General features: G+C 70.2%; 38 protein-coding genes and 3 pseudogenes (2 of these 41 running past the window's edge). 9 read left to right on the top strand and 32 right to left on the bottom strand.

The window, feature by feature from the left end:
- From FHR56_RS01015 to FHR56_RS01050, 8 genes are all read right to left on the bottom strand, one after another.
- Positions 1–218, bottom strand: the 5' portion of a protein-coding gene (locus FHR56_RS01015) for a hypothetical protein (RefSeq protein ID WP_160948289.1). Its footprint begins 190 nt before the window's first position; 218 of the gene's 408 nt are visible here — the first part of the coding sequence; its start codon is at positions 216–218; its stop codon lies beyond the left edge, outside the window.
- A 47-nt stretch (positions 219–265) separates the two neighbouring features.
- Entirely contained in the window at positions 266–724 is a 459-nt protein-coding gene (locus tag FHR56_RS01020; RefSeq protein WP_184502388.1) for a cellulose biosynthesis protein BcsD, read from the bottom strand.
- A 218-nt stretch (positions 725–942) separates the two neighbouring features.
- Positions 943–2,127 (bottom strand): nicotinate phosphoribosyltransferase, encoded by a 1,185-nt coding sequence (pncB, locus tag FHR56_RS01025; protein ID WP_160948290.1) that lies wholly within the window; start codon positions 2,125–2,127, stop codon positions 943–945.
- A gap of 571 nt (positions 2,128–2,698) precedes the next feature.
- A complete protein-coding gene (locus FHR56_RS01030) occupies positions 2,699–3,664 on the bottom strand; it encodes a glycosidase-like protein (RefSeq protein ID WP_160948318.1) in 966 nt (321 codons plus the stop codon).
- The gene (locus tag FHR56_RS01035) at positions 3,655–5,169 is read right to left on the bottom strand and encodes a hypothetical protein (RefSeq protein WP_160948291.1); all 1,515 of its coding nucleotides are present in this window, start codon (positions 5,167–5,169) and stop codon (positions 3,655–3,657) included. Before FHR56_RS01035 ends, FHR56_RS01030 begins: the two co-directional genes overlap by 10 nt.
- Positions 5,117–6,988, bottom strand: a complete 1,872-nt coding sequence (locus FHR56_RS01040; RefSeq protein WP_237473367.1) for a glycosyltransferase family 2 protein — start codon at positions 6,986–6,988, stop codon at positions 5,117–5,119. Before FHR56_RS01040 ends, FHR56_RS01035 begins: the two co-directional genes overlap by 53 nt.
- A 62-nt stretch (positions 6,989–7,050) precedes the next feature.
- Complete coding sequence (locus FHR56_RS01045) at positions 7,051–8,001, bottom strand: hypothetical protein (protein WP_160948293.1); 951 nt, start codon at positions 7,999–8,001, stop codon at positions 7,051–7,053.
- Between the two features lie 147 nt (positions 8,002–8,148).
- Positions 8,149–8,994, bottom strand: a complete 846-nt coding sequence (locus FHR56_RS01050; RefSeq protein ID WP_160948294.1) for a glycosyltransferase family 2 protein — start codon at positions 8,992–8,994, stop codon at positions 8,149–8,151.
- Between the two features lie 408 nt (positions 8,995–9,402).
- Here FHR56_RS01050 and FHR56_RS01055 point away from each other — a divergent pair, with 408 nt between their 5' ends.
- From FHR56_RS01055 to FHR56_RS01070, 4 genes are all read left to right on the top strand, one after another.
- Positions 9,403–10,554, top strand: a complete 1,152-nt coding sequence (locus tag FHR56_RS01055; RefSeq protein WP_160948295.1) for a phosphotransferase — start codon at positions 9,403–9,405, stop codon at positions 10,552–10,554.
- A gap of 104 nt (positions 10,555–10,658) precedes the next feature.
- A complete protein-coding gene (locus tag FHR56_RS01060) occupies positions 10,659–12,839 on the top strand; it encodes a TonB-dependent siderophore receptor (protein ID WP_160948296.1) in 2,181 nt (726 codons plus the stop codon).
- Between the two features lie 335 nt (positions 12,840–13,174).
- On the top strand, positions 13,175–13,747 hold the full coding sequence (pnuC, locus tag FHR56_RS01065) for a nicotinamide riboside transporter PnuC (RefSeq protein WP_160948297.1): 573 nt from the start codon (positions 13,175–13,177) through the stop codon (positions 13,745–13,747).
- A 159-nt stretch (positions 13,748–13,906) separates the two neighbouring features.
- Positions 13,907–14,638, top strand: coding sequence for a UTRA domain-containing protein (locus tag FHR56_RS01070; RefSeq protein WP_160948298.1), 732 nt, complete (start codon positions 13,907–13,909; stop codon positions 14,636–14,638).
- Positions 14,639–14,710: 72 nt separating this feature from the next.
- Here the strand turns inward: FHR56_RS01070 and FHR56_RS01075 are convergent, their stop codons facing one another.
- The 19 genes and pseudogenes from FHR56_RS01075 to FHR56_RS01160 all read right to left on the bottom strand — a co-directional run bounded on the left by FHR56_RS01075 (position 14,711) and on the right by FHR56_RS01160 (position 41,702).
- Positions 14,711–15,169 (bottom strand): hypothetical protein, encoded by a 459-nt coding sequence (locus tag FHR56_RS01075; RefSeq protein ID WP_160948299.1) that lies wholly within the window; start codon positions 15,167–15,169, stop codon positions 14,711–14,713.
- Positions 15,162–16,004, bottom strand: coding sequence for a glycosyltransferase (locus FHR56_RS01080; RefSeq protein ID WP_160948300.1), 843 nt, complete (start codon positions 16,002–16,004; stop codon positions 15,162–15,164). The genes FHR56_RS01075 and FHR56_RS01080 overlap by 8 nt, the downstream gene beginning before the upstream one ends.
- 141 nt (positions 16,005–16,145) lie before the next feature.
- Positions 16,146–16,658: a hypothetical protein gene (locus FHR56_RS01085; RefSeq protein WP_160948301.1), complete on the bottom strand. Its 513-nt coding sequence runs from the start codon at positions 16,656–16,658 to the stop codon at positions 16,146–16,148.
- A 583-nt stretch (positions 16,659–17,241) separates the two neighbouring features.
- On the bottom strand, positions 17,242–19,545 hold the full coding sequence (gene gspD / locus FHR56_RS01090) for a type II secretion system secretin GspD (RefSeq protein ID WP_160948302.1): 2,304 nt from the start codon (positions 19,543–19,545) through the stop codon (positions 17,242–17,244).
- Between the two features lie 11 nt (positions 19,546–19,556).
- Positions 19,557–20,330, bottom strand: a complete 774-nt coding sequence (gene xpsN, locus FHR56_RS01095; RefSeq protein ID WP_184502389.1) for a type II secretion system protein XpsN — start codon at positions 20,328–20,330, stop codon at positions 19,557–19,559.
- Positions 20,331–20,499: 169 nt separating this feature from the next.
- Positions 20,500–21,144, bottom strand: a pseudogene (gene gspM / locus FHR56_RS01100) (type II secretion system protein GspM); the annotation flags it as partial.
- Entirely contained in the window at positions 21,125–22,249 is a 1,125-nt protein-coding gene (locus tag FHR56_RS01105) for a PilN domain-containing protein (protein ID WP_160948304.1), read from the bottom strand. The pseudogene gspM and the gene FHR56_RS01105, both read right to left, overlap by 20 nt.
- Positions 22,246–23,103 (bottom strand): type II secretion system protein GspK, encoded by an 858-nt coding sequence (locus FHR56_RS01110; protein ID WP_160948305.1) that lies wholly within the window; start codon positions 23,101–23,103, stop codon positions 22,246–22,248. The genes FHR56_RS01105 and FHR56_RS01110 overlap by 4 nt, the downstream gene beginning before the upstream one ends.
- Positions 23,100–23,753, bottom strand: a complete 654-nt coding sequence (locus tag FHR56_RS01115; RefSeq protein WP_160948306.1) for a type II secretion system protein J — start codon at positions 23,751–23,753, stop codon at positions 23,100–23,102. Before FHR56_RS01115 ends, FHR56_RS01110 begins: the two co-directional genes overlap by 4 nt.
- Entirely contained in the window at positions 23,750–24,166 is a 417-nt protein-coding gene (locus FHR56_RS01120) for a prepilin-type N-terminal cleavage/methylation domain-containing protein (RefSeq protein ID WP_160948307.1), read from the bottom strand. The genes FHR56_RS01115 and FHR56_RS01120 overlap by 4 nt, the downstream gene beginning before the upstream one ends.
- Positions 24,163–24,612 (bottom strand): GspH/FimT family pseudopilin, encoded by a 450-nt coding sequence (locus FHR56_RS01125; RefSeq protein WP_237473368.1) that lies wholly within the window; start codon positions 24,610–24,612, stop codon positions 24,163–24,165. Before FHR56_RS01125 ends, FHR56_RS01120 begins: the two co-directional genes overlap by 4 nt.
- A gap of 78 nt (positions 24,613–24,690) precedes the next feature.
- A complete protein-coding gene (gene gspG / locus FHR56_RS01130; protein WP_026143220.1) occupies positions 24,691–25,128 on the bottom strand; it encodes a type II secretion system major pseudopilin GspG in 438 nt (145 codons plus the stop codon).
- 417 nt (positions 25,129–25,545) lie between these two features.
- Positions 25,546–26,760 (bottom strand): type II secretion system F family protein, encoded by a 1,215-nt coding sequence (locus FHR56_RS01135; RefSeq protein ID WP_160948309.1) that lies wholly within the window; start codon positions 26,758–26,760, stop codon positions 25,546–25,548.
- A 121-nt stretch (positions 26,761–26,881) separates the two neighbouring features.
- Positions 26,882–28,612, bottom strand: coding sequence for a type II secretion system ATPase GspE (gene gspE, locus FHR56_RS01140; protein ID WP_160948310.1), 1,731 nt, complete (start codon positions 28,610–28,612; stop codon positions 26,882–26,884).
- A 280-nt stretch (positions 28,613–28,892) separates the two neighbouring features.
- Complete coding sequence (locus FHR56_RS01145) at positions 28,893–30,788, bottom strand: S8 family peptidase (RefSeq protein WP_160948311.1); 1,896 nt, start codon at positions 30,786–30,788, stop codon at positions 28,893–28,895.
- A 157-nt stretch (positions 30,789–30,945) separates the two neighbouring features.
- Positions 30,946–37,785, bottom strand: coding sequence for a hypothetical protein (locus tag FHR56_RS01150; RefSeq protein WP_343160774.1), 6,840 nt, complete (start codon positions 37,783–37,785; stop codon positions 30,946–30,948).
- Between the two features lie 9 nt (positions 37,786–37,794).
- Positions 37,795–39,180: pseudogene (locus FHR56_RS20750) on the bottom strand (ESPR-type extended signal peptide-containing protein); the annotation flags it as partial.
- Between the two features lie 1,095 nt (positions 39,181–40,275).
- Positions 40,276–40,535 (bottom strand): annotated as a pseudogene (locus FHR56_RS01155) (phosphoribosylformylglycinamidine synthase subunit PurQ); the annotation flags it as partial.
- A gap of 72 nt (positions 40,536–40,607) precedes the next feature.
- Positions 40,608–41,702: a hypothetical protein gene (locus FHR56_RS01160; protein WP_160948313.1), complete on the bottom strand. Its 1,095-nt coding sequence runs from the start codon at positions 41,700–41,702 to the stop codon at positions 40,608–40,610.
- Between the two features lie 160 nt (positions 41,703–41,862).
- On the opposite strand from FHR56_RS01160, the gene FHR56_RS01165 reads away from it, so the two are divergent.
- Positions 41,863–44,484 carry a methyl-accepting chemotaxis protein gene (locus FHR56_RS01165; protein WP_160948314.1) on the top strand — a complete coding sequence of 874 codons (2,622 nt, stop codon included), beginning with the start codon at positions 41,863–41,865 and terminating at the stop codon, positions 44,482–44,484.
- Between the two features lie 229 nt (positions 44,485–44,713).
- Here the strand turns inward: FHR56_RS01165 and purL are convergent, their stop codons facing one another.
- From purL to xerD, 3 genes are all read right to left on the bottom strand, one after another.
- Positions 44,714–48,805: a phosphoribosylformylglycinamidine synthase gene (gene purL, locus FHR56_RS01170; RefSeq protein ID WP_160948315.1), complete on the bottom strand. Its 4,092-nt coding sequence runs from the start codon at positions 48,803–48,805 to the stop codon at positions 44,714–44,716.
- Positions 48,806–49,016: 211 nt separating this feature from the next.
- Positions 49,017–49,820, bottom strand: a complete 804-nt coding sequence (locus tag FHR56_RS01175; protein ID WP_160948316.1) for a DsbC family protein — start codon at positions 49,818–49,820, stop codon at positions 49,017–49,019.
- Positions 49,821–49,918: 98 nt separating this feature from the next.
- Positions 49,919–50,893: a site-specific tyrosine recombinase XerD gene (gene xerD, locus FHR56_RS01180; protein WP_184502390.1), complete on the bottom strand. Its 975-nt coding sequence runs from the start codon at positions 50,891–50,893 to the stop codon at positions 49,919–49,921.
- Positions 50,894–51,084: 191 nt separating this feature from the next.
- Here xerD and FHR56_RS01185 point away from each other — a divergent pair, with 191 nt between their 5' ends.
- The gene (locus FHR56_RS01185) at positions 51,085–51,561 is read left to right on the top strand and encodes an RDD family protein (protein WP_160948121.1); all 477 of its coding nucleotides are present in this window, start codon (positions 51,085–51,087) and stop codon (positions 51,559–51,561) included.
- Positions 51,562–51,746: 185 nt separating this feature from the next.
- Here FHR56_RS01185 and lptG read toward each other — a convergent pair whose 3' ends face one another.
- Together lptG and lptF are read right to left on the bottom strand one after the other, a co-directional pair.
- Complete coding sequence (gene lptG, locus FHR56_RS01190; RefSeq protein WP_160948122.1) at positions 51,747–52,853, bottom strand: LPS export ABC transporter permease LptG; 1,107 nt, start codon at positions 52,851–52,853, stop codon at positions 51,747–51,749.
- Positions 52,850–53,935, bottom strand: coding sequence for an LPS export ABC transporter permease LptF (lptF, locus tag FHR56_RS01195; RefSeq protein WP_160948123.1), 1,086 nt, complete (start codon positions 53,933–53,935; stop codon positions 52,850–52,852). Before lptF ends, lptG begins: the two co-directional genes overlap by 4 nt.
- Before the next feature lie 107 nt (positions 53,936–54,042).
- On the opposite strand from lptF, the gene FHR56_RS01200 reads away from it, so the two are divergent.
- The 3 genes from FHR56_RS01200 to FHR56_RS01210 all read left to right on the top strand — a co-directional run.
- Entirely contained in the window at positions 54,043–55,527 is a 1,485-nt protein-coding gene (locus FHR56_RS01200) for a leucyl aminopeptidase (protein ID WP_160948124.1), read from the top strand.
- Between the two features lie 124 nt (positions 55,528–55,651).
- Entirely contained in the window at positions 55,652–56,077 is a 426-nt protein-coding gene (locus tag FHR56_RS01205) for a DNA polymerase III subunit chi (RefSeq protein WP_160948176.1), read from the top strand.
- Positions 56,078–56,192: 115 nt separating this feature from the next.
- On the top strand, positions 56,193–57,671 hold the start of the coding sequence (locus tag FHR56_RS01210) for a valine--tRNA ligase (RefSeq protein ID WP_160948125.1). The gene runs 1,533 nt beyond the window's last position; 1,479 of the gene's 3,012 nt are visible here — the first part of the coding sequence; it begins with the start codon at positions 56,193–56,195; the stop codon falls past the right edge of the window.

The following is a 57,671-nucleotide window of genomic DNA, read 5'->3' on the forward strand; positions in this document are numbered from 1 at the left end:
GCCGGCCTCGGCTCGACCGCGGCGCGCACTACCGACAGCACCGGTGCCGGGACGGCGGGCGCCGGCGGCGGCGGCGGCGCCGCGACCGGCTCCACCGCGCTGAGCCGGTCGGCGGAGAAATCCTGGTAGGCGGTAGCGCCGCTGCTGCCGAGCTTGGCGAACAGGCTGGAGACGTCGTCGCCGGTTTCGGCACCCGTCTGCTTGGACTTCTTGGACATGACTCCCCTCATGACGATCTGAAAATAGTCGGTCGCTGCCGCCGCGCTCAGCCGATCCTGGCCAGCACGAAGCGCCGCAGGTCTTCGTTCCCGGACGACAACGCACGCACGCCCAGCCCGGCCGACATGCCGACCTGCACGAACCATGCCTGATACACCCCCTCCAGGAACCCGTCGGCGCCGGTGGCCTGCCCGGCCAGGCCGATGTGCAGCGGCGAACCGGCGTGCAGCAGTTCGACGCGGTCGGCGTGTTCCTCGAACCGCGCATAGCCCCATTCCAGTTGGTCCCAGAGACGGTTGGCCGCCTGCTCCAGGTCCTGCAGGGTGGCGCAGGCACCGACCGGATGTTCGGCGGCGAAGCGGCGGCCGATGCGCGCCATCAACAGCGCCAGGTCCTCGGCCCCCAGTTCGGCGGCGAACTCCTCGGCCAACGCGCGCAGAAAGCCGCGCCACTGCCGCGAACAGGCATGGGTGCGGTAATGGGTCTGCAACGCGTGAGCGCTCATCGAGGAAGTCTCTGGGCAGGGACGGAACGACAACGGCGTAGCGGCTGCGGCGCCTGGCCGGCCGTCGCCGACCGCCACTATTGCGACACAGTTCTCACTTTATCGCGCAGTGTATCTCACTCCCTCTTCACCGCAAAGTCCCGATGCGCCGAACTGCGACGCCTGTCCGGCCGTCCCGGGACCGCGGCGTCCGCCGCGTCGGCGCACTGCCGCAGCGCTCAGCGCGGGTCCTCGGCCGGCACCTCGAACACCTGGCGCAGGTAGGCCAGGTAGGCCGGGTCGTCGCACAGGGTCTTGCCCGGCGAGTCGCTGAGCTTGGCCACCGGCTGGCCATTGCAGCGGACCATCTTGATCACGATCTGCAGCGGCACCAGGCCCAGGTCGTTGGTCAGGTGCGTGCCGACGCCGAACGCCAGCATGCAGCGGTCGCGGAAATGCGCGTACAGCCGCATCACCTTGTCGATGTCCAGGCCGTCGCTGAACACCAGGATCTTGCTGCGCGGATCCACCCGATGCCGCTGCAGGTGCGCCAGGATCCGCTCGCCCCATTCGAACGGGTCGCCGGAATCGTGGCGCATGCCGTCGAACAGCTTGCAGAAGTACAGATCGAAATCGCGCAGGAACGCGTCCAGGCCGACCACGTCCGACAATGCGATGCCGAGGTCGCCGCGGTACTCGCGCGCCCACGATTCCAGCGCCGCCGCCTGCGAGTCGCGCAGCCGCGGCCCCAGCGCCTGGAACGCCTGCAGGTACTCGTGGGCCATCGTGCCCAGCGGGGTCAGCCCGTAACGGCGGGCGAAATGCACGTTGCTGGTGCCGACGAACTGCTTGCCCAAAGTCTGCTGCAGCACCGGCAGCAGCTCGCCGTGCCAGGCCCGCGAATAGCGGCGGCGGGTGCCGTAGTCGGCGATGGCGCAGCCGTCGTATCCGGGGGTATCGCGCAGCAGCGCGATCTTGGCCTGCAGGCGGCGCAGGCCTTCGGCATGCTCTCCCCCGCCGGCATTGCGGAACCACACCTCGTTGACGATCGCCAGCAGCGGCACCTCGAACAGGATGGTGTGCAGCCACGGCCCGCGGATGTGCAGTTCGATCTCGCCGGGCACGCTGGTCGAGGCCTGCACCTGCAGATACTTGCGGTCCAGGTGGAACAGCGCCAGGAAATCGACGAAGTCCGGCTTGATGAAGCGCATCGCACGCAGGTAGTCCAGTTCCTCCTCGCGAAAGCGCAGCGCACACAGCGCGTCGATCTCCGCCGAGATCTGCGGCAGGTACTGCGCCAGGTCGATGCCCGGGGTACGGCACTTGAAGCGGTACTCCACCTGCGCGCCGGGATGCTGATGCAGCACCGCCTGCATCATGGTGAACTTGTAGAGGTCGGTGTCCAGCAACGAGTCGATGATCATCGCGCGATTATGCGCCCGATGCGTTGCGCCAAGTTGTCGCCCTTTGCAAAAGCGGTCATCGCAGTCGCCACCGCATCGCCACACCTGTTCTGGCTCCTGCTATTGCTATTGCTTTTGCTTTGACGACCCCCTCATCGCGGCAGGCACGGCGGGTGAATACCCGAAGGGCGGCGCGCAGGATGCGCGTCGTTTTTCGCCGGCACATGGATGTGCCGTCGAAAAATGTCCGTCGTGGCTGCGAACCCGGAGCGCGTAGCGCGGAGGGCGCGCTGCAGGGTGTGCTTGACCAGCCTTCGGCTGTGGTGAAGCGCTTCTTTTGGTTACTTTTCTTTGCACAAGCAAAGAAAAGCGACTCGCCCGCAGGGCGAAAGCATTTGCCTTTGCGTCAGCTTGTGCTTGAGCTTCGTTCTAATCGCAGAAGCAGCTTCAAACGTGACAGGCATAATCGATTACGTTGGTCGCGGCTAAAGCCGCTCCTACAAGTAAGCGATGTCCCGCTGAGCAGTGAAAAATTGCGTTACTGGAAGTGTCCTGCAGCCGCCACCGCGAACGAAAGGCCATGCACCATGCGTCACCGCTTCAGCACCGCCTGCGCCGGCTTGTGCTGCACGGTGAAATCGCTGTCCTGCGCGCCGCCGGCGTCCGGGTCGGTGTACCAGCACCACAGCGCGATGCCGGCGATGCGCGGCTGCGCGTCGAGCACCTCGCGCCACTCGTGCAGCACCTGCGCCTGCAACGCGGTGTCGACGTCGGCGGTGCGCTGCTCCGGGCTTTCCCACGGCGCGGCCAGGCTGCCGCGCGCCGAGCGCAAGCCCAGTTCGGCCACCCACACCGGGCGGCCGCTGCGCTCGGCCAGTGCCTGCACGCGCGCCGCTGCCGCATGCATCTGCGCGCGCCGCTGCGCCGGCGTGGCGGAAAGCGCGGGGTACAGGCTGGTGCCGACGAAATCGAAACGGTCCCAGTAACCGAAGCGCTCGGCCTGCTCCAGGCCGTCGGCGACGTAGCCGATCGGGCCGCGATAGACCTGGCGCACCGCCGCCAGCAGCGCCGGCCATTGCGGCGCATCCTGCAACTGGCGCAGTTCGGTGCCGACGATCAGCGCGCTGGCGCGTTCCTCGGCGGCGACCTGGGCCAGTTGCAGCAGCGCGCGCTGGTAGGCGGCGAACCAGGCATCGCGATCGGCCGGCGCGGCCTCGCCGGCCCAGTGCCCGGGAATCCACAGATGCACCTTCAGCACCGGCTGCAGGCCCGCGGCGCGCATCTGCCGCAGTCCGGCGCGGATCAGCGCCGGGCTGCTGTCGCTGCCCAGCACCGGCGCCGAGGACTGCGGCGCGGCCTGCCAGACGAAGGCGACCAGCAGCGCGCGCGAGGCGCCGGCATCGGCCAGTTGCCGCAGCGACTGCTGCGCGGCCGCGCTGCCCCAAGGCGCCTGCGGCGAGACCTTGACGTTGGCGCCCAGCCACGGCGGCGCCGGCGCCGCACTGCAGCCGCCGGCGCTCAGCGCCAACAGCAGTGCGGCCAGCAGTCTCACGGCGATCGGCGCCATACCCGGTAGATGCCCTGGTGGTAGACCAGACTGTAGCCCGGCAGGCCCTGTTGCCATAGCTGCGGGAAGCGCCGGTTGAGGCTGTCCAGGGCGCCGGCCTGGCTGGCCGGGTCGCTCACCACCACCTGCGCCGGCATCTGCCGCGGATCGACCAGCGCCTGCTTGAAGCGCGGGTCGAACGGCAGGATCAGTTGCCTGGCGTCGCCGCGGGCGACGATTACCGGGTAGCTGGCGCGATCGTCCAGCAGGGTCGGCAGCCGCGCCTCGGCCAGCCACGCGCCCAACTGTGCGGCGTCGGCATGGCGCGGCGGCGCCGGCGCCTGCAGCGCGGCGATCCAGTCGCGGGTGGTGGAGGTGGCGGTGCGGGCGATCACCCAGCCGCTGGACACCGCGCCGGCCAGCAGCAGCGCCAGGCCCAGCCAGCGCAGGTCGCGGCGCAGGTCGCCCAGCACCAGCGCCACCGGCACCAGCAGCAGGGCCAGGAAGTCCAGCGGCTGCGCAGTGAAACGCGCCCAGGTGGCCAGCGTGCCGGCGCCGATCACGGTCAAGGTGGCGGCCAGCACGCTGCGCCAGGTGTCGCCGGCGCGGGTGTGGCGCAGCAACAGCAACAGCGGCGCGCTGACCAGCCCGGCCAGCAACAGCCACAACGGCGGCCACCACGGCTGCGCCGCGGCCTGCTGCAGCCACGGCTGCAGCGCCGCCTGCGCATAGATGCCGCGGAAGGCGGAGTTGGCGTCGCGCACGAACAGCAACGGGTCGCCGAAGAACATGTAGTTGAGGTACATCCAGGCCGCCACCGCGAACAGGAACGGCAGGTAGCACACCAGGTAGAACGCCAGCGGCGCCTGCCGCATCAGGCGCGGCGGCGCGATCAGGAACAGCCACGGCGCCAGCGCCACCGCCAGGAAGCAGGCGCGCTCGTCGACGAAGAACAGCAGGCACAGGCTCGCGGCCAGGCGCAGGTAGGCGAAGGCTTCCGGATCGTCGCGGAAGTGGCGCAGCGCGCGCGCGGCCACGTAGAACACCAGCAGGCCCAGGCCCTGGTTGTTGCCGGACAACGTCGGCCACAGGAAGAACGGCTGCAACACCAGGCCCGCGCTCAGCGCCCACGCCCAGCCGCGCCCCAGCCCGGCGGCGATGTCGCGCCACAGCAGGGTCACCAATGTCGCCCCGGCCAGCACGTCGACCAGGTACGGCAGCAGCGGCGTGGACAACCCCGGCAGGCCGCCGATCAGCACGCCCAGGTACAGCGAGGCCTGCGCGTACAGGAAACCCAGGTACTCGATGCGGAAGCCGGCCGCGTCGCGCAACAGCAGCAGCTTGGCGTACTGCGCCATCGCGTCGTCGCTCATGTAGCCATGCGCGAGCAACCGGTGGCACAGCAGCGCCAGCAGCGCCGCGGTGAGCACGAACACCGCGGTGCCACGCGCGCGCGGCGGCGCGTCAGTCGTCGAGCGCGGCGCGGCGCTCTTCGGCCATGTGCTTGCTGATGCCATGGGTGGTTTTTTCCCAGTAGAACGGGTTGCGGATGAGCTGCCACAGGCCCTTGTAGGCGGCGATGGACTGCAGCAGCCAGTACAGCGGCACGGTCAGCGCGTAGGGCGCCAGGCGGAAGTAGTCGCGCTTGAACGCCGCCACCAGGGTCATGTAGATCAGGAAGCCGTTGCCGAGCAGCAGGTTGAGCAGGCTCAGGTACAGCAGCGCCGGCGGGAAGAACGGATCGAAGAATTTCGAGCCCACCGCCAGCCACAGCCCGTAGCTCAGCCACATCAGCGGCGCGGCCAGTGCGGTGAAGAAGGTGCCGCCGACGAACAGCTGGAAGCCCCAGAACCCGCGTACGCCGGTGGAGCGGTACAGCTGCACCGGGTTGCGCATGTGCACCAGCCAGGTCTGCATGTAGCCCTTGAGCCAGCGCGAGCGCTGCCGGATCCAGTTGGGGATGCTGACGTTGGCTTCCTCGAACGTGGTGGAGTTGACCACGCTGACCCGGTAGCCCTGCTGGGTCAGGCGCACGCCCAGGTCGGCGTCCTCGGTGACGTTGTACGGATCCCAGGCGTGGACCTTGCGCAGGATGTCCAGGCGGAAGTGGTTGGAGGTGCCGCCGAGCGGAATCGGGATGCGCAGGGTTTCCAGCGCCGGCAGGTAGAAGTCGAACCACAACGTGTATTCCAGCGTGAACATGCGCGTGAGCCAGTTCTCGTCGGCGTTGTAGTAGTTCAGCCGCGCCTGGATGCAGGCCACGTCGGCCGGCGACTTGCGGAACGCGGCGACCACGCGCTTGAGCTGGTCCGGCTCCGGCTTGTCCTCGGCGTCGTAGATGGTGAGCATCTGCCCGCGGGCGAAGCGCAGCGCGTAGTTGCAGGCTTTGGGCTTGGTCTTGGGCTGCGACGGCGGCACCCGGATGATCTCGAAGAACGCCTCCAGGCCCAGCGCCTTGGCCGCCTCGATGGTCTCGGTGTCATCGGCCTCCAGCACCAGCTTCACGTCCAGCTTGGAGGTCGGGTAGTCGAGCCGGCGCAGCGCGTTGGCCAGGATCGGCAGCACGTCCGGTTCCTTGTACATCGGCACCAGCACCGTGTAGACCGGCAGGTCCTCGTCGCCGAGCGCGGCCACTTCTTCGTCGCTGACCTTGATGTCGATGCGGCGCCGCGCGCCGCGCCAGGCCAGCACCAGCTTCAGCCCGAAGGTGGCCAGGAACGCCACCGCGATCAGCGTGTTGAGCGCGATCAGGGTGACCAGCGGCCACAGCGCCAGGGCCGCGGCCAGCACCACGGTCAACGCCACCAGGAAGGCGGACTGCGCGCGGGTGATCACCTGCCGCGCCGAATGCTCCGGTGCATGTTCGGCCAGCAGGTTCAGCGCGTCGTGGGTGAGCTGCGCGTCGGCGTGCTGCTGCAGGCTCCAGACGATGTCGAACTTGGAGGTGCCGACGAAGCGCACCTGCTCGCCGTAGGTGGCGCGCGCCCAGGCGAAGATCTCCGGGCCGGGATCGGCCACCGCCAGCACCAGCTGGCCGTCCTCCTCGCGCCACGGCAGCACCAGGCGCTGCGCGTAGTCGGCCAGCCGCTCCGGCTGGAACAGGGCCGGGTCGATCGGTTGCTGGAGCAGATTGACGAAATGCAGCCCGAAATGCTGCGCCAGCACCGTGTAGAAGCGCAGCGCGGCCACCCCACGCTGCGCCAGCACCACGTCGCCCAGCCGCGAGCGCCAGCGCGACTGCAGGGTCAGCGCATTCTGCAGCTGCGGCGGGTCGATCACCCCCGCGGCAACCAGCGCCTCGCCGATCGGCGCCTGCAGGCCGCCCTCGGTCGGCAGCCGCCCGAGCCGGCCGGGGGCGCTCGCCTCGGCGGCGACGCTGTCGTGTTCGCCGGACACGGCTAGAACCGCCACCAGGCGGCCACGAACGGGCCGCCCGCGCCGCCGGTGTTGCGCCCGGCCACCGGCTGCTGGTAGCCGAGCTGCAGCTGCGTGCCACCGGGCAGCGTGTACAGCACCGAGGCCTGCAGCTTGCTGAAATCGAAGTTGTTGCCGCGGATCGGCGTATTGTCGCCGGGCGCGTAGATCCGGTTCGGGCCCTTGCCGTTGCCCAGGCTCTGGATCACGTTGAACTCGCCGATCAGCATCCAGCGCGGCGCCAGCGCCAGGCCGCTGGACACGTCCAGCCGCGCCTCGTCGGAGGCGTCGCCGCCACGCAGGCGCACCGCCGTGCCCAGGTCGACATAGCCGTCGTGCTCGCCCAGGCGGTAGCCGCGGCCGACGCTGTAGCGCAACTCGGCGCCGTAGTCGCCCTGGCCCAGCGCCGGCCGCGCGCCGTCGCGCTGGCGCGCATAGGCGGGCACCAGCGCCAGCACCTGCAGCGCGCCCTGCCAGGGACCGTCGCGGCCATCCGGGTCGAGCCGGTAGCGCAGGCCGATTTCCTGGTCGGACCAGCCGCTGCTGTGGCGGTCGCCGTAGCCGCTGTCGTTGCGGTAGCCGACCTTGCTGAAATAGAAGTTGCCGACCAGGGTCAGATCCGAGCTCAGCGCGTATTCGCCATAGAGATTGAGCTGGTCCTGGCGGCTGCGCCCGGCATCGGGGAAGTTGCCGGACTGGCCGTGGCTGTTGAACACCGCGCCGCCATCGGTATGGCTGGCCTTGAGGATCACCAGCCCGTGGCCGGCCTCGTCGACCCAGGCGCTGGCGTAGCAGGGGCCGGCCGCCAGCGCGAGCAGGGCCAGTGCCAGCCCCGCGCGGCGCGCAGGCGTGACGCTGCCGGCAGCGGCCATGGGCATAGCGGACGCGCAGGCGCGCGCGTGGGTGCGCGAGCGCACGCCGTCGAGATCAAGCATGGTTGAGTTCCTGGTGGGGCCCCCGCACCAGAGCGGGCACGGTGCAGGGGTGATCGGCGGAACACGGCACTTGTTAAGTGACGCACTTCCCAATATAGCGAATTTATGTTGCCATGCCGCACGCGCGCGCAACGCGGCAGATTTCGTTCAGCCTGGGCGCCGCCAGCACAGCCGGGCGAAGGTGACCCAGGCGTGCAGCCAGATCACCGCCCACACCGCCGCCCGCACCGGCCAGGCCCGGCTCGGCGCCTCGAACTTGCGGAAGTAGCGCCACAGCCCGCGGTGCTTGTGCCACTCGACGAACCACGGCCGCTTGCGGCTGGAGACGCCGCGCACGTGCAGTACGCGCAGGCTGTTCAGCACCGCCACCGTGGCCCCGGCCTGGCGGACCCGGCGGCACAGGTCCAGATCCTCGGCGTGCAGCCGGTAGCCGACGTCCCAACCGCCGATGCGCGCGAACAGCGCGCGCGGCAACAGCATCAGCGCACCGGACAGCGCCGGCACCGGCTGCAGCGGCTGCGCCGGGTCGGCCGCCAGCGCCAGCCGCGAGCCGGCCAGCGGATGCCGCAGCATCGCCGCGAAGTCCGGATCGCGGCGCCGCACCGCGGCGTCGGCGCGGCCGTGCTCGTCGACCTGCTCCACGCCCAGCAGCGCCTCGCCCAGCGCGGCGGCCTGCGCGCGCAGTTGGGACAGGGTGTCGGGCTCGACCATCAGATCGGGATTGACGAAGGCCAGCCACGGCGCGTCGCTGGCCGCGGCACCCTGGTTGCAGGCGGTGGCGAAGCCGGGATTGTCGGGATTGGCGATGAAGCGCACCCGCGCATCGTCCAGCGCATGCCGCTGCACCACCGCCAGGGTGTCGTCGCGCGAGGCGTTGTCGACCACCCGGATCTGCGCCACCTCGGCGGCCGCGCGCAGCCGCTGCAGACAGGCATCGATGGTGCTGCCGCTCTCGTAGGTCACCACCACCACGGCTATCTGCTGTTCGCTCATCCGCCGATTATCCCGCATGCGCCGTCCGCCACGCGCGCGACAGGCATGGCGGCGGCGGCGATTGCCGCGCATACTCTGCGCCCCGTGCGCTGCGCGGCCGTTTGCGGCCCGCACGTGCGGGAGACGGAGCGATCCGTGTCCTTTCCTTCGCCCAGTGCAGATGCCGGTCAGCGTTGTTTCCTGTCCCAGGCTGCCGCCCCACCCCGCAGACCGCGCGCGCCGCCTGAGCCCGCGCGCATGCCGAGACGCCGGCGGCGCCACCGTCCCCGCTCCCGATCGTGCGACCGGGCCCTGCCCCAGGCCTCCCCGCCCCTGGTCTAGACCAATCGCGCACAGCCGCCGCGACGATGCGCATCGCGCGCCCGGCATGCGGCGCGCCCGGGCGCACCAACACCGCGAGAGACGCGCATGAGCGCCCGCCACCAGATGCACGGCATGGGCCTGCAGACCGTGGCCGCCGACTGGCCGCCGCTGTCCGACGGCGAGGTGGAGGCGCTGCTGCAGCAGTACGCCTTGCCCGGCCAGCTGCGCGCACTGCGCTGGCACAGCCCGCGCCCCTTCTCCGCGGCGGCGGAGGTCGAGACCGCGGCCGGCACGCTGTTCGTCAAGCGCCACCACCGCCGCGTGCGCGACCTGCACGCGCTGGGCGAGGAGCACGCCTTCATCGCCCACCTGCGCGCGCAGGGCGTGCCGGTGCCAGAGGTGCTGCGCGACCGCGACGGCGCCAGCGCGGTGCGGCGCGCCCACTGGACCTACGAGGTGATGCGCGCCGGCGACGGCGAGGATCGCTACCGTGAGGCGGTGTCGTGGACGCCGTTCACCGACACCACCCATGCCGCCGCCGCCGGCCGCGCCCTGGCGGCACTGCACCGCGCCGCCGCCGGCTACACCGCGCCTCCGCGCAGCACCACGGTGCTGGTCGCCAACCTGCGCCTGTTCGCCCAGCCGCAGCCGGTGCAGGCGCTGCAGCAGGATCTGGAGCGGCGCCCGGCACTGGCGACATGGCTGCAGCGGCACGACTGGCAGGACGACCTGCGCGCGCACCTGCTGCCCTGGCACGCGCAGGCGTGGCCGCTGCTGCAGGCGCCGCCGCCGGCGCTGTGGACGCATGGCGACTGGCACGCCTCCAACCTGCTGTGGCGCGGCCACGGCGCCACCAGCACGGTCAGCGCGGTGTTCGATTTCGGCCTGGCCGACCGGACCTTCGCCCTGTTCGACCTGGCCACCGCGATCGAACGCAACCTGATCCCGTGGCTGCAACTGGACGACGGCGGCGAAGCGGTCGCCGAACTCGACCAGCTCGATGCGCTGCTGCACGGCTACACCACGCTGCTGCCGCTGGACGCGGCGCAACTGCGCTTGCTAACCGCGCTGCTGCCGCTGGTGCATGCCGACTTCGCGCTCAGCGAGATCGACTACTTCGCCGGCATCACCGGCTCGGACGCGCACGCCGAAATCGCCTACCGCCGCTACCTGCTCGGCCACGCCACCTGGTACGGCGAGCGCGAGGGTCAGCGCCTGCTGCGGCACCTGCAGCGGCGCGCCGCGGCCGCGCCATGAACCGTCGCATCCACACCGCTCCATCCGCTGTCACGGCTGCCGCACGCACGCCGCGCGGCGATGCCGCTTCCCTCTTTCGTTTCGTTTGCCCGAGGTCGTTCCGCATGCTTCCCACCCGCCGCTTCCCCGCCCCGCACGCGCTTGCGCTGGGCCTGGCCATCGCCCTGCCGCTGCCGGCCCTGGCCGCCGACGATGCGCCGGCATCCGCTACCGCGCAGACCCCGGTCGAACTGGACGCAGTCAACGTGCAGGGCCGCCAGCCGCACAACCGCAGCAGCCTGAGCGGCTACGGCGACGCGCCGCTGCTGGAGACGCCGATGGCGATCGACACCATCGACCGCACCCAACTGGCCGACCGCCAGGTGCGCGTGCTCAGCGAGGTGCTGCGCGCCGACGCCGCGGTCGGAGACAGCTATGCGCCGATCGGCTACTACGAGAACTTCCTGGTCCGCGGCTATTCGCTCGATGCGGCCAACAGCTACCGCATCAATGGCCTGACCATCGCCGGCGAACAGAACGTGGCGCTGGAGAACAAGGAGCAGGTGCAGGTGCTCAAGGGCCTGTCCGGGGTGCTGTCCGGCATCACCACCCCGGCCGGGGTGATCGACTACCAGACCAAGCGCCCGCAGCACGTGCGCAGCCTGGTGCTGAGCGGCGACGACGACGGCAGCCGTGGCGCGGCGCTGGACCTGGGCGACTGGTTCGGCAGCGAGCGCCAGTTCGGCCTGCGCGTCAATGCCGCGCACGAGACCCTGCGCAGCTATGTCGATCACGCCGATGGCCACCGCAACTTCCTGTCGCTGGCCGCGGACTGGAACATCGATCCGCAATCGACCCTGCAACTGGACGTGGAATACCAGGACCGCCAGCAGCGTTCGGTGCCGGGCTACCAGTTGCTCGGCGGCACGCAGCTGCCGAGCGGCGTGTCGGTGCATCGCCTGCTCGCCTACCAGCCGTGGTCCAGGCCGGTCGGCATCGAGGCGCTGAATGCACAGGTGCGCTACGAATACCGCTTCAGCGACGCCTGGAACGTGCATGTCGCCGCGTCGCACAGCCGCGCCCTGATCGACGATTACTCCAGCTTCGCCTGGGGCTGCTACGGCGCGGCCAGCTGCGCCGGCGACGCCGTGCCCAACCACTTCAGCCGCGAAGGCGACTACGACATCTACGACTACCGCAGCCCCGCCGACAGCCGCCGCAACGACGAACTGCAGGCGATCGCCAGCGGCAGCGCCAGCACCGGCGTGTTGCAGCACCAGTTCCAGGTCGGCGTCGACTATCTGCATCGCACCATCGACCGCCACGGCTCGATCAATGAAATGATCGGCAGCGGCAACATCGACGCCGATCCGCCGCTGCTGGCGCCGGCCGACGCGGTCCTCGGCCCCAAGCGCCGGCGCCTGGACAGCGCGCAGACCGCCCTGCTGGCCAGCGACCGCATCGGCATCGGCGATGCCTGGCAGCTGCTGCTGGGCGCGCGCCAGGTGCGCTACGACGAACGCGCCTGGGACCGCGACGGCACCCTGACCCGGCGCACCCGTCGCTCCGTGTTTCTGCCGCAGGCGGCGCTGCTGTTCAAGGTGCAGCCCTCGCTGTCGCTGTACGCCAGCTTCGCCAAGGGCCTGGCCCCGGGCGGCGCCGCGCCCTGGTTCGCCAGCAACGCCGACAGCATCCTCGCCCCCACCAGCGCCTACCAGCGCGAGGTCGGCATGAAGTACGAGCGCGATGGCGTGACCCTGGGCGCGGCGCTGTTCGACATGCGCCAGGCGTACCAGTACGCGCAACCGCAGGCCGATGGCAGCTTCCTGTTCGTGCAGCAGGGCCGCCTGCACAACCGCGGCATCGAATTGTCGGCCGCCGGCACGCTGGGCGCCGGCCTGCACCTGCAGGCCAGCGTCGCCGGCATCCGCGCACGCGCAGAGGACACCGGCACGCCGGGCGACGAAGGCCACCAGGCGTTGAACGTGCCGCGCTTGCGCGCCAGCGCGCAGGCCACCTGGGACGTGCCCGGCGTCAACGGTCTGGCGCTGCTGGGCGGCGCGCAGTACAGCGGCGCCAAATACGCCGACCGCAGCGGCCAGGTCGCCGTCGGCGGCTACAGCGTCTACAACCTCGGCGCCCGCTACGCCACGCGCCTGGGTGCGGTACCGACCACGCTGCGGCTGAGCGTGGACAACCTCACCGACAAGCGTTATTGGCGCGACGTCGGTGCCTACGAAGGCGACGACTATCTGTTCCTCGGTGCGCCGCGGACCGCGCGGTTGGCGGTGCAGTTCGATTTTTGAGGAGCGGGGATTGGGGAGGCGGGATTGGAGATTCGTAAAAGCCGGAAGCAGACATGGCGACGGTCGCGGCTGAAGCCGCTCCTACAACCCCCATGATTCCATGCGTTTGCGAAACGTCCTGATTCAGATGCACTGATCCACGATGACTTCATCCATCGCCCTCTCCTTGAATGCCAGGCGCGCTGATGCCGTTGTAGGAGCGGCTTCAGCCGCGACGGGCGTTCCTGCTAACGCTTGTCGCGGCTGAAGCCGCTCCTGCAAACGCGCGCAATGCAACGCGCTCGCGCACCACACCCCATCCAGAATCCCCACTCCCCAATCCCGGCCACCCCACCATGTCTCCCCTCGAACTGCTCGCCGTGCTGGTCAATGTCCTGGGTGTGTGGCTGACCGCGCGGCGGGTGCGCTGGTGCTGGCCGGTCAACGTGGTCGCGGTGCTGCTGTACGCGTGGCTGTTCTATCAATGGAAGCTGTACTCGGACATGCTGCTGCAGGGCCTGTACGTGGTCCTGCAGGGCTACGGCTGGTGGCGCTGGAGCAAAGGACTCGGCGACGACGGCAAGGTCCAGGTCGGGCCGCTGCCGTGGGCCGAAGGCCTGCGCTCGGTGCTGGCCGGCGCCGCCGGCGCGGTGCTGCTGGGCTGGTGGATGCACCGGCACACCGATGCGGCGCTGCCGTGGCTGGATGCGGCGCTGTCGGCGTTCAGCGTGGTCGCCAGCGTCTGGGCCGCGCGCAAGCGCATCGCCAACTGGGGCCTGTGGATGGTGCTGGACTGCGTCTACGTCGGCGTGTTCCTGTACAAGGGGCTGTACCCCACCGCGGCGCTGTACGCCGGATTCGTGGTGCTGGCGGTGTACGGATTGCGCCTGTGGCAGGCGGATCTGCGCCGCGCGCGTGCAATCACTTGAGTGCGCCCATATCCTTCCGTGCTTTCAGCGACACAGCACGAGCGAAGGTCGGGCAATCGGCACACCGGAAGCCCTCAACCATCAGGCGCCCCACATCGCGCGCATGCCTGCCGGCAGCGTAGTCTTGTCAGCCACGCTGCGCCCCGCCCTGGATTTCGCATGAGCTTCGCCACCCCCGCCGGCTTCGGCCAACGCATCGCCGATGCGCTGCTGGCGCGCATCGCCGCCGGCGAATGGCGGGCGGACCAGCGCCTGCCGGTGGAGCGCGAACTGGCCGCGCTGTTCGGCTGCACCCGCATCACCCTGCGCGAAGCCCTGCAGCAGCTCGAATCGGACGGCCACATCTACCGAGAGAACCGCCGCGGCTGGTTCGTCAGTGCGCCGCGGGTGCGCCACGACCCCAACAGCATCGCCGGCTTCATGCAGTACGTGGCCGCACAGGGCGGCGTGCCGCGCACCGAACTGCTCGCCGCGCAGCGCCAGCCGGCCGGCCCGGCGCTGGCCCGGCACCTGCAATTGGACGATCCCGCAGCCGAGGTGTTCGTGCTGCGCCGCCGCCGCTGGATCGGGCGACGCGCCGTGCTGCTGGAAACCAATGCGATCCTCGCCGCGTGGGCGCCGCGCCTGCTCGACCACGACCTGGCCAGCTCGCTGAGCGCGGTGCTGACCCAACGCCTGGGCTTGCGGCAGGCGCGCAGCCGGCTGTCGATGTATCCGGCCACGCTCGATGCCGAGCAGGCCGCGCTGCTGCAATCCACGGCCGGCACGCCCTGCTTCCGCCTGCAACGCGTCAGCTACGCCGCCGACGGCCGCGCAGTGGAATTCGACATCGAATCCTGGCGCCACGACGTGCTGGAAGTGTCGGTGGATGTATACGCGCCAGCGGAGTGAAGCTGACTATGTGTATCGCCGCGCAGGCACGCTGCCGGAGTGGCCTATATGTTCAGCTAGGTCGTTCCCACGTCACCACCAGAACCATAGGCGAAGGTCGCCCCTGCCGATGCAGTGGTCTCCCCGCCCCTTCGGAATGCCGTCGATTCCGTCTCGCAGGACTGTAAGCCACGCCGCACCGATGTCGAGTGCGGCCGGCGCCAGATCCGGTGGAAACGACCATCGATCATCGGTGGTCGAGACGGTGAGGCGCAGCTTCTCCGGAGCGACCCACGCCGCGCGACCGCGCCGATTGTTTGGAACGGCAAGCTCGGCCCTGGTGGGCGCGGTGATCGCGATGACGCGCGCACCGTCGCCATCGGCGGCCAACGCGTCAAGCAGCATCACCAGCGACCGGCACCCGGGCGCGTCTGCGTTGAGATGCCAGCCGGGATAGTTGCGCTCGTTCTCGAGATAGCGCCACAGCGAGATGCGGCCGGTTTGCGTCCAGCGATGGGCGAGCCGCAGGTCGGGCGGCGACAGGCTAGGCATCGAACAGTGCACGCTGCGGATCCGGCGGCGGCAACGTGTCGTACAGGCGCTGCAACTCCTCGCGGCAGGCGCGCAATGGATCGTGCATCAGGAAGCCGGCCAGGCGCGCGTGCCAGGCCGGCCAGCGCGTGGCCAGCGCGTCCATGTCGCCGTCGGCGGCGCGGCCTTCGCCGCTGCACGCGACATGCGCGGTCTCGCACAGCACGTTGCGCCAGCCGAGTCCGGCCATGCGCAGCGACAGGTCGGTCAGTGCCGCATACCAGGAGCCGTAGCTGCTGGCGTCCAGGCCGCCGGCGCGCTGCCGCGCCACCCCGCGCAGCACCACCGCGTGGCACACCGCCGACGGCAGTTCCGGATGCAGCGGCGGCAGGGCCGCGCAGGCGCGGGCCAGGCGCTCGGGATCCTCGGGCAGCGGATTGATCTCGCCCAGCCGCGGCCACGCGCAGGCCTCGCCGGCATTGCTCCACGGCGTGGCGCTGGCGATGGCCGCATCGCGCGCCAGACAGGCGCTCAACTGCAGCAACCAGCCCGGCGCGGGCTGCGCATCGGCGGCCAGTACCGCCACGTCGGCATCGCCGCAGGCGCGCAGCATTTCGTCCAGATGCGCGACCTCGCCGAGCATGCGCGGCCGCCGCGTGTAGTCGGCCTGCAAGCGCGTGTGCGCCAGCCAGGCCTCGATCACCCGGATGCCGCGCGGGCCGGCCTGCGCATCGTCGGCCAGCCACACGCGGGTGCCGGCCGGCGTGTTCGCCTCCAGCGCGCCCAGGCAGGCGTCCAGCGCGACGTCGTCGACGCCGACCGCTAAGAGGACTACAGGAAGTGAAGGCAGCCACATAAAGCGCAGAAATAAGAATACCAGTTGATTTTTCACCCCATAAAAAAACAATTATTCAGAACTTCACTCTCACCCCATCACGAAGCGGGAGTGAAGTCAATAAATCAAAAAGACTATTCCGCCAGCTGCAATACAGCCAATTTAGATACCCTTGCTACAATCAACGACGGCGCTAGCTGCCCATTTTTGGCTCGGAGGACTGGGCTGCCAATAATTATAATTTTTCAACTTGCATTCAGAGTATCCCTCCGCCCGGGCTGCAGCCTCAGCACGCGATACTGCTGTATCAATTGCTCGATCCTTATCAAGAATAAGATCAAACACTTGATCGGTTGCCCCAGTAAAAGTAAAGACAACCACTAATGGGATATATTCTCCAGGATTTGTGCAAGCCAAATTCGCCGAAGCAGCGTAATGATTACCACTTGGCCAATAGTTATAATTTTTTAAAGCACAATTTCCATAATGTTGCTGCCACGCTGCATTCTTAGCAGCGACTCCAGCCAGCTCGACAGCCTTGGCCGGTGTTCCGCCATAGACATCGTCAGATGTGCCGTTAAAATTTCCTGGGATTGTTACATCACCCAAGGCCGAAAAAGAAACTAAAAATCCGAAAACAGCCAATGAGGAGACACAATTACGAGAAGCCTTCATAAAACCTCCTTATTACCCCCCCGCGCATACAACATTAGAGCATCGCCGGGACCTCGTCAAACTGCCACCCAAAGCTGGAAAGAACAGAAGTCACATCGGAAATAATCGAACGAGAAAGACTAAAGCAGGAAAAACAGCTCGGAAATCGCCCCGGATCGATACTGCGCAACCGATTCCACTGCTTTAGCGCAAGCAACTTAGCCTTCCGCCACTTAAAATCACTGCGTTGTCAATGCGCGCATGATTTTTTAGGGGATTTACAAGCACGCCAGATGATAGAGCGCGTTGATGCACGTTAATTTGGGATGTGTCGGCTGCACTCACCGCTATGGCAAAATTATTGCAAGTGCGCCTTGATGGGGCGCAATGCGCACCGCGACAACCAACCCCTGGGCGACAACCTATGTAGCGCACGGCTCATATTTTGAACCCGATTCCCGCAAACTCTTAAAGCTGCCACACCTGCTTGCCACTGGGTAAGCCCCAGCGAAAGCCAGGGGCCACCCTCAGTACGACAAGACAAGCGTCCGGCAATCCATCGTTAACGCTTGTCAGAACACAAAGTGAGCAGGCTGCCCTGTGCTTACTTCTTGCCGCGTGCTGGCAGCGGCTCCATGGCCTTGAACTTCTTCCCGTACTCGTCGGTGAGATTGCGCGCTTCCTGCGGGTTGCGCACGATCGTCGGGGTCAACAGCACGATCACCTCGTTGCGCGTCTTGTCCTGCGTTTTCTGCCCGAACAGCGCCCCAACCAACGGCAACTTGCTCAGGTACGGAACACCTGCGCTGCCGTCGCTGGTACTGTCGTTGATCAGGCCGGCGAGCATGATGGTGTCGCCGCTCTGCACTGCGGCTTCGGTCTTGACCCGGCGCGTATTGATGTCCACGTTGCAGGCCGAGCTATTGGTCACGCTAGTCTTGCCGTCGGTGCACGCGGCCGGGCGCGCACCAGGTGTACTGACCTCCTGCACGATGTCGAGGAACACCATCCCATCCCTGGTCACCCGCGGACGCACCTTTAGGATCACACCGGTGTCGATGTACTGCACGGACGAGTAGCTGGTGTCGGTGCCCAGGCCTGTGTTGATCGAGGTCGAGTTGATCGGGATGCGCGTGCCGACATTCAGCGTTGCCTCGGCGTTATTGCGTACGAACACCGACGGGGTCTGCAGCAGTTTGAGGTTGGTGACCTTGTCCAGCGCGGTGATCACCGCGGCGGCGTTCTTGCCGAGAAAGGTCCAGCCCAAGCCGCCGCTGCCGACCTTGCCGGCGATATCGCCCCAAATATTTCGGCCAAGCGCGCTGGGCAAGCCCGCTCCCGCTCCGAGGCCGGTGGAATTAGCCACGGTGGAATCGGCGGAGGCATTGACCGAATTCTCGAAGAACCAATTGACGCCATACTGCAGTTGGCCAGTCAGACTGACCTCCGCCACCTGCGCCTCGATATGCACCTGCATCGGCATCACGTCGAGCTTCTCGACCACGTCGCGGATCGAGCGCCAGGCCTGCGGGGTGGAGCGCACCAGCAGAGTGTTGGTTTCCTCCACCGCTGACACGCCGACCTTGTCGCCCTGCACTTCCAAGGTCACGCTGCCGTTGCCGGACGTACGCGGCGACAGCTGCAGGCTGCCATTGCCCAGGCCGCCGCCGCTGCTGCCGGAGGAACTGCTGCCGCCCAGGCCGTCGCTGCTGCTGCCCAGGCTGCCGCCCAAACTGCCGCCGCCCAGGCTGCTGCTGTCGCTGCCGTTGAAGCCGCCCAGGCCGCCGCCGTTCAACTGGCTCATCTGCGAGCCCGGCATCAGCGAGGCGTTGGAGTCGCCGCGGTTGCCGCCACCGGCGCCGAACACTTCGGCCAGGCGGTCGGCCAGGTCCTTGGCCTTGATGTACTTGAGTTCGTAGGAGAACAGCCGCGCGCCGCCGCCGGCGCTGTCGATGCGGTCCAGCCACTCCTGGATCTGGTCCAGGTAGCGCGCCTGCGGGGTGATCACCAGCACCGCGTTGGCGTTCTCCAGCGGCATGAAGCGGAACATGCCGGCGCTGGGGGTCTTGCTGTTCTCGCCGAACACCTTCTCCAGGTCGGCCGCGACCTGCTCGGCCTTGCCCGACTGGATCGGGAACACGCCCACCGACATGCCCGACAGCCAGTCGACGTCGAAGATCTGCACCGTGCGCAGGTAGTTCTCCAGTTCGGCGCGGGTGCCGCCCAGGGTGATGACGTTGCGCGAGCTGTCGATGCCGACGATGGCGTTCGGCCGCGCGTACGGCTCCAGCACCTTCTTCATCTCGCTGGCGGAGATGTATTTCAGCGGCACCACGCGCACCTCGAAGCCGCGCGCGTTGGCCGGCGAGGCGGTGCTCGGCGCCACCGTGCCGGCCAGGGCCTGGTCGGCGGGGACGATGTTGTAGCGGCCGCCGCTGTAGACCATGCGCGCGTTGTTCCAGCCCAGCACCATCTCCAGCAGGTTCAGCGCCTGCGCCGGTGATACCGGCTTGGGCGTGGCCAGGGTCACCGTGCCCTGCACGCCCGGCGCGATCACGTAGTTCTGCCCGAGCATGTCGCCGAGGATGGCCTTGACCACCGCCTGCAACGATTCGCCCTCGAAGTTGAAGGTGGCGCTGCCGCTGCTGGCGTTGCCCAGCGACGGCGCCGGCGCCGCGGCGGCCGCGGAATTGATCATGGCGCCGCTGCCGCGGCGGATCACCGGGGTGGCGCGCTCGGGCAAGGCATTGGGATCGGCCGGGCCGCCCTGGCCGTCGGTCTGGGTGCTGCCGGCCGCGCCGACCTGGGGGTTGATCGCGGCGCCGCGACGGATGTCCGGCGAGGGCGTGGTGGCGCAGCCGGCCACCAGGCCGATGGCGAGGAACAGGGAAAACAGACGCGGCGTCATGCGATCACTCTTCAAGGGTTCTGACCTGAGGGGTTGTTCTGGCGCTGTTGCTGCAATTGCCGGCGCCGCGCTTCGATCCGCTCGCGGATGGCCTGCAGTTGCTCCGACGAGGGAGCCGGCGACGACGGCGCGGGTGCGCTCGGGGTCGGTGCCTGGTTCGGCACCGGATTGGGAGCGGACTGGGTCGGCGGGCGCGGCGCCGTGGCGTTGGACTGGCCGTTGGGCGCAACTCCCGGCATCTGCCCCTGCGCGGCGGCCGCGCGCCCGGCCTGGCCGAGCACGGTCGGCGGTTGCCCGCCCTTGCCATCGAACACCTTCAACTCCAGGGTCTGGGTGCCGCCGGAACCGCTGACCGTCGCCTGGCGCGGCGCCAGCGACAGCAGCCGCCAGCCCTGCACCGCGTCGCCGCCTTCCTGCAGGCGCAGCGATTCGCCCTGCTCGGTGGTCAGCGTGGCCATCTTGAAGCGGTCGGTGAGCAGCACGCCGGTCAGGCGCACGTTGGGGGCGGCGGCCTGGCCGTTGTCGGCACTGAGGAAGAACGGATGCGGGCGGCGATCCTCGGCGAACACCGGGCGCGCGGCGATCTCGCCGTACTGCGAGAAATCGCCCAGGCGATGCGCGGTGGCCGCGGGCAGGCCCGGCAGCCGCTGCAGCATCGACGGATCGTCGGGCAGCGGCGCCACGCGTTCGCCGAGCCCGCCCAGGCCCAGCGCCCAGACCAGCAGCCCCCACAGCGCCAGCGTGCCCAACCACACGGTGCGCAGGCCCATCGCTTCAATTCGCATGGCGTCCCTCCACCTGTTGCGGCAGGTCCACCGGCGCGGCATTCGCGGCGCCAGGCGTGCCCGGCAGGTTGGTCGCGCTGGGCGCGGCCGGCGATGCTGGCGCGGCGGCCGGCTCGCTCGGCCCGGCGCCGGCGGAACCGCCGGCATTCATCACCGGCGTGGCCGCGGCGGGTGCCGCCGCTGCCGACGGGTCGGGCGTGGCGGACGCCGCCGGCGGCGCCGGCATCGCGTTCGGGCGCAGGTAGCCGGCCAGTTCGAACGCCACGTCCAGGCCGTTGCCGCTTTCGCCCGGCGAGAGCTGGTAGCGCTGCGCCATCACGTTGAGGTTGTCGATGAACAATGCCGGCGTGCCGCTCTCCAGCGCATGCAGCACGGCCGCCAGTTCCGGCGTGCCGCAGCGCAGGCGCACCTGCACCGCGACGCGGGTGAAGCGGTCGCTGCGGTTGTCGGCGGCCAGCGGCGAGCGGTTGCTGATCGCGCAGCTGCGGTTGCCGGGGCTGGCCGTGGCCACTGCGCTTTCCAGGCGCTGCACCAGGCCGGCCGAGGCCAGTTCGGCCGAGGTCTCGCGCAGGAAGCCCGGGCGCGTGGCCAGCTGGCGCTGCGCCTGCTGCAGCCGTTGCGCCACCTGCGGCGCCTGCTGCAACTGCATGCGCACGCGCAGTTCGCGCTGCTGCAGTTCCTGGATCTGCGTATCGACCTCGCGCATCGGCACGGTCCACCACGGATGCACCAGCACCAGGTAGCCCAGCGCCAGCGCCGCCAGCAGCAGGCCCAGCGCCAGCCAGCGGTCGCGCTTATCGACCTGCACCGGCATCGGCGGCCTCCTTGCGCTTGGTCCCGGCCAGTTCGGCGGTGAGGGTGAAACGGTCGCGGTGGCTGCCCGGGTCGGCCTGCAGCACGCCGGTCAGCGACGGCGTGCGCCACAGCGGCGAGCCTTCCAGGCGCCCGACCAGCGACGAGGCTTCGCTGCTGAGGCCGATCAACTGCAGCTGGTTGCCCTCGATCGAGAACTTCTCCAGATAGGTGCCCTCCGGCAGGCGCTTGCTCAGTTCGTTCCAGACCTCCACCGAGGCCGGGCGCTCGGCGCGCAACTGATCGAAGAAGGCGGCGCCTTCGACCAGGTCGACCAGTTGCTGGCGCTGCGCGGCGACCCCGCGCGCGCGCTGCGCGCCGCTGTCCACCTGCGTGCGCAGGTGCTCCAGCGCGTCGCGGCGGTTGTCCAGCAGCTGCCAGCCGGCCGCGCACAGCGCCAGCAGTGCGGTGGCGGCGAGGATCGCGTTCCAGCGCCGCATCGGGTCGGCGCGGCGATGACGCTGTTCCTGCGGCAGCAGATTCACCCCCAGCGGCGCGCCATCGCTGCCGGCGACGTCGATGCCGGCCAGGGTCGGGCGCAGCGCGCCGGCACTGGCCTGCAGGTCGTCCAGCACGCGGCGCGGGGCCACCACCAGTTCGGCCTCGAGCTGGGCGTCGTCGCGGCGGCCGTCGGCGCGCACGTCGTAGATCACCTGGTCGGCCTGGAACGGAGTCTGCCGGTCGATCTCGAACTTCACCACCTCGCGCAGGTGCTCGGCGGCCGCCGTCGGCAACCGCAGCCGCCGTTGCAGCGCCGCCTCGGCCGGCAGCAGCCACACCCGCGGCAACGCCGCCAGGCGCGGCCCCAGCAGCGCCTCCAGTTCGGCGGGCAGCAGCGGCCACGGCAGCGCCAGCGGCGCGCCCAGTTCGGACTCGACCTGCCGCGCCAGCATCAGCTGCTCGCCCTCGCGCCACAGCAGCAGCCGCGCCTGCGACCAGCCCAGCTGCAGTTGCCAGCGCGGCGGCAGCCACGCCATCAGCGAGCGCTGCCACCAGGCCAGCAGCCCGCCCGCACCGGGGGCGATGCGTACGCCAAGTTTGTCCATCGTGTCGCGCCACGCCGTCATCGCACCGTCGTTCCTTCTTCCCAACGCAACACAGTGTAGGCGGAGCCCGGCAGCGCCGACGAGCCTGGGCGCACCACCGCGCGCAACACGCCCTCGCGGCCATTGCCCAGCCGTGCCCGGCTTTCGATGCTGTAGGTGCCGCCCCCGCCCATGCCGACCATGCCGAGCTGGGTCTGGTCGGTGCGTTCGCGCTGCGCCAGCACCTGCTGCGCGTCCAGGCCGAGCGCGGTCAGCACCGGTCCCGGCGCGAAGTCCGGCGTCGGCCGCGACACCCCGCCGTACAGGGTCAGGTTGGGCAGCAACCTGGCGTACAGCTCCGGGTCCATGCCCAGCACCAGCTGCAGCTCGGCCAGGCTCTCGAACGGCGCGTCCTTGGCGCCGTAAGGCAAGCCAGCCGCAGCATAGTCCGGATCCTCGGCGCCGTTGGGCTGGGTCAGGTTGTCCGGATCGCGCCAGTCCACGATCGCCGCGGCGATGCGCTCGGCGCGCTGCGGATCCTCGCCGACCGCGCGCACCAGCGCCGCCAGCAGCGTGGCATCGGCCATGTTCAGATCGACCTTGCCGCTCTCGTCGGTGACGCGCAGGTCGACGGTGGCGCCTTCGTACTGCCAGCGGTAGCGCCGGCCGTCGGCACGCCAGCCCGGCTGCGTGGGCGTGCCGGCGAGCCGGGTCAGCGCGTATTCCAGGCCGGCGCGCGCGCGCTCCTGCGCCTCGGCGCCGTCGCCCAGCACCTTGCCCTGCAGGTTCTCGGTGCGCGCGGTCAGCGCGAAGGCGCCGATCAACGCGGTCAGCAGCGCGATCAGCCACAGCACCAGCACCAGCGCGGCGCCGCGGTCGCGACGCGACGCGCTCATTGCCGCATCTCCGCGCCGCCGGCCTGGCGCAGCGCCACCACCAGCGGCGGCCACGCGGTGCCGTCGCCGCTGCGCAATTCGATCGAGACCAGCAGCGGCAGCGTGTCGGTGCGTTCCCAGCGTTCCTGCCAGGGGCCGATGGTGCCGCGCTCCGGGTCCAGGCCGCGGTAGCGGAAGCGCACCTCGCGCAGGTCGCGCGCCAGCGGCTCGGGCGGGCGCGGCGGCGTCTCGGCCAGTTGCTTGCCGGCCTGCACCTGCACCAGCGCGATCGCCAGTTGTCGATGGTCGCCCTCGCCGCTGACCCGCAGGTCGTGCAGGTAGGGGCCGCCGCGGCCGAGGTAGTCGGGCAGATCGGCCACGAACTGCATGCGCTGCGGTTCGCCGACGAAGCGCACCGGCTGCAGGGTCTGCGTGTCGATGTCCAGCGGCAGCGACTGCGCGCCGCTCAGGCGGCGGCGCAGGAAACCCTCGACCGCGCGCATGCGTTCGCTGCGCCCGGCGATCGCCTCGCCGCGGCCGCTGATCGCCATCGCCGAGCGCAGCGTGGCGAAGGCCAGGGTCAGGCCGCCGACCAGCAACACCGTGGCCAGCAGCACTTCGATCAGGGTGAAGCCGCGCGCGGTGGCGCGGCGCGGCGCACGCCGGGTCATTGCGGCACCCCGGCGGCCTGCGGCGCGACCAGGCGCAGCGTCTTCCACTGCAGCGCCTGCGCCGGCGCATCGCCCCAGCGCACCTGCAGGGTCAGTTGCAGCAAGGTCGGCGCGCCGGGCACCACCGCGGCATCGGGCGGCCGCCGCGGGTCCGCGTAGGGCGCCACGTCCAGGGTCCAGCGGTAGTGGCCCTGGTCCAGGGTGCCCTGGCTGCGTCCCGGCTGCAGCGGCTGCTCCACGCCCTGCGCGGCCAGCAATGACTGCGCATACAGGGCGGCGCGGCTTAACTGGTCGGCACGCTGCACTTGGCGCGCCGCGCCGGACAGCGAACCGAGCAGCAGGGTCAGCGCCAGCGCCAGCAAGGCGAACGCCACGATCACCTCGATCAGGGTGTAGCCGCGCTGACGGTTCATGGCGCCGCCTGCTCCGGCGCACGCCCCACCGTGACCTCGCCGGTCAGCCAGGTCACGTCGATGCGCCAGCGCGCCTGCCGCGCCTGCAGCTCGATGCGCCCGCCGGTGGACGCGCCGTCCTCGAAGAACTGGATCGCGCCCTCGCCGTCGCGGCGCTGCGCCTGGCGTGCGCCGGTGAAGCGGATCGTCAGCGACGGCGGAATCTCGCCGTGGCGGCCGTTGGGCGCCTGCCAGCGGTGCGCCTGCGGGTCGATCAGGAAGCGCTGCGGCTGGCCGCTGGCGATCGCCTGGGTGCGGGTGTAGCGCAGTTGCGACGCGATCTCCTTGGCCGCCGAGCGCAGGCGCATGCCGTCGATGCCGCCGGTCAGCACCGAGGCCGCCAACAGCGCGGCGATCGCGATCAGGCCCACCACCAGCAGCATCTCCAGCAGCGACACGCCGCGCATGCGCGCACGCGCCGCCGGCACGCACGCCGGCGCGCCGAAGCGCAGCGCGCCGGCAGGGGCCCGGATCACGGCGCCGGATCACTCGTACTTGATGTCGGCGTCGTAACTGCTGCCGCCGGGCTGGCCATCCTTGCCCAGGCTGATCAGGTCGAACGGACGGCCTTCGCCGGGCACCTTGTATTCGATCGGGTGGCCCCAGGGGTCGTTCAGTTCGGCGGGCTTGGCGTAGGGGCCGAGCCAGCCGCTGACGCCGCCCGGCGCGGTGACCAGGTCGTCGAGCTTGGACGGCAGCTTGCCGGTATCGAGCTGGTAGTTGTCGACCTTGCCGGCCAGGGTCTGGATCTGCGACTTGGCCAGGTTGGCCTTGCCGCGGTCGGCGCCGCCGAGCACGCGGCTGCCGACCAGGGTCAGCACCGCGCCGATCAGCACGATGACGATGATGATTTCCAGCAGGCTCATGCCCGCCTGGCGTGCGGCGGACGGGGAACGGGTCAGGGAGCGGCGGAGAGTGCGCATTGCATCGGATCCTTGCGGTGGAAGACCTATGTAGCCGAACACGGTGACGATGGCAGCCGGTGCCGGCCGGCGGTACAGCGGCGCGTCACGCACGCCGTCACACCTGCCGCCGGAGGATCCGCGCCGCGCGCACGCACGGCCGCGGCCGGCGCGCGCGGCGCCGCTGGCAATGGGACAGAGGCGGCGGCCGAAGGTTCCCGCACGGGAACGCGCGGCGTCACAGTCCGCGGCAGTCGCCTGAGGCCCGGCCAAGGCCGGGCGTTCGGCGCCACATGCGCCATGGCGCGGTGCCCGGACGTGTCAGGCGAGGCCGCGGCCATCCATGGCGTCGCATTGCCGGCTCCGGATAGACCGGCCCGGCCATCCATGGCCGGGCGTTCGGCCATGCGCGAACCTGCGGTTCGCAAGCGCATGGCCTCACCCAATCGCATTGGTGAGGTCGTAGAGGGGGACGAGGACGGAGATGATCACCAGGCCGACCACCGAGGCCAGGACCAGGGTGATCGCCGGCACCATCGCCGCCAGCAGGCGGTCGATGGCCTGTGCGGTCTCCTGTTCGAAGGTGTCGGCGGTCTTCAGCAGCATGATGTCGAGCGCGCCCGATTCCTCGCCGACCTGGATCATCTGCAGCGCCAGGCGCGGGAAGCGCTTGCCCTTGGACAGCGAGGCCGACAGGCCGTGGCCGTTCTTGACGTCGTCCGCGGCGGCGCCGACGTCGGCGGTCAGCGCCAGGTTCGACAGCACGTTGCGGGAGATGCCCAGCGCCGCCAGCAGCGGCACGCCGTTGCGCAGCAAGGTGCCGAGCGTGCGGGTCAGGCGTGCGGTCTCCAGCCGCGAAATCAGCACGCCGACGAAGCGCTGGCGCAGCAGCCAGGCGTCGAAGCGGGCACGGAAGGCGGGATCGCGGCGCTTGCGATCCACCGCCAGGATGGTCACGCCCGGCACCACCAGCAGCACGATCCACCAGTCGCGCACGAACAGGCCCACGCTCAGCACCACCTGGGTGAACCACGGCAGGGCCACGTCCAGGCTCTCGTACATCTGCGCGAACTGCGGCACCACGTAGCCGAGCAGGAACAGCAGCGCGCAGCCGACCACGCTGACCAGGATCGCCGGGTAGATCAGCGCGTTGATCACCCGCCCGCGCAACTCGCGGCTGCGCTCCAGGTACTCGGCCAGGCGTTGCAGGGTGTCGTGCAGGCTGCCGCCGGCCTCGCCGGCGCGCACCATGTTGATGTACAGGCGCGAGAACAACCCGTGCTGGCGCTCCAGGGCGGTGGACAGCGGCGCGCCGCCGCGAACCGCATCGCGGATGTCGCCGACGGTACGCTTGGAGCGCTCGTCCTCGGGCAGCTCGAGCAGGATCGACAGCGCGCGATCCAGCGGCTGACCAGCGCCTAGCAGGGTCGCCAGCTGCTGGGTGAACTGCACCAGCGCCGCGCCGTCGAACGGCTTGGGCCGGAACAGCCCGCGCAGCGAGGTGCCGCCGCCCTCGGCGGCCAGCCTGGCCTGCATCGGCATGTGCCCCTGCTCCTGCAGGCGCAGCGCCACTTCCGCTTCGCTGGCGGCTTCCATCTGCCCTTCCAGGATCTCGCCGTGCGAGTCCAGGGCCTTGTAGCGATAGAGCGGCATCAGGTGCGGGACCCGGGACCCGGGACTCGGGACCCGGAAAACAGCAATGACGCATCGCGCGCGCACCGGCGCAAAGCGGCGAGCGAGCGGCAGGGTGCGACGAACCTGCGCGACAGCGACATCAGGTTTCCTCCGTCACGCGCAGCACTTCCTCGATCGTGGTCTGGCCGCTGAGCGCCTTGGCCAGGCCGTCCTCGTACATGGTGCGCATGCCGGCCTCGCGCGCCAGTTGCTCGATCTCACCCATGCCGGCGTGGCGCATCACCGCACGCCGCAGCACGTCGTTCATCACCAGGAATTCCATGATGGTGGTGCGGCCCACGTAGCCGGTCGGCGCGATCGCCGAAGGCCGCGGGCGGTACAGGAAAATCTCGCCTTCCGGCTGCAGCCGGCGCAGTTCGAACTTCTCGATCTCCTCCGGCGAAGCCGCATAACGCTCGGCATGGGTCGGCTCCAGCCGCCGCACCAGGCGCTGGGCGAGGATACCGTTGATGGTGGAGGTCAGCAGGTAGTCTTCCACGCCCATGTCGAGCAGGCGGGTGATGCCGCCGGCGGCGTTGTTGGTGTGCAGGGTGGACAGCACCAGGTGGCCGGTCAGCGCGGACTGGATGGCGATGCGCGCCGTCTCCAGGTCGCGCATTTCGCCGATCATGATGATGTCCGGGTCCTGGCGCACGATGCTGCGCAGCGCATGCGAGAAATCCAGGCCGATCTGCGGCTTGGCCTGGATCTGGTTGATGCCCTCGATCTGGTATTCGACCGGATCCTCAACGGTGATGATCTTGACGTCGGCGGTGTTGAGCTGGCTCAGCGCGGTGTACAGCGTGGTGGTCTTGCCCGAGCCGGTGGGGCCGGTGACCAGCAGGATGCCGTGCGGCTGCTCCAGCACCTTGCGGAACTGCGGCAGGAACGCGTCGGTGAAGCCGAGCCGATGGAAGTCGAACACCACGGTCTCGCGGTCGAGCAGACGCATCACCACGCTCTCGCCGTGCGCGGTGGGCACGGTGCTCACGCGCAGGTCCAGCTCCTTGCCCTGCACCCGCAGCATGATGCGGCCGTCCTGCGGCAGGCGGCGCTCGGCGATGTTGAGCTTGGCCATGATCTTGACGCGGCTGATCACCGCCGCGGTCAGGTTGGCCGGCGGGCTCTCGCCGTCGATCAGCACGCCGTCGACGCGGTAGCGCACTTTCAGCCGGCTCTCGAACGGCTCGATGTGGATATCCGAGGCGCGCAGTTCCACCGCGCGCTGGATCACCAGGTTGACCAGGCGGATCACCGGCGCCTCGGAAGCCAGGTCGCGCAGGTGCTCGATGTCGTCGGCGGCGACGCTGTCGCCGTCGGCGGTTTCCACGATCGCGCCCATCGCGCTGCGGCCCTGGCCGAACCAGCGCTCGATCAGGTCGTCGATCTCCGAGCGCAGGCCGACCCGCGGCAGCACCTGCAGGCCGGTGGCCAGGCGCACCGCGTCGGCGGCATAGGCATCGTGCGGATCGGCCATCCACAGTTCCAGCACCCCGTCGTGTTCGCCCAGCGGGCACACATGGAATTGCTTGAGGAAGCGCAGCGACAGCGGCTGCGCCTCGGGCAGGCTCTCCGGCGCGGTCGCCGGCAACTGCTTGGCGTCGAGCAGCGGCAGGCCCAGGACCTCGGCGCTGAGTTCGGCATGGTCGCGCTCGGAGACCAGGCCCAGGCGCGCCAGCAGCGCCAGCAGGCCGCCGCCGGACTCGCGCTGCAGTTGCCGCGCGCGCGCCAGGTCGCCGTCCTTGAGCCGGCCCTTGGCCAGCAGCGCCGCGATGATGCGGCTTTCGGGCGTCTCCACGGCGACGGCAGTGTCCTTCACGAGCGCATTCACGCGATCCCTCCCAGATGACCGTGCGACTTTAGCAGTTCGGCATGACCCGACGCCGAATCCGGCGCGCTCCCCCGTCGCTGTCTACCGAGAGGCAGGGGTGCCGGCACCGGCAGGCCCGCGGCGGTCATCTGCCTGACATCCTCGCAGGCGATGGTGACCTGTTAAGACGCGCCCACGCCCGCCGCACGGCGGGCCGGCACGGCGCTGTCCCCAGACGCAGGAAACCCGGCCGGAGCCGGGTTTCCTGGGACGACATGGCGCCTCCCTGCGCCGCGTGCGCTTACTGGCGTGCGACCAGGCTGACGCCGGTGTAGGTGCTCTCGCCGACCAGCTTGATGTAGTACGTGCCGGCCTGCGGCGCGGTGAAGCGCACCGTCTCGTTGTTGCCCGGGCGGGTCGACTTGGCGTCGGCATTGCCGATGCCCGGCTCCTTGCCGAAGCTCACGTACAACGACACGTTGCCGCTGCCGCCGTAGGTGAGGAAGCTCAGCACCGCACCGGCCTTGGCCTCGAAGCTGTACAGCGCCTCGTTGCCGGCGGCGCCGGCCAGGCCCGCCACCGCCACCTTGTTGGTCAGCGCGGTGGCCGTCGGCGCGCACTGCTCGGTGGCCGGATCGCACGACTCTTCCAGCGCCTTGTCCAGCGCGGCCTTGGCATCGACGATGCCGGTGCCGATCGGGGTGCTGGACGGGATCGACACCGGGAACGGACGCGCGGTCTGCTTGAGCAGGGTCTCCAGCGCAGCCGGGGTCAACGGCGCCTTGCCCGCGGCGATCAGGGCGCTCTGCACCAGCGCCGCCACCGCGGCCACGTGCGGCGAGGCCATCGAGGTGCCGCCCAGGCCCATATAGGTGTAGTTGCCGGAGGTCGGCGTGGTCGCACCGCTGTAGCCGTTCTGCCAGATGTAGCCGCCCGGGTTGCCGTCGACGCTGCCGCCGCCGCCGGGACCGGACAGGTCCACCTTGGCGCCATAGTTGGAGTAATAGGTAATGCCGCCGGTGATGCGGGTGGCGCCGACCGCGATCACGTTGTCGCAGCTGGCCGGGCTGAAGTTGGCGGCGTTGGCGGTGTTGTTGCCGGCGGCCACCACCACCGTGGTGCCGCGCGACACCGCGCCGTTGATCGCGTCCTGGGTGACGCTGTCGCAGGCGCCGCCGCCGCCCAGGCTCATGTTGATGATCTCGGCCGGGTTCTGGTTGGCCGGCACGCCGGATACGGTACCGCCCGAGGCCCAGATGATGGCGTCGGCGATGTCGGAGGTGTAGCCGCCGCACTTGCCGAGCACGCGCACCGGCAGCACGGTGGCGTTGGGCGCCACGCCGGCCATGCCGACGCCGTTGTTGGTCGCTTCGGCGACAGTGCCGGCGACATGGCTGCCGTGCCAGGAACTGTCGTCGGCGACGGAACCGGCGTAGCACTCGTTGTCGTTCTCGACCCAGTCGCCGTAGTCCAGCGCGCCCGGCACGCGCTCGTCGGTCGGACGCCGCGAGGTCGCCGCGTCGGAAATGAAGTCGTAGCCCTGCAGCAGGTTCACCGCCACGTCCGGATGGTTCGGCAGGATGCCGGTATCGAGCACCGCCACCACCACGCCGTCGCCCTTGGACACGTCCCACGCCGCCGGCGCGTTGATGCCGCCGGTGACGTTGCTGTAGTGCCACTGGTACTGCGCGTACAGAGGATCGTTGGGCACGAACTGCGGCTGCACCTGCGCCTTGGCGCGCAGCACCTCGACCGGCCGCAGCTTGGCGTCGACCTGCGCGTACTTCACCGCCGGGTCGGCGGCGATCTCGGCCACCACCTTGTCCAGGTCGGCCTTGCTCAGCTTGCCGGTCAGGCGGATCAGGTCCGCGCCGATGCCCAGGGTGCGCACGTACTCGGCACGCACGCTGGCCGCGGCCGCACGCGAGATGCCGTTGCCGCCGCCGAGGCTGGCGCGGCCCACCGCCGACTGCACCGCCGACAGCTTGGCGCTGCGGTCGCTGGCCGCGGCGGTGCCGGCGTTGTAGCGCACCAGGATGCGGTTGGAGGTCACCGCATCGGCCGGCGCGGACCTGCCCGGTTCCTTGACCGGCAGCGGCGCCGAAGCGCCGGCCGCGATCGCGCTCGAGGCTCCCAGCGACATCGCCAGCATGGCGGCGGCGATGGCATTGATACGAAGGTTTTGCTTGTCGATCACGTTGACGTCCTCTTCAAAGTTTCGTGGATCAGGCGACAGTTGCGGCCGTAAAAACTCCCTTTTTCGAATCCGTTGGCCGGCCCAGCCAAGGTCCTGTGGTCTGCCCCCTCAGGCCATTGCGTGGCGGACGGCGGCACGCGCCGCCGTCCGCAATGGATCACCAGCCGAAACCGGCACCGATGCCGATGGAGCTGTCGTCGCTGCTGAAGGCACCGCCGATGGTCACGGTGGCGCGGTCGCTGAAGGCGCGCTGGTAGCCCACCGACAACGCCGACTCGCCGTTCTGGAAGCCGATGCCGGCGCCGACCCGGTTCTGGGTGCGGATGCCGGCGGCGCTGGTGGCCATGTTGAGCATGGCCGCGCTCATCGCGCCCTGGCGGTCGATGCGACGGTCCTGGTCGCGCAACCGCGCATCGACGTCGCCGCGCAGCACCTCGAAGCTGTCGGCCATGGTGCCGAAGCGCGCATCGGTGTACGACTTGGCCGTGGCCACACCGTTGTCGAGCTGGCTCTTGTTGACCGCATCGGTGGCCTGGGTGCCGGCGGCAACGTTGGCGAGCTGGCGCTCGTTGCCGGCGCTGCCGATCGAGACCGTCTGCGCGCGATCGGCGACAGACCCCTGCCCCAGTGCCACCGCGCCCTGCGCCGTGGCGCTGGCGCCCTGGCCGAGGGCGGTGCCCGAGGCCGCGCTGACGCTGGCGCCCTCGCCCATCGCCACCGCGTTGGTCGCTACCGCCGCGATGTGGCTGTTGGCGCCCACCGCGGTGCTGCCGTCGGCGTTGACCTTGGCATTGCTGCCGATCGCGGTGTCGTTCGCGCCATGCGCATACGCGCTGCCGCCGATCGCGGTACCGGTGGCGTCGTTGGCGCGTGCGGCGGTGCCGACCGCGGTGGCGCTGGAGGCCACCGCCGTGCTTTCGCCGACCTGTGCGGTGCCGATGCTGCCGGACACCGACGCGGTCGTGGCCGTCGCCGCGGTCGCCGCTGTCTCGGTCGCAGTCCCCGGCGCCGCTTCGGTAGCCTGCGCGGCCACCGCACTGGCGCCGACCATGCGCGCGCTGCGTGCCGCGGTGGCGCTGCCGCCGCTGCGCGCATCCAGTTCGCTGACCTTGCCGTCCAGCGCCGCCAGCGCCGCGCCGACGTTGTTGTAGCTGGCGCCCTGGATCACGTAGGTCGGCGCCACGAACACCCCTTGCGCGCCGAGCCCGGCGCCGCCGCCCAGGAACGTCGCCATGTTGCTCAGCGACTGGTACAGCTGGCCGCCGTTGATCGCCTCGGTGCTGCCGGCGGCGACGCTGCCGGCGGTCAGGTTGACGATGCGCCGGGTGGCCGGACCGCCGCGGCCGTTGCCGCTGCCCAGCGACACGGTGTCGGCCTCGTACACCCGCGAGCCGGCACCGAGCGCGACCGCGTTGTCCGCGGAGACGCCGGCATTGGCGCCGAGCGCGACGCCGTTGCTACCGCTGTTGCGGACGAAGCTGTTGTAGCCCATCGCCACGCCGTTCTCGCCGATCGCATTGGTCTGCAGGCCGATCGCGGTGCTGCGCGCACCGGTCGCCGAGCTGCCGGCACCGCTGGCGGTGGCCCCGGCGCCGGCGGCGACGGCACCCACGCCCAGCGCGGAACTGCGCAGGCCGCTGGCGGTGGCGCCGGCACCGGCCGCCGTGCTGTCCACGCCGCTGGCGCTGGCCACCGCGGTGCCGGAACTCTGGAAGCGCGCGCTGGTGTCGCCGGCGGCGGTGGCCACCGCGTCCAGCTGCGCCTTGTTCACCGCATCGGTGGCGTTGACCGCCGCGCCGACGTTGGTGATGCGGCGCGTGGCCGGCGCGCTGACGCCGTTGCCGCCGCCCACCGACACCACGTTGGCTTCGCTGGTGCGCGCGCCCGAGCCCAGGGCGACGCTGCCGGCGCCGCTGGCCGAGGCGTTGATGCCCAGCGCCGTGGCATTGGTGCCGCCGTAGGCGAAGGCGTTCTGGCCGATCGCGGTGCCGCCCTGCGCGGTGGCCCAGGCGAACTGGCCGACGGAGGTGGTCTGCGCCGCGGTGGCCCAGGCCGAGGCACCGAGCGCGGTCGCGTCCTCGCCGGTGGCGCGGGCGCTGTAGCCCAACGCCGCGGCATACGCGCCGGACGCGGTGCTGCCCCAGCCCAGCGCCGAGGCGTAGTTGCCCGCCGCCGCCGCGCCGTAGCCGAACGCGCTGGTGCGGGTGCCGCTGGCGGTGCTGAAGGCACCGACCGCGGTGCTGTAGTCGCTGCCGGCGGTGGCCTTGTAGCCGTCGGCGGTGGCCTGCAGCCCGCTGGCGATGGCGCCGGCACCGCTGGCGCTGCTGAACGTGCCGCTGGCCTGCGCGCCCGCGCCCAGCGCGGTGGCGCCGGCGGCGCTGGCGGTGGTGGTGCCGTCGAGCAGCACATTGCCGTTCGCATCGGTGTAGTACAGCGAGCCGCCGATCGCGGTGCTGGATTCGCCGGTGGCGGTGGCGTTGTAGCCGGACGCGGTGGCATAGCGGGCGCCGGCCAGCGCGCCGCTGCCGAACGCCGAGGCACCGGTGCCGTAGGCGTTGCTGGCCTCGCCGGCGGCGGTGGCGTAGGTACCTTCCACGTAGCTGCCGACATCGTCGGCCGGATCGCTGCCGCCGCTGGCCTTGAACTGCTTGCCGGTGGCATCGGCGGACTGCTTCACCGCCTCCAGCTGGGCGACGTTGACCGCGTCGGTGGCCTCGGTCCCGGCGGCGACGCTGGTGATCTGCCGCTCTTTGCCGGCGCTGCCCACCGAGACGGTGTTGTCGCGCGCCGCCTCGGAGTTCGCACCCAGGGCCACGCTGTTGACGCCGGACGCATACGCGCCGTAGCCGAACGCACTGGCGCTGTCGGCGCTGGCATAGCTGAGGCTGCCGAGCGCGCTGCTGAAGTCGGCGGTGGCGCCGGCGCCGGCGCCGAACGCGGCGCTGTTGGCGCCCGAGGCCTCGGCCGGGATCAGGCCGAAGAACGAGGTACCGCCGACCGCCACGCTTTCCTCGCCGGAGGCCACGCTGTACTCGCCCACCGCGACGCTGCTGCTGCCGGAGGCGGTGGAGGACACGCCGACCGCGGTGCCGTAGCTGCCGGAGGCCAGCGCGCCATAGCCCAGTGCCGAGGACAGGTAGCCGGTCGCCTCGCTGTAGCCGCCCAGCGCGGTGGCGCCGGTGCCCGAGGCGGTGCTGCGGAAGCCGGTGGCCGTGGCCTGGTTGTCCGAGGCCACCGCTTCGTTGCCGGTGGCGGTGGAATAGGTGCCGCTGGCCTGCGCCCCGGCGCCGCTGGCGGTGGCGCCGGTCTCGCTGGCCTGGGCATTGCTGCCGATGGCGATGCTGTTCTCGCCCGCCGCCTGGCTGGCATTGCCCAGCGCGACCGCATCGACGCCGCTGGAGACGGCGTTGAAGCCGATCGCGGTCGCCCCGGCGGCCACCGCATTGGCGCCGCCGCCGAGCGCGGTGGCGCCGTCGGCGGTGGCGTTGGCCGCCTCGCCGGCGGCCAGCGCGTTGTCGCCATCGACCAGCGCGCCGGCATCGCTGTCGGCGCTGCCGCTGGCCTGGAAGTACTTGCTGGTGGTCGCTGCCGCCTGCTTCACCGCGTCCAGCTGGGCGACGTTGACCGCATCGGTGGCCTCGGTGCCGGCAGCGACATTGGTGATCTGCCGCTCCTGGCCGGCACTGCCCACCGACACGCTGTAGGCGCGGTCGGCGACCGCTCCGGCGCCCAGCGCCACCGCGTTCGCGGCGGTGGCCTCGCTGCCGGCGCCGAGGCTGATCGCGCTTTCCGCATCGGCCACGGTGTTGGTGCCGATGGCAATGGTATTGACCTGGTTGCCCAGCGCCTGGAAGCCCAGCGCCACGCTGTAGTTGCCGTAGCCGAAGGCGCCGCGGCCGACCGCGGTGGCGCTCAGCCCCGGCGCCCAGCTGTCGAAGCCGATCGAGGTGGCGCCGCTGCCGCTGGCCCACGCCCCGGTGCCGAACGCCGAAGCATTGGTGCCGGTGGCCCAGGCCGAGGTGCCGAACGCCGAGGCGCCATCGGCCGTGGCCCAGGCGTAGGCGCCGACCGCACTGGCGTCCTCGCCGCTGGCCCAGGCATTGTCGCCCTGCGCCAGGCTGTAGTTGCCGGTCGCACGCGCCTTGTAGCCGCCGGCGGTGCTGTGGTCGCCGGTGGCCTGCGCACCGTAGCCGGTGGCGGTGGCGACACTGCCGGTGGCCTGCGCGCCCGCACCGAGCGCGGTGGCGTTCTCGCCGGCATTGGCGCCGACCAGCACCGGCTTGCCGTCGGCATCGACGATCGGCTGGTTGTACTGGTCGTAGGCCTGGCCGCGGCCGCCGATGGCGGTGCCGCCGGTGCCGCTGGCGCTGCTGCCGTTGCCCAGCGCCACCGCGTCATCGCCCATCGCCGCCGCGCCGCTGCCGAACGCTGCCGCACCGGCGCCGTAGGCATTGGCCGCATCCCCGGCGGCCAGCGCGCCCTCGCCGTCGGCATAGGCGCCGACTGCGCCGCTGCCGCCATGGGCGAAGAACTTGGAGGTGCCTTCGGCGGTGGCGCGCACCGCATCCAGCTGCGCGAGGTTGACCGCATCGGTGGACTGCGTGCCCGCGGCGACGTTGACGACCTGCCGCTCGCTGCCGGCATCGCCGACCGACACCGTGTTGGCGCGGCGCGCCACCGAGTTGGCGCCCAGCGCCACGCTGTCGGCAGCAAATGCGGTGCTGTAGTAGCCGAGCGCGGTGCTGTTGGCGCCGCTGGCCCAGGACTGCGCACCCACCGCGCTGGCGAAGTCGCCCGGCGCGTAGGCGAAGTAGCCCAGCGCCGTGCTCTGCAGGCCGGAGGCCTCGGTCATGCTGCCGTTGGCGGTGGATTCGTCGCCCGAGGCGATCGCGCCGGCGCCGAACGCGGCAGCATTGGCTCCGCTGGCCTGGGTCTGCACGAACAGGCCCAGGCCCGGGATCAGATCGGCCGGACCGCCGACCGCCACGCTGCTGGTACCGGTGGCTACACTCTGCGTGCCGACCGCGGTGGCGTAGTCGCCGGTGGCATTGGCCACCGCACCGAAGGCCGATGCTTGCGCGCCGCCGGCGTAGGCGCCCACGCCCACCGCCGAGGCGGCGAACCCACCGGCATCGGCGCTGGCACCCAGCGCGGTGCCGCCGACCCCGGCGCTGGTGGCACCGGTATCCACCGCCACCCCGCTCTTGGTGATCAGCGGCTCGCCATTGGCGTCCACCGCCACGCCACCCACCGCCACCGCCGCCGGCCCGGTGGCCTGCGCGTTGGTGCCGAAGGCGGCGCTGTTCTGTCCGGCCGCGACCGCGCCGCTGCCCACCGCGGTGGCGCCGCTGTTGAGCGCGTCGGCACCCGCGCCGAGCGCGGTGCTGCCGTTGCCGATGGCATTGGCGGCCTCGCCGGCGGCCAATGCGTCGTCGCCTTCGACGTAGGCGCCGGCATCGCTGTTGCCGGCGCTGGCCTGCAGGTACTTGCCGGCCTCCTGCAACTGCGCCACGTTGACCGCATCGGTGGCCTCGGTGCCGGCGGCGACGCTGGTGATCTGCCGGGTCAGGCCGTTGGCCACGTCGCCGACCGACACGCTGTTGTCGCGTGCGGCATAGGAGTGCGCGCCGAGCGCGACCGCATTGGTCGGCGCCTGCTCGCGCGCGTCGTCGAGCCAAGTGCTGACCCGCGCGCCGTAGCCGATCGCGGTGGCGTCGCTGCCATTGGCCTGGCTGTCGGTGCCGAGCGCGGTGCCGTTGCTGTTGAAGGTCGAGGTCACCGCACGTGCACCCAATGCGACGCTGTCGGCGTTCCAGGCGGTGGCCTTGTAGCCCAGCGCGATGCCGCCGTCGCCGGAGGCCAGCGCGTAGCTGCCCAGCGACACCGTGCGCGGCGCGAACGAGCCGGCGCTGTGGCCGATCGCCACCGAATCGACGTTGCCCGGCAGGTTCGGGAACACGTTGGCGTTGTAGCCAAGCGCGATCGCGTAGTCGGACTGGCTCTGCGCGCCGGCGCCCAGGGCGATGCCGCCGACGCCGGTGGCGGCGGCGATGCCCATGCTGTTGCCGGCGCTGGCCGCGGCGGTGCTGACGCCACCCACGGCGACGCTGTCGGTGCCGCTGGCCAGCGCGTTCATGCCTACCGCCACCGTGCTGGTGGCGGTGGCGCGCGCGCCGATGCCCATCGCCGTGGCGTAATCGCCGGCGGCGCGGGAACTGTAGCCCACCGCCGTGCCCAGGTCGCCGGCCACTTCCGACAGGCCGCCGACCGCGGTGGCGCCGTCGTTGAAGGTCTGCGCGTGATAGCCCAGCGCGGTGCTCTGCACGCCGCTGGCCGAGGTGCCGGTGCCGACCGCGGTGGTCAGCGCATCCAGCGCCTGCGCGCCGCCGCCGACCGCGGTCGCGGCCACGCCCAGGGCCTTGGTGGTCTGCTCGCGGCTGCCGACGATGAAGCCGTCCGCGTCGTACTCGTACACCGTCGCGGTGCTGCCGATCGCGGTGGCCGAGGTGCCGGCCGCGGTGGCATCGGTGCCGACCGCGCTGGCGTGGTCGCCGCTGGCGACCGCGCCGCTGCCCAGCGCCGAGGCGCCGAGGCCGGCGGCGGTGCTGGTGGAACCCAGTGCGGTGGTGTAGTCGCCATCGGCCAGCGCATCGGCGCCGGCGGCGGTGGCCTGCTGGCCCTGCGCCAGCGCGATGCCGTCGCCGCTGCCGGCGAACAGCCGCGCGGTGCCGTCGGCCACCTGCTTGACCGCGTCGAGCTGGTCCAGGTTCACCGCATCGGTGCCCTCGGTGCCAGCGGCGACGTTGGCGATCTGCCGCTCCTTGCCGGCAGTGCCGACTGAGACGGTATTGGCGCGCTCGGCGACCGATCCCTGGCCGAGCGCGACGCTGCCGCTGGCCGCGGCCTTGGCGCCATAGCCCAGCGCGGTGGAGTCGTCGGCCTGCGCCCAGGACGCGGCGCCGAACGCGGCGCTGGAGGCGCCGTCGGCCGAACTCAACCAGCCGACCGAGGTGGAGAAATCGCCGTTGGCCCAGGCGCCGGCGCCGAACGCGCTGCCGCCTTCGCCCTGCGCCTCGGTGGTGAACAGGCCGAGCACGCTGCCGCCGACGGCGGTGCTGGACACGCCGCTGGCGAGGCTGGAAAAGCCCACCGCCACGGCGTCGCCGCCGCTGGCGTTGGCGCCGTAGCCGAAGGCCGAGGCGAAGTCGCCGCCGGCCTGGCTGAAGCCGCCGGTGGCGGTCGCGGCCAGCCCGGTGGCGGCGGCGGAGAAGCCGGTGGCGGTGCTCTGCACGCCGTCGGCGCGCGCGGCGGTGCCAAGCGCGGTGGAGAACGCGCCATTGGCCTGCGCGCCGGCGCCGAACGCGCTGGCGCCCTGCTCGGCGGCGGTGGTAGCGCCCTCCAGCAGCACCTCGCCGTTCTCGTCGACGATCGACAGCGCACCGCCGACCGCGGTCGCCGAGGCGCCGACGGCGGTGGCGTTGCTGCCGACCGCGGTGGCATTGCCGCCCACGGTGGTGGCGCCGCTGCCCAGCGCGCTGGCGCCGTTGCCGATGGCGTTGGCGCCTTCGCCGGCGGCGATCGCATTGGCGCCCTCGACGTAGGCGCCGGCATCGCTGGCATCGCTGCCGCTGGACTGGAAGTACTTGGCGGTGGTGTCGGCGGTCTGCCTGACCGCGTCGAGCTGCGCCACGTTGACCGCATCGGTGGCCTCGGTACCCGCGGCCACGTTGGTGATCTGGCGTTCGCCGCCGGCCTTGCCGACCGAGACGCTGTCGTCGCGGTCGGCCACCGCGTCGGCGCCCAGCGCCACGCTATTGCGTCCCTGCGCGACCGCGCTGTTGCCCAGCGCGGTGCTGTTGAAGCCGCTGGCGCTGGAGAAGCCGCCGACCGCGGTGGCGTATGCACCGGTCGCGTCGGCCGCCACGCCGACCGCGGCGCTGGCGGCGCCGGAGGCGATGCTCTCGGCGCCCAGCGCGGTCGCGCCATCGCCACTGGCGGTGCTGTAGTAGCCGAGCGCGCTGGCCTCCACGCCGCTGGCTTCGCTGAGCGTGCCGCTGGCCACGCTGCCGTCGCCGCTGGCATTGCTGGCCGCGCCGGTCGCGGTGCTCTGCGCGCCGCTGGCGTTGCTCTCGGCGCCGACCGCGGTGGCGTAGTCGCCGCTGGCACTGGCGTTGTCGCCGATCTGCAGGGCCTGCGCCTGGGCGCTGGTGGGCAGCGCCACGGCGCCGGCGCCCAGCGCCAGGGCGATCGCGCCGGCCAGGGCCAGGCCGTGTGCGCGTGCGGCACGGCGATCGCGGACGACCGCGCCGCGCGCATCGCCGCTGGCCAGTTCCGATGCCACGACCCACATCCCCAACGCGTTGTTCCAGACCTTGCGATAAATCCGATTCATCGACGACTGCTCCTCAATTCGGCTGGTTTTTGGTCAAAAAGCCACCCTCGCCCGGCGTTCCGGCCGGCCGACCCCCTGTCGGTTTTTTGGTGCCGCACGTCCCGACCGGGACGCGAGAGGCTCACGCCTGTCGCTGCTCGGAGCTGTAGATGAACCGAGGTGGAATGCGGAACTGACTCGAGTGTTAACCCGGCCTCTCAAGTACGTCAAGTTTTTGACTTAATGCGCCACGCGCCGTGACAAAGACCGCGAATTCCGCCTGGTTTCGTTAATTTTTCGATAAATATCAATGAAAACAACCAGGTCGCGCCAATTTTTCGGCACGAACCTTGCCAGCCTTGACATGCCGCGCGTCGAACGATTTCTTTGCTTGTCAAGGACTTGACGCAGACGCCTGGTAAGGGCGCGCGGGGCTGCCGGGACACGCCGGGCAAGCGCCCCCAGACGGAGGCGGATGGGGCCGACTGCGCGAAATGGGGCGAGCGGTCGCGTGGCGGAGCGACCTGGGTGCCGGGCAACGGATAGATGCTGCCGGGTTGCGGCGACACAGTGCAGAGCGCCGCGAGTGGGCGCGCGCGCCGCACGCCTGGGTGCGACGGCGGATCCAGCGCACTGACGCAATGACGCCAGCGCGCGACGCGCAAGGCGCGACGCACCGCGATGTTGCGTAGGAGCGGCTTCAGCCGCGACCGGGCACGGTCAGATCATCCGAAGGCGGGATGGCCGAGGAAACCCACTCGACACACAGGAAAAATCACGGCATCGGCCCGTCAAACCGTCGGCTCGGCCGGCCTGGACACGGTCCTGCGTCGGGACCGAAGTCCCTCCCCCATGGGACACAGCGACGCGCGAGTCGGCGCATGCGCCACGCCACAAATCGCGGCGCATTCTGCATCCCACAGCGATGGCAGCGCGGTACAGCCCCCCGACACGCAGCCGACAGCGCCGGCGCGGCATCGCGGCGGCAGGTGCTGCCGACGGCGCCCTGGCGGGCGCCATCGTCGGGGCGCGATCAGGTCGCCGAACTCGTCACCGTCGGAACCAATCAGGTAGGCGCGTCGCCACCACAGCGCGCGCGCCAGGGCCACACCGGGCTCAGCCCACCCACACCCGCGCGTTGCGGAACATGCGCAGCCACGGCGCCTCGTCCGGCCACTCGGCCGGATGCCAGCTGAGGTTGAGCGAGCGCAACGTGCGTTCCGGATGCGGCATCAGGATGGTCACCCGGCCGTCGTCGCTGGTCAGGCCGGTGATGCCGTCGGCGAGCCGTTCGGGTTCAGCGGGTACTGCGTGGCGACGGCGGCTTGGTCGACGGCACTGTCGAATTCGGCGCGGCTTTGACCAAGCGCCACTGCCGCCGAGTCAATGGCGCGGGTCGAAGCACTGGAAGCTCTCCTTTTCCTCCCAGCAACGCTGCACAGCACCCGCTAAAAGTAGAACCCGATGTTGAGGTTGAACCGCGAGTGCCACTTGGACCGGTCACCATCGTCGATGGCAATGCCATCGCCGCCCGCGAACCACATGTTCTTGCCCGCGATCCAGTCCAGGTAGGTCAGCATGACGCCCTTCTTGATGCTGCACCCGGTGACGTTCTGCGTGGAGGAACGCAGGTCGGGACGATCGTGGGTCGGAAGGGTCATGCTGAAGTTGTTGTAGCAGGTCACGTCGTCCAGCCAGTGCCCCTTGCCGAACGAATAGGCGATGTTGGCGGTGGGGACGTCGGCTTCGGCGGCGATCTCGAACGGCGCCAGGAAGGCCGACATGGCGATGCGGTCGCTTGGGACCGCGTAGCGGTAGCGCGCCCATTGCACCTGACTGGTCCACCCGCCGCTGCTCCACTGCGCGTGCAACGCCGTTGCGCGATGCCCATAGCGGCGGCGATCCTCCACGTCCAGGATCTGCCCGGAAAACGCCGACGCACCCAACAGCAGGCTGCCGTGCTGCAACTCGACGCGGTGTTCGTACCGCACATGCACGCGATGGTACTCGCGATAGGGATAGCGCGCCGTTTCGGCGACATCGAACGAATAGCGCGCCGTCCGCGCCCCGTCGCCGTATTCGTCGCCCGAGAACCAGCCGACGTGCACGATGTCATTGCCGAATGTGCGCGACACCACAACGCCCGGATCGTAATCGTCTTCGATGCCAAGGTAGTAGCCGGAGCCGAACCAGAAGCTGTTCGACGCGGTCGGCAATAGTCCGAATGGCACCTGCTGGATGCCGGCCTTCAGCACCGTGCGATCGTCGATGTTCCAACCGACGAACGCGTGATGGATGGCGTTGAATCCGTCATACCAGCGGTGTTGCGCGGACACGAAGAATGGGCCGTCTCCCGCATTCAGGTCGACCCGCAGCAGTTCCAGATCGAGCCCGCGGGTGGGGCCGTAATCCAGCCAGCCGTAGTTGAAACGGACCGCTCCGCCGAGCTTGAAGTAGGTCTCGGTGCTCCGAGTGTCCTGTGCGTCTGCCTGACCGCTTAAGGCAGCCGCCAACATGAGTAAAAGCCCGGAACGAAAGGACATGAGCGTGACCGCCTCCCTGGTGGTTGTCGCCAGGCCAGTATCGGCCGCGGCGGGCCCAGCATGAGCAGAAAAACGGAGGTCAAGTTTGCCGCGGGGACGTCGATACATCAGCGCAGCGGTGTGCCCAGCAGGGTCGCCCTCATCCACAACGGGAGCAGCAATGAGCAGGACCATCGTCCGCCGTCACAGCGTCGCCAGTCGTTTGATGATCGGCACCGGCATCATCGCCCTGCTGTGTTTCGGCATGACCGCCGCCATCACCTATTGGCGCAGCAGCCATGCCTTGCTCGACGCGTCCCAGGCCGTGCTGCGCGAAGCAGCGCGCCACGAGGCGAGCGAGATCTCCTCGGACATCGGCTCGGCCTTCGATGCCGGCGCGACCCTGGCCAATACCTTCCGCATTCAGCGCGGCGCCAACGGCGTGAGCCGGGACTCGGCCGCTGCCGTGCTGCATGAGCAACTACGTCTTCACAAGCGCTGGCTTGGCATCAGCACGCTGTGGGAGCCGAACGCGTTCGATGGACACGATGCCGCCAATGTCAACGCGCCCTTCCACGATGCGACCGGGCGCTTCATGGTGTACTGGTCGTACCAGAAGGGCGAGCTGGTGCGCGAGGCGTTGCACAGCTACGACAAGCCCGGCGAGGGCGACTGGTATCTCGCAGCGCGCAACAGTCACGCGCCGGTGGTGATCGAGCCCTACTATTACCCGGTAGCCGGCGTGGATACGCTGATGACCACGTTGAGCACGCCGGTCATGGAAGGCGACAAGTTCCTGGGCACGGTCAACATCACCATGTCACTGGATGCGCTGCAGAAGCGCGTGGCGACGCTGCATCCGCTGGACGTTGGCCAGGCGATGCTGCTGTCGCCGACCGGCGCAGTGATGGCCAGCGCCGATGCCAAGCAGGTGGGCAAGACGCTGTCCGACGCCGGCACCCAGGCCATGCTGGCAAAAGTGCGCGCGGGACAGGTCAGCACCGACGAGGCCAGGGTGGCCGGCGAGGACTGGCTGCGCGTGTTCGTGCCGATGCGCCTGGGCAAGGCGCCACAGGTGTTCGCACTCGGCATCATGGTGCCCAAGCACCACGTGATGGCGCAGGCCCGCACCTTGCTGTGGGTCATCCTGGCAGTGGGCCTGCTCTCGGCCGCGTTGCTCGGTGTTTCGCTGTACCTGCTGCTGCGGCGCCAGGTGCTGGCACCGCTTGCCGAGGCGGTCAAGGTGTCCGCAGCGGTGTCCTCTGGCGAATTGAACAGCCGCATCGAACCGCGCCGCATGGATGAAATGGGACAACTGCTGCAGTCGATGGGCAGCATGCAGGCACAGCTGCGCGCGGTGATCGAAGCGCAGGACGACATGGCCCGCCAGCACGACGCTGGCGAGATGAGCTATCGGATGGATGCGGCGCGCTTCCCCGGTGAGTACGGCCGCATGGTGGCTGGCACCAACGACCTGGTCGATGCGCACGTGCAGGTGCAGCGCGAACTGGTGGCGGTGATGTCGCGCTACGCGGTCGGCGACATGCAGCCCGACATGCGCGCCTTGCCAGGCGAAAAGGCGGCGCTCAGCGATGCGATGGCGGCGACCAAGCGCAACCTGCAGGCAATCAACCGGCAGATCCTCGCCCTGGCACAGGCCGCCGCGGCCGGCAACTTTGCCACCCGCGGCGATGCGCAGGCGTTCGACCACGATTTCCGCGGCATGGTGGAAGGGTTGAATGACTTGATGCAGACCACCGATACCAATCTCGCGGAGCTGTCGCGCCTGCTGCAGGCGATCGCCAGCGGCGACCTCACCGTGCGCATGAACGGCGAATTCCGCGGCGTGTTCGCGCAGATGCGCGACGACGCCAATGCCACGGCCAGCCAGCTGGCGCAGATCGTCGGCAGCATCCAGACCTCGGCCGCGTCGATCAAGGGCGCCGCCAGCGAGATCGCCGCCGGCAACCAGGACCTGTCGCAGCGCACCGAGCAGCAGGCCGCCAACCTGGAGGAAACTGCGGCGTCGATGGAGGAGCTCACCTCCACTGTCAAGCAGAATGCCGATGGCGCGCGCCAGGCCAATCAGCTCGCCATCGGCGCGGCCGGTGTGGCCGCGCAAGGCGGCCAGGTCGTGGATCAGGTCGTGGAGACCATGCGCGGCATCGAAGCCTCGTCCAGGAAGATCGCCGACATCATCTCCGTCATCGACGGCATCGCGTTCCAGACCAATATCCTGGCCTTGAACGCGGCGGTGGAAGCGGCGCGTGCCGGCGAACAGGGCCGCGGCTTCGCGGTGGTGGCATCGGAAGTGCGCATGCTGGCGCAGCGCTCCTCCGGCGCGGCCAAGGAGATCAAGGATCTCATCGAAGACTCGGTGCAGCGCGTGGCCGAAGGCTCCACCCTGGTGCACAGCGCCGGCGCGACCATGAGCGAGGTGGTGGCCAGCGTGCAGCGGGTCACCGACATCATGGGCGAGATTTCCGCAGCATCGCAGGAACAGTCGGCCGGCATCGCCCAGGTCAACCAGACCATCACCAACATGGACGAGACCACCCAGCAGAACGCCGCGCTGGTCGAAGAAGCCACTGCCGCCGCGCGCTCGCTCGAGGACCAGGCAGTGCAGCTCACCGAAGCGGTGGCGGTATTCAAGCTCGATGCCGCGCATGCGGCTGCGCGGCAGGCGGTTTCCGGCCCGGCGGCATCTCCAGCCAAGCGTCCGACGGCCACGCGCCCAGCAGCGCCCCGGCTACGTGCGGTCGTGGCCACGCCCGACAGCGACAGCAACTGGAAGGAGTTCTGAAACAGTCGCGGTCGCTCCGCCTGCGCCCGTATGGTCCATCACAGCACCTGGCCTAGCCAGGGCACGACGCGGCCGGCCTGCCGGCGAGGGAGACGCAGCGCACACGCTACGCGTGCGTCATCGCTCTCGCACCCGCGGTCTCCCAGGGCACCGCACACCTGCAACGTCTGACTGCCGCGCCACTCTCGACCCGCCACGTCCGCGCTCGGCGGACGTGGCGCAGAGGCGCTCAGCCCACCCACACCCGCGCGTTGCGGAACATGCGCAGCCACGGCGCCTCGTCCGGCCACTCGGCCGGATGCCAGCTGAGGTTGAGCGAGCGCAACGTGCGTTCCGGATGCGGCATCAGGATGGTCACCCGGCCGTCGTCGCTGGTCAGGCCGGTGATGCCGTCGGGCGAGCCGTTCGGGTTCAGTGGGTACTGCGTGGCGACGGCGCCATGGCCGTCGACGAAGCGCAGTGCCACGCGCGCGGCGGCCTGGTCCACGGCACTGTCGAATTCGGCGCGGCCTTCGCCGTGCGCCACCGCCACCGGGATCCGCGAGCCGGCCATGCCGCGCAGGAAGATCGACGGCGATTCCACCACCTCCAGCAGGCTGGTGCGCGCCTCGAACTGCTCGCTGCGGTTGCGCAGGAAGCGCGGCCAGTGCTCGGCACCAGGGATGATGTCCTTGAGTTGGCTGAGCATCTGGCAGCCGTTGCACACGCCCAGGGCGAAGCTGTCGCTGCGCGCGAAGAACGCGGCGAAGGCATCGCGCAGCGCCGGCCGCTCGAGGATCGAGGTGGCCCAGCCGCGGCCGGCGCCGAGCACGTCGCCGTAGCTGAAGCCGCCGCAGGCGGCCAGGCCGACGAAGTCGGCCAGCTGCACGCGGCCGGCGATCAGGTCGCTCATGTGCACGTCGAAGGCGCGGAACCCGGCGCGCTCGAACGCGTTGGCCATTTCGATCTGGCCGTTGACGCCCTGCTCGCGCAGGATCGCCACCTTCGGCCGCTGGCCGCTGGCGATGAACGGCGCAGCGATGTCCTCGGCCGGGTCGAAGGCCAGCTTCGGCTTCAGTCCGGGCGCGGCGAAATCGCGCGCCAACGCGCGCTCCTCGGCGGCGCTGTCGGGGTTGTCGCGCAGCGTCTGCATGGCATGGGTGACCGACCACCAGGCATCGAACAGCTCGTCCCAGCGCCATTCGGCCAGGGTCTTGCCGCCCAGGCCCACGCGCACCGCGGCGGCGGTGCTGGGGCGGGCGATGCGCTGCGCGCATTCGGTCAGCGCATGGCGCTCGATCAGGTCGGCGAACGCGGCGCGGTCTTCCTTGGCCACCTGCACCACCGCGCCCAGTTCCTCGTTGAACAGGCTGCGGAACGGATCGTCGCCCCAGGCATCGAGGGTGATGTCCAGGCCCTGCCGCGAGGCGAACGCCATCTCGCACAGCGCGGCGAACGCGCCGCCGTCGCTGCGGTCGTGATAGGCCAGCAGCAAGCCGGCCTCGCGCGCATCGCGGATCAGTTCGAAGAACGCACGCAGCCGCTGCGGATCGTCCAGGTCGGGCACCGCGCCACCGAACGCCGGCAGCGCGCCATCGCCATGCACCTGCGCCAGCACCGAACCGCCCAGGCGCTGCTTGCCGCCGCCCAGCCCGATCAGCCACAACTCGCTCTCGGCCTCGCGCGCCAGCAACGGCGTCAGCTGCGCCCGCGCATCGGCCACCGGCGCGAACGCGGAGACGATGAGCGAGACGGGCGAGACGCTTTTGTGCGTTTCGCTCGCGCCGGGAGTGGGGAGTGGGGATTCGGGATTGGCAGAAGCGCCCTCCGCGCGCGCAGCACCCTCCCCAATCCCCAATCCCGTTCGCTCTTCGACGGACGCAGGCCGGCCATCCCGAATCCCGGCCACACCCCACTGCGCCTGCATCGACAGCGAGTCCTTGCCCACCGGGATGCTCAGGTCCAGCTGCGGGCACAGTTCCATGCCCACCGCCTTGACCGCGGCGTACAGGCGTGCGTCCTCGCCGTCGTGGTTGGCCGCGGCCATCCAGTTCGCCGACAGCTTGACCTGGTCCAGCGCCTGCACCGGCGCCGCGCACAGGTTGGTGATCGCTTCGCCCACCGCCATCCGCGCCGCCGCGGCGGCGTCGAGCAGGGCCAGCGGGGTGCGCTCGCCGATCGCCATCGCTTCGCCGGCATGGGTGTCGAAGCCGGCCAGGGTGATCGCGCAATCGGCCAGCGGCAGCTGCCAGGGGCCGATCATCTGCTCGCGCGCGGTCAGGCCGCCGACGCTGCGGTCGCCGATGGTGACCAGGAAACTCTTCGCCGCCACCGTCGGATGCGCCAGCACCCGCAACCCGGCCTCGCGCAGGTCCAGCGCATCGGTGTCCAGCTCCGGCCAGCGCGGTGCCGGCGGCTGGCGGGCGTCGCGGTGCATCTTCGGCGGCTTGCCGAAGAGCACGTCCATGGGCAGGTCGATGGGGTGCTGGTCGGGATCCGGGACCCGGGACCCGGGACCCGGAACGGCCAAAGCGGCCGGCTCTTGCTGTTGCGTTTGCTCCTCCCGGGTCCCGGGTTCCGGGTCCCGGGTCCCGAACGTTCCGTAGCCCACGACGAGCCGTTCCTCGGCGGTCGCCACACCCACAGCGGCAAACGGACAGCGCTCGCGCTCGCACAGGGCGGCGAATTCGGCCAGGCGCGCCTGCGGCACGCCGAGCACGTAGCGTTCCTGCGATTCGTTGCACCACAGCTGCATCGGCGACAGCGACGGGTCGTCGCTGGGCACGCGGTCCAGGTCGATGATCCCGCCCACGCCGGAGTCGTGCAGCAGTTCGGGAATGGCGTTGGACAGGCCGCCGGCGCCGACGTCGTGGAACCAGCGGATCGGGTTGTCCGCGCCCAGCGCCACGCAGCGGTCGATGACCTCCTGCACGCGCCGCTCCATCTCCGGGTTGTCGCGCTGCACGCTGGCGAAATCCAGGTCCTCGGCGCTGTCGCCGGAGGCCACCGAACTGGCCGCGCCGCCGCCCAGGCCGATCAGCATCGCCGGGCCGCCGAGCACGATCACCGCATCGCCGGGCTGCAGCGGGATCTTCTCCACCTGCACGCGGTCGATCGCGCCCAGGCCGCCGGCCAGCATGATCGGCTTGTCGTAGGCGCGGGTCAGGTCCTGCGTCTCCGGCAGCTCGAAGCTGCGGAAATAGCCGAGCAGGTTGGGCCGACCGAATTCGTTGTTGAACGCAGCGCCGCCGAGCGGGCCGTCCAGCATGATTTCCAGGGCCGGGGCCATGCGCGGGTTGAGCGGACGCGCGCCCTCCCACGGCTGCGGCAGGCTGGGAATGCGCAGGTGCGAGACGCTGAAGCCGGTCAGGCCGGCCTTGGGCTTGCCGCCGCGGCCGGTGGCGCCCTCGTCGCGGATCTCGCCGCCGGCGCCGGTGGAGGCGCCCGGGAACGGCGCGATCGCGGTCGGGTGGTTGTGGGTCTCGACCTTGATGCAGAACGCCGACGGCGTCACCGCCTCGCTACGGTACTCGCCGCTGGCCGGATCCGGGCGGTAGCGCGCGGCCGGGTGCCCTTCCACCACCGCCGCGTTGTCGCTGTACGCGCTGAGCGTGTGCTGCGGCGTCTGCTGGTGGGTGTGCTTGATCATCCGGAACAGCGAGCGGTCCTGCTCCTTGCCGTCGATGGTCCAACTGGCGTTGAAGATCTTGTGCCGGCAGTGCTCGGAATTGGCCTGCGCGAACATCATCAGTTCCACGTCGGCCGGATCGCGGCCGAGCTCGCCGAAGCGCTGGCGCAGGTAGTCGATCTCGTCCTGGGCCAGGGCCAGGCCCAGGCGCGCATTGGCCGCTTCCAGCTGATCCAGCGGGATGCGCTCGACCTCGCCCCGCACCGGCGCCTGGAACAGCGCCTGCGCCTGCGCGGCGCTGTCCAGCAGCGATTGCGTCATCGGATCGTGCAGCAGCTTGGCCAGCGCAGCCTGATCGGCCGCCGCCGCGGGCCAGCCGGCCAGGTCCAGGCGGGTGCCGCGCTCGACCCGGCGGATCGCCAACCCGGCGCCGCGCACCAGTTCGGTGGCCTTGCTCGACCACGGCGAGCGCGTGCCCAGCCGCGGCACCACGTAGCGCGAGCAGGTCCCGGCTTCGGCCGGCGCCGGTGCGTCCTGCGCCTGCAGGATGCGCCGCGCCGCGACCAGGTCCAGCGATGCGGCGTTCTCGCCGTCGATGAAGTAGACGTGCCAGGCACCGGCGATGCGCACACCGGGAACGAGGGACTGCAGGCGGGTTTCGAGCCGAGCGCGACGGAACGGCGAAAGGGCGGAAGCGCCCTCGAGGACGATCATGTCCGGGGAACCGTGTGAGGAAACGGGGCCCCGTATTGTAGCCGGAAGCCCGGGACCCGGGACCCGGGACCCGGGACCCGGAAAAGCATAAGCCCCGCCGGGGCGGGGCCTACGCGTCATCCAAGGGCCACAGCAAAACTGTCTGCTGGCGCCATTTACCCGTCACGCCCGGCTGTTCCGGGCCCCGAGTCCCGGGTCCCGGGTCCCGGCCTCAACGGCTTCCGCCCGCCTTCGCCGCTTCGGCCGCGCGCTTGTCCAGCGCTTCGCGCAGCTTGGCCGGAGGCAGGTAGCCGCCGAGCTGGGTGCCGTCCGGGGCGAAGATCGCCGGGGTGCCGTTGACGCCCAGGCGCTGGCCCAGGTTGTACTGCATGGTCACCGGGTTCTTGCAGTTGGCCGCGCTCGGCACCTTGCCGCTGGCCTTGGCGTCGGTCAGCGCCTGCTTCTTGTCCGCCGCGCACCACACCGCGACCATGTCCTTGTAGTCCTGGCTGCCCAGGCCCATGCGCGGGAACGCCAGGTATTCCACGGCGATGCCCTGCTTGTTGAGTTCGCCGATCTCGCTGTGCAGCTTGCGGCAATAGCCGCATTCGATGTCTGTGAACACGCTGATGGTGTACTTGGGATTGGCCGGGGCGAACACGATGCGGTCGGCGCGCGGCGCCGATTCCAGCAGCTTGCGGCGGTAGCTCAGCAGGCCCTCGCTGGACGCGAACTGCTTTTCCTGGATGTCGAACGGCTGCGCCTGGAACAGATAGCGGCCGTCGTCGGAGACGTACAGCACCTGGCCGCCGACCACCACTTCGCGGAAGCCGGGGAACGGCGCGGCGCCGATGTAGTCGGGCTTGAAGTTCGGGTCCAGTTGCAGCAGCGCCGCACGCACGCGCTGTTCGCCCGCGGCGCCACTGGCGGCGGGGGCGGCCTTGGCCGCGGCGGCGCCGGGCGCCGGGGAGGTGGACTGTGCGCAGGCGGAGAGCGAAGCCGCGCCCAGCAGCGCGCAAAGAGCAAAACGGAGCATTGGCGATCCATGAGGGCTGCGAATCGCCCGATTGTCGCATACCCCCCGCCGCGGTCCATGTAGACAGGCTGAGCGGCCATTGCGCGCCGCGGCCGCGCTCACCCGCGCGGATGATGCTTGCGGTGCAGGCTCTGCAGGTGCTCGCGCGCGACCAGGGTGTAGATCTGGGTGGTGGACAGCGAACTGTGGCCGAGCAGCATCTGCAGCGCGCGCAGGTCGGCGCCGCGGTTGAGCAGATGCGTGGCGAAGCTGTGGCGCAGGCCGTGCGGGCTGATCCGCGCCGGGTCGATCCCCGCCACCGCGGCATAGCGCTTGACCAGCCCCCAGAACTGCTGCCGGGTCAGCGCGCGCCGGGCGGCATCGATGAACAGCGGCACCACGCCGTCGCTGGCCGGCACCGCCTGCCCGGCCGCCAGCGCCGGCCGTGCGCTGTCCAGGTAGCGCTGCAGCCAGTGCTGCGATTCCTCGCCCAGCGGCACCAGTCGCTCCTTGCTGCCCTTGCCGGTGACCCGCAGCACGCCCTGGCGCAGGTTCACCGCATTGGCCGGCAGGTTCACCAACTCGCTGACGCGCAGGCCGGCGGCGTACATCAACTCGAGCATGGCGCGGTCGCGCAGCCCGGCCGGCGCGGTCGCGTCCGGCGCCGCCAGCAACGCATCGATCTGGCTCTCGGCCAGCGCCTTGGGCAACGAACGCGGCAGCCGTGGCGGTTCCAGCAGCGCGGTCGGGTCGTCGCTGCGCTCGCCGCGACGCACGCGCAGCGCGAAGAACGCGCGCAGCGACGACAGCCAGCGCGCATTGCTGCGCGGCGAATAGCCCAGTTCGGTGCGCCAGGCCAGGTAGTCGAACAGCGCCTGTCGATCGGCGCCCGCCAGGCCGCCGCCCGCGCCGTCGCGCCAGCGCGCGAAACCCTCCAGGTCGCGGCGGTAGCTGTCCAGGCTCTGCCGCGCCAAGCCCTGCTCGGCCCAGGCCGCATCCAGAAACTGCTGGATCGCCACCGCATCGGTCTCGCGCAGTGGCGCGAGCCGTTGCGTCTGCTGGCGGCGCTCGGCGGGGGAATGCAGGGAGGGCATGCTGGGTGGGATTGGGGATTGGGGATTGGGGATTGGGGATTGGGGATTGGGGATTGGAAAAGCCTAGCCGCTTTGCCTGGGGGCGCAAGGCCGACGTGGCCGCGCAGCGCACCGGGATGGCGTGCGCCAGCAGCACGACTGCGAGGCGCACGGTCCACCGCAAAGCGCGCGACTGGCTCTAAGCTGTGCCGATGAGCGCATCGCCTCCCGCTTCCGCCCCCCGTCCACGCACGCTGCTGCTGTGGCGGCTGCTGGCGCTGTTCTACGACGCCTGGCCGGTGCTGGCGCTGTGGTTCGTGGTCTCGGCGCTGTTCACCCTCGGCTACACGCTGGAGGGCCATGCGCCGCGCGAGAACATCGCGCCCTTCAGCGCCCTGCAGTGGCTGCTGTGGCTGTGCTGCTGGGCGGTGGCTGGCCTGTACGCCACGCTGAGCTGGCGCCGCGGCGGCCAGACCCTGGGGATGCGCCCGTGGCGGCTGCGCCTGCACGGCGTCGACGGCACCACGCCGAGCTGGGGTGCACTGTGGCGGCGCTATCTGGTCGGCAGCGTGTCGTTGCTGCTGGGCGGGCTGGGGTTCTGGTGGGCGCTTTTTGATCGCGAACGGTTGACCTGGCACGACAGGGCCAGCGGCACCCATTTGACGCGATTACCAAAAGCCAAGCCCTGACCGCAGTACATAGGCGCACGGCGGCGCGCCAACCACTCCCGCCATATCGGGACCACTGCGGCGCGGTACGACCACGCCAGCGGCACCTACTTAACGCGATTGCCGAAAACCAAGCCCTGACTACAGCAAACGTGCGCGCGGCGGCGCGCCATATGCATCCGTCGCGTCGGGATCGTCGCCGCGCGCTAACTGCTGCGTTTGCGGAACAGCAACCAGGACACGGTCAGCATCACCAGTGGCGGCAAGGCGTAGGCGATGCGGTAGTCGAACTTCAGCGCGCCGGCCATGCGTCCGAAGAACAGCTGCAGCAGCCAGAACACCAGGGCGAACAGGATGCCCAGGAACAGGCGCTTGCCCATGCCGCCGCTGCGCAGCGCGCCGAACGCGAACGGGATCGCGGCGAAGCACAGCGCCAGCACGTTCAACGGATAGAACCAGCGGCTCCAGTACTGGTCCTCGTAGTCGCGCGCGTCCAGGCCGTTGCGGCGGCGGTACTCGATGCTGGTGTGCAGGTCGCGCGCCGACAGGTTGCGCGGCTTGGCCAGGCCCGAGGCCAGCGCTGCCGCATCCAGCCGCGATTGCCACGGCAGGCTGTCGAACTTCTCGCGCTGCACCGAGCGCTCGGCGAAGGTGTCGCGGTAGGCCTGCTTGAGGGTCCAGCCGCTGTGCCGGTGCTCGGCGATGGCGGCATGGGTCAGCGAGGCCAGCCGGCCGTTGTCGTCCAGCGTGTACAGGCGCACGTCGCGCAATTCCAGCCAGGTGCCGCCGTCGTCTTCCAGGTGCTCTTCGCCGGCCTGCGCGTTGAGGAAGGTGTTGCCCTCGCGCGCCCACAGCCCGGAGTAGCGGGCCATGCTCATGTCGCCGTTGTACTTGGCGTTGGCCTTGATCGCATCGGCCTGGTTCTGCGCCCACGGCGCCAGGGTCTCGCCGTTGACCACCATGGCCACGGTCAGCACCGCCATGGTCGCCGCCGCGGCCAGGCTCAGCCGGCGCCGCGACAGGCCCAGCGCGCGCAGCGCGGTCAGTTCGGAGGTGGCGGCGAGCTGGCCCAGGCCCATCAGCACGCCGATCACCGCGCCGGTGGGGAACAGGGTGTAGGCGCGGCGCGGCACCGTGTAGGCCACGAAGGCAGCGGCGTGGCCCAGGCTGTAGCTGCCGGTGCCGATCGTCTTGAACTCGTTGGACAGGGCCATGATCACGTCCAGGCCCAGCAGCACCGCCCAGGTCAGCAGCACCGTGCCGAGCACGGCGCGGCCCACGTACACATCGTGCAGGTTCGGACGCAGCCTCATGCCGGCTGCCTCCGCGGCCGCGACAGCCGGCCATCGCGCAGGTACATCCACACCGACAACGCCAGCAGCGGCAGGGTCAGCCACCACAAGCCGAGCGCGCGCGGCAGCTTCTCGGTGCTCAGCCACTGGGTGCCGAGGAACATCAGATTGGTGCCGACCAGGTAGGCCAGGAACGCCAGCATGATCCGGCCATAGCGCTGCTGTCGCGGCGAGCTGCGCGACAACGGCAGGGTCAGCAGGGCGAAGGCCAGCGCCAGCAGCGGCGGCGCCAGGCGCGCATGCAACTGCGCGTTGGCCTGCGGCCGCGGATCGCCGATCAGCTTGGCGGTGGGCAGCAGCTCCGGATCGTCGTCCTTGCGCGCGGCGTCACGGTCCGGCAGCGCCACGTCGTTGCTGACGAAGCGCATCATCCGGTAGTCCAGCCCGTCGCCGGCCAGCGGCCCCTCGACCCGGTAGCCGTCCTCCAGGCGCAGGTAGCGGTCGGCCTTGCCCTCGAAGAACATGGCGCCGCGCTGCGCGGTGACCACGTCCAGGCGGCCGTCCTTCTGCCGCTGCATGAACACCTTGCTGAGCTTGGTGCCGTCCCCGGACAGGGTGCTGATGTAGACGATGCCGCCATCGGACAACGGGGTGAAGCGCCCGGCCTCTAGCCCGGCCATCAGCAGGCTATGGTTGGCCTCGTCGATCAGCCGGTCGGAGGTGCGGTCGGCCCAGGGGCCCAGCCACAGCGAGCACATGCCGACCAGGGTCACCACCGGGATCACCAGCATCAGGATCGGCCGCAGCAGGCGCCGCGGGCCCACGCCGATGGCGGTGATCACCGCCATTTCCGAATCCCGGTACAGCCGCGCCAGCGCCAGCAGCAGGCCCAGCATCAGCGCCAGCGGCAGAATCAGCGGCAGGTACACCACGAACTGCAGGCCCAGTTGTGAAAACAACAACTTGGCCGGGATGCGGCCATCGGCGATGTTGCCCAGGATGTCCACCAGCACACCACCGACGCTGACCACCAGCAGCACGATCAGGGTGGCCGAGAAGCTCTGGACGAAATCGCGCAGCAGGTATCGATCGAGCTTCGGCATGGGGGTGGGTTGATTTAAACTCTCGGATTCGTTCGCGGCGGACCCAGCCTATCCGACTGGGGGTAAAGAGTCCGCGATTGTACGGATTTGCCAACGGAATCTGATCAATGGCCCTGGAATTCACCCTGAACCACGACGCCCCGGCCACCGCGGCGTTCGACTGCATCGTCGTCGGCGTGTTCGCCGACAAGCGCCTGTCCCCGGCCGCCCAGGCCCTGGACGCGGCCAGCGGCGGACGCCTGACCGCGCTGGCCGAACGCGGCGACGTCAGCGGCAAGACCGGCGCCACCGCCCTGCTCCACGACCTGCCCGGCGTGAAGGCGCCGCGCGTGCTCGCGGTGGGCCTGGGCGACGCCGCCAAGTTCGGCGTGCCGCAATACCTGAAGGCGGTCGGCGACGCCGCGCGCGCCCTCAAGAGCGGGCCGGCGACCAGCGCGCTGCTGACCCTGAGCGAGCTGGAGGTCAAGGGCCGCGACCAGGCCTGGGCGATCCGCCAGGCGGTGATCGCCAGCGACCACGCCTGCTACCGCTACACCGCCACCCTCGGCAAGAAGAAGCCCGACGACAGCGGCCTGGCGCAGTTGGCCGTGCACGGCGACGACGCCACCGCGCTGGCCCAGGGCGAGGCGATCGCCGCCGGCGTGAAGTTCGCCCGCGAACTGGGCAACCTGCCGCCGAACCTGTGCACCCCGGCCTACCTGGCCGAGACCGCCGCCGCCTTCGCCCAGGGCGTGGACGGCGCCGAGGCCGAGATCCTCGACGAGACGCAGATGCAGGAGCTGGGCATGGGCTCGCTGCTGGCGGTGGCGCGCGGCTCGGCCAACCGGCCGCGGCTGCTGGTGCTGAAGTGGAACGGCGGCGGCGATGCCCAGCCCTACGTGCTGGTCGGCAAGGGCATCACCTTCGACACCGGCGGCGTCAACCTGAAGACCCAGGGCGGCATCGAGGAGATGAAGTACGACATGTGCGGCGGCGCCAACGTCATCGGCACCTTCGTCGCCGCGGCCACCGCGCGCCTGCCGCTGAACCTGGTGGTGGTGGTGCCCGCGGTGGAGAACGCCATAGACGGCAATGCCTACCGCCCGTCGGACGTGATCACCAGCATGTCCGGCAAGACCATCGAGGTCGGCAACACCGACGCCGAGGGCCGCCTGATCCTGTGCGATGCGCTGACCTACGCGGAACGCTTCAAGCCGGCGGCGCTGATCGACGTGGCCACCCTCACCGGCGCCTGCATGGTCGCCCTCGGCCACCAGACCGCCGGCCTGATGAGCAAGCACGACGACCTGGCCGCCGAACTGCTGGCCGCCGGCGAGCACGTGTTCGACCGCGCCTGGCGCCTGCCGCTGTGGGACGAGTACCAGGGCCTGCTGGATTCCAGCTTCGCCGACGTCTACAACATCGGCGGCCGCTGGGCCGGCGCGATCACCGCCGGCTGCTTCCTGTCGCGCTTCACCGAAGGCCAGCGCTGGGCGCACCTGGACATCGCCGGCGTGGCCAGCGACGAAGGCAAGCGCGGCATGGCCACCGGCCGCCCGGTGGGTTTGTTGTCGCAGTGGTTGCTCGACCGCGCCGCGGGCGGCGCGGCGTGATTGGGGAGTCGGGATTGGGGATTCGCGAAAGGCGCCTCCGCGTTTCTTTCCCGTGCCCCTTGCTCGCGCAGGCGACCGTGATCCGCGGTTGCCAATCCCCAATCCCGAATAACGAATCCCAACCCTGATGCGCGCCGACTTCTATCTGATCGCCAAGCCGCGGTTCCTCAACGAACCGCTGCGGCTGGTGTGCGAGCTGGCGCGCAAGGCCAACGACGCCAACCTGTGGACGCTGGTGCTGGCGCGCGACATGGCCCAGGCCGAGGAACTGGACGAGTTGCTGTGGGCGTTCGATGCCAACGCCTACATCCCGCACCAGATCGCCGACGCCGATGCCGACGAGGAAGAGGCGCAGGTGCTGATCGTGCCGCCGGGCGTCGACGCGCCGGAGCGCCCGCTGGTGATCAACCTGCGCGATGCGCCCTACCTCGGTGCCTGCGAGCGCGTCCTGGAAGTGGTCCCGGCCGACCCATCCGCGCGCGAACCGCTGCGCGAGCGCTGGAAGCAGTACAAGGCGCAGGGCTACGCGGTCACCAAGCACGATATGTGAGGGGCCGGGATTCGGGATTGGGGATTGGGGATTCGGATGAATTCCTGCCCCGCTCCCTCATCGGCACCGCACGGCAAGACATCCCGAATCACCAATCCCCAATCCCGGCTTTTCCATGACCACCCTCGCCTCCAGCTACGATCCCAAGTCCTTCGAATCGCGCCTGTACGCGCAATGGGAAGCGTCCGGTTACTTCGCGCCGTCCGGGCAGGGCACGCCGTACACGGTGCTGCTGCCGCCGCCGAACGTGACCGGCACGCTGCACATGGGCCACGCCTTCCAGCAGACGCTGATGGATGCGCTGGTGCGCTACCACCGCATGCGCGGCTTCGACACGCTGTGGCAGGTCGGCAGCGACCATGCCGGCATCGCCACCGAGATGGTGGTGTCGCGCAACCTGACGCTGGAAGGCAAGGGCGAGACCCGCGATTCGCTGGGCCGTGACGGCTTCATCGCCAAGGTCTGGGAGTGGAAGCAGCACTCAGGCGACACCATCGAGCGGCAGATGCGCCGCCTCGGCACCTCGGCCGACTGGTCGCGCAGCACCTTCACCATGGATCCGCAGCCGTCGGCGGCGGTGGTCGAGGCCTTCGTGCGCTGGCACGAGCAGGGCCTGATCTACCGCGGCCAGCGCCTGGTCAACTGGGACCCGGTGCTGAAGACCGCGATCTCCGACCTGGAAGTGGAGAACGTCGAGGAAGACGGCTTCCTGTGGTCGATCGCCTACACGCTGGACGACGGCGCCAGCTACGAACACATCGAGCACGACGCCGACGGCAACGAAACCCTGCGCGAGATCCGCGACTACCTGGTGGTCGCCACCACCCGCCCGGAGACCCTGCTCGGCGATACCGCGGTGATGGTGCACCCGGAGGACGCGCGCTATGCGCACCTGATCGGCAAGACGGTGACGCTGCCGCTGACCGGCCGCCGCGTGCCGGTGATCGGCGACGACTACGTGGACCGCGCGTTCGGCACCGGCGTGGTCAAGGTGACCCCGGCGCATGATTTCAACGACTACCAGGTCGGCGACAGACACAACCTTCCTCTAGTGAACTTGTTCACCTCAGAGGCGAAAATCATTGATCCGAGGAAGCAGTACCCGGATGACGAGTACCCATTTGTGCAGGGTATCGACATTCGTGATCTGAACCAGATTCAGCGCAAGCGTCTGGGCCAACACCTCGCATACAAGATTCCCACCAAGTACATCGGCCTGGACCGCTTCGACGCGCGCAAGGCGGTGCTGGCCGATCTGGAAGACCTCGGCATCCTGGTCGAGACCAAGCCGCACAAGCTGCAGGTGCCGCGCGGCGACCGCACCGGCCAGGTGATCGAGCCGTATCTGACCGACCAGTGGTTCGTGAAGATGGACGCGCTGGCCAAGCGCGGTCTGGAGCTGGTCGAGTCCGGGCAGATCCAGTTCGTGCCGCCGAACTGGATCAACACCTACCGCCACTGGATGGAGAACATCCAGGACTGGTGCATCAGCCGCCAGCTGTGGTGGGGCCATCGCATCCCGGCCTGGTTCGACGACGCCGGCAACTGCTACGTCGGTCGCGACGAGGCCGACGCGCGCGCCAAGGGTGGCCTG

Source organism: Xanthomonas sp. F10 (assembly GCF_014206815.1).
Taxonomy (GTDB): Bacteria; Pseudomonadota; Gammaproteobacteria; order Xanthomonadales; family Xanthomonadaceae; genus Xanthomonas_A; species Xanthomonas_A indica.

Bases quoted from the DNA above. Each gene is read 5' to 3' on its own strand.
- FHR56_RS01120 (WP_160948307.1), bottom strand. From the start codon at position 24,166: ATGAACCGTCAGCGCGGCTACACCCTGATCGAGGTGATCGTGGCGTTC.
- xpsN (WP_184502389.1), bottom strand. From the start codon at position 20,330: ATGCGAATTGAAGCGATGGGCCTGCGCACCGTGTGGTTGGGCACGCTG.
- FHR56_RS01055 (WP_160948295.1), top strand. From the start codon at position 9,403: ATGAGCGCCCGCCACCAGATGCACGGCATGGGCCTGCAGACCGTGGCC.
- FHR56_RS01175 (WP_160948316.1), bottom strand. From the start codon at position 49,820: ATGCTCCGTTTTGCTCTTTGCGCGCTGCTGGGCGCGGCTTCGCTCTCC.
- FHR56_RS01110 (WP_160948305.1), bottom strand. From the start codon at position 23,103: ATGAGCGCGTCGCGTCGCGACCGCGGCGCCGCGCTGGTGCTGGTGCTG.
- FHR56_RS01050 (WP_160948294.1), bottom strand. From the start codon at position 8,994: ATGAGCGAACAGCAGATAGCCGTGGTGGTGGTGACCTACGAGAGCGGC.
- FHR56_RS01115 (WP_160948306.1), bottom strand. From the start codon at position 23,753: ATGACCCGGCGTGCGCCGCGCCGCGCCACCGCGCGCGGCTTCACCCTG.
- FHR56_RS01105 (WP_160948304.1), bottom strand. From the start codon at position 22,249: ATGACGGCGTGGCGCGACACGATGGACAAACTTGGCGTACGCATCGCC.
- FHR56_RS01085 (WP_160948301.1), bottom strand. From the start codon at position 16,658: ATGAAGGCTTCTCGTAATTGTGTCTCCTCATTGGCTGTTTTCGGATTT.
- FHR56_RS01045 (WP_160948293.1), bottom strand. From the start codon at position 8,001: ATGCTTGATCTCGACGGCGTGCGCTCGCGCACCCACGCGCGCGCCTGC.
- gspD (WP_160948302.1), bottom strand. From the start codon at position 19,545: ATGACGCCGCGTCTGTTTTCCCTGTTCCTCGCCATCGGCCTGGTGGCC.
- FHR56_RS01165 (WP_160948314.1), top strand. From the start codon at position 41,863: ATGAGCAGGACCATCGTCCGCCGTCACAGCGTCGCCAGTCGTTTGATG.
- xerD (WP_184502390.1), bottom strand. From the start codon at position 50,893: ATGCCCTCCCTGCATTCCCCCGCCGAGCGCCGCCAGCAGACGCAACGG.
- FHR56_RS01070 (WP_160948298.1), top strand. From the start codon at position 13,907: ATGAGCTTCGCCACCCCCGCCGGCTTCGGCCAACGCATCGCCGATGCG.
- FHR56_RS01185 (WP_160948121.1), top strand. From the start codon at position 51,085: ATGAGCGCATCGCCTCCCGCTTCCGCCCCCCGTCCACGCACGCTGCTG.
- FHR56_RS01135 (WP_160948309.1), bottom strand. From the start codon at position 26,760: ATGCCGCTCTATCGCTACAAGGCCCTGGACTCGCACGGCGAGATCCTG.
- lptG (WP_160948122.1), bottom strand. From the start codon at position 52,853: ATGAGGCTGCGTCCGAACCTGCACGATGTGTACGTGGGCCGCGCCGTG.
- purL (WP_160948315.1), bottom strand. From the start codon at position 48,805: ATGATCGTCCTCGAGGGCGCTTCCGCCCTTTCGCCGTTCCGTCGCGCT.
- FHR56_RS01020 (WP_184502388.1), bottom strand. From the start codon at position 724: ATGAGCGCTCACGCGTTGCAGACCCATTACCGCACCCATGCCTGTTCG.
- FHR56_RS01075 (WP_160948299.1), bottom strand. From the start codon at position 15,169: ATGCCTAGCCTGTCGCCGCCCGACCTGCGGCTCGCCCATCGCTGGACG.
- lptF (WP_160948123.1), bottom strand. From the start codon at position 53,935: ATGCCGAAGCTCGATCGATACCTGCTGCGCGATTTCGTCCAGAGCTTC.
- gspG (WP_026143220.1), bottom strand. From the start codon at position 25,128: ATGCGCACTCTCCGCCGCTCCCTGACCCGTTCCCCGTCCGCCGCACGC.
- FHR56_RS01200 (WP_160948124.1), top strand. From the start codon at position 54,043: ATGGCCCTGGAATTCACCCTGAACCACGACGCCCCGGCCACCGCGGCG.
- pnuC (WP_160948297.1), top strand. From the start codon at position 13,175: ATGTCTCCCCTCGAACTGCTCGCCGTGCTGGTCAATGTCCTGGGTGTG.
- FHR56_RS01035 (WP_160948291.1), bottom strand. From the start codon at position 5,169: ATGGCATCAGCAAGCACATGGCCGAAGAGCGCCGCGCCGCGCTCGACG.
- FHR56_RS01080 (WP_160948300.1), bottom strand. From the start codon at position 16,004: ATGTGGCTGCCTTCACTTCCTGTAGTCCTCTTAGCGGTCGGCGTCGAC.
- FHR56_RS01160 (WP_160948313.1), bottom strand. From the start codon at position 41,702: ATGTCCTTTCGTTCCGGGCTTTTACTCATGTTGGCGGCTGCCTTAAGC.
- FHR56_RS01060 (WP_160948296.1), top strand. From the start codon at position 10,659: ATGCTTCCCACCCGCCGCTTCCCCGCCCCGCACGCGCTTGCGCTGGGC.
- FHR56_RS01125 (WP_237473368.1), bottom strand. From the start codon at position 24,612: ATGCGCGGCGTGTCGCTGCTGGAGATGCTGCTGGTGGTGGGCCTGATC.
- pncB (WP_160948290.1), bottom strand. From the start codon at position 2,127: ATGATCATCGACTCGTTGCTGGACACCGACCTCTACAAGTTCACCATG.